Origin of the sequence: Pseudomonas sp. Leaf59 (assembly GCF_920984685.1) — a bacterium.
In the GTDB taxonomy this organism is placed as follows: Bacteria; Pseudomonadota; Gammaproteobacteria; order Pseudomonadales; family Pseudomonadaceae; genus Aquipseudomonas.
Map to the genome: position 1 here is coordinate 1 of NZ_CAKLBR010000004.1, position 54281 is coordinate 54281.

At 59.2% G+C, this 54281-nt stretch carries 61 protein-coding genes and 2 pseudogenes (1 of these 63 running past the window's edge); 42 read left to right on the forward strand and 21 right to left on the reverse strand.

Features of this window, described 5'->3' with window-relative positions; translation table 11 throughout:
• Positions 1-172: 172 nt before the first annotated feature.
• From LUB09_RS05210 to metG, 4 genes are all read right to left on the reverse strand, one after another.
• Positions 173-328 (reverse strand): PA3496 family putative envelope integrity protein, encoded by a 156-nt coding sequence (locus tag LUB09_RS05210; RefSeq protein WP_373460609.1) that lies wholly within the window; start codon positions 326-328, stop codon positions 173-175.
• 134 nt (positions 329-462) lie between these two features.
• Positions 463-1101, reverse strand: a complete 639-nt coding sequence (gene nth, locus LUB09_RS05215) for an endonuclease III (RefSeq protein WP_209989289.1) — start codon at positions 1099-1101, stop codon at positions 463-465.
• A gap of 24 nt (positions 1102-1125) precedes the next feature.
• Positions 1126-1908 (reverse strand): electron transport complex subunit RsxB, encoded by a 783-nt coding sequence (rsxB, locus tag LUB09_RS05220; protein ID WP_209989292.1) that lies wholly within the window; start codon positions 1906-1908, stop codon positions 1126-1128.
• Between the two features lie 19 nt (positions 1909-1927).
• Positions 1928-3979 carry a methionine--tRNA ligase gene (gene metG, locus LUB09_RS05225; protein ID WP_231421858.1) on the reverse strand — a complete coding sequence of 684 codons (2052 nt, stop codon included), beginning with the start codon at positions 3977-3979 and terminating at the stop codon, positions 1928-1930.
• A 175-nt stretch (positions 3980-4154) separates the two neighbouring features.
• On the opposite strand from metG, the gene apbC reads away from it, so the two are divergent.
• Positions 4155-5249, forward strand: a complete 1095-nt coding sequence (apbC, locus tag LUB09_RS05230; RefSeq protein ID WP_209989310.1) for an iron-sulfur cluster carrier protein ApbC — start codon at positions 4155-4157, stop codon at positions 5247-5249.
• Between the two features lie 502 nt (positions 5250-5751).
• On the opposite strand, the gene fdxA is transcribed toward apbC, so the two are convergent.
• From fdxA to LUB09_RS05245, 3 genes are all read right to left on the reverse strand, one after another.
• Positions 5752-6075 (reverse strand): ferredoxin FdxA, encoded by a 324-nt coding sequence (gene fdxA / locus LUB09_RS05235; protein WP_057007697.1) that lies wholly within the window; start codon positions 6073-6075, stop codon positions 5752-5754.
• Positions 6076-6217: 142 nt separating this feature from the next.
• Positions 6218-8809 (reverse strand): DNA mismatch repair protein MutS, encoded by a 2592-nt coding sequence (gene mutS, locus LUB09_RS05240; protein WP_231421859.1) that lies wholly within the window; start codon positions 8807-8809, stop codon positions 6218-6220.
• A gap of 177 nt (positions 8810-8986) precedes the next feature.
• The gene (locus LUB09_RS05245) at positions 8987-9589 is read right to left on the reverse strand and encodes a CGNR zinc finger domain-containing protein (RefSeq protein ID WP_231421860.1); all 603 of its coding nucleotides are present in this window, start codon (positions 9587-9589) and stop codon (positions 8987-8989) included.
• Between the two features lie 75 nt (positions 9590-9664).
• Here LUB09_RS05245 and LUB09_RS05250 point away from each other — a divergent pair, with 75 nt between their 5' ends.
• The 26 genes from LUB09_RS05250 (at position 9665) to LUB09_RS05370 (ending at position 27863) form a co-directional block, all read left to right on the forward strand.
• Positions 9665-10606 (forward strand): alpha/beta fold hydrolase, encoded by a 942-nt coding sequence (locus LUB09_RS05250; RefSeq protein ID WP_231421861.1) that lies wholly within the window; start codon positions 9665-9667, stop codon positions 10604-10606.
• A gap of 311 nt (positions 10607-10917) precedes the next feature.
• Entirely contained in the window at positions 10918-11652 is a 735-nt protein-coding gene (locus LUB09_RS05255; RefSeq protein ID WP_209990705.1) for a LexA family transcriptional regulator, read from the forward strand.
• A 589-nt stretch (positions 11653-12241) separates the two neighbouring features.
• Positions 12242-12580: a phage holin family protein gene (locus LUB09_RS05260; RefSeq protein ID WP_003231384.1), complete on the forward strand. Its 339-nt coding sequence runs from the start codon at positions 12242-12244 to the stop codon at positions 12578-12580.
• A 22-nt stretch (positions 12581-12602) separates the two neighbouring features.
• The gene (locus LUB09_RS05265) at positions 12603-13118 is read left to right on the forward strand and encodes a hypothetical protein (RefSeq protein ID WP_209989319.1); all 516 of its coding nucleotides are present in this window, start codon (positions 12603-12605) and stop codon (positions 13116-13118) included.
• Positions 13119-13121: 3 nt separating this feature from the next.
• Positions 13122-13733 carry a phage baseplate assembly protein V gene (locus LUB09_RS05270; protein ID WP_231421863.1) on the forward strand — a complete coding sequence of 204 codons (612 nt, stop codon included), beginning with the start codon at positions 13122-13124 and terminating at the stop codon, positions 13731-13733.
• 9 nt (positions 13734-13742) lie between these two features.
• On the forward strand, positions 13743-14075 hold the full coding sequence (locus tag LUB09_RS05275) for a hypothetical protein (protein WP_015371360.1): 333 nt from the start codon (positions 13743-13745) through the stop codon (positions 14073-14075).
• Positions 14072-15067, forward strand: a complete 996-nt coding sequence (locus LUB09_RS05280) for a baseplate J/gp47 family protein (RefSeq protein WP_231421864.1) — start codon at positions 14072-14074, stop codon at positions 15065-15067. The genes LUB09_RS05275 and LUB09_RS05280 overlap by 4 nt, the downstream gene beginning before the upstream one ends.
• Positions 15064-15702, forward strand: a complete 639-nt coding sequence (locus LUB09_RS05285) for a phage tail protein I (protein WP_209989329.1) — start codon at positions 15064-15066, stop codon at positions 15700-15702. The genes LUB09_RS05280 and LUB09_RS05285 overlap by 4 nt, the downstream gene beginning before the upstream one ends.
• Positions 15699-16229, forward strand: a complete 531-nt coding sequence (locus LUB09_RS05290) for a phage tail protein (protein ID WP_231421865.1) — start codon at positions 15699-15701, stop codon at positions 16227-16229. The genes LUB09_RS05285 and LUB09_RS05290 overlap by 4 nt, the downstream gene beginning before the upstream one ends.
• A gap of 52 nt (positions 16230-16281) precedes the next feature.
• Positions 16282-17034, forward strand: coding sequence for a hypothetical protein (locus LUB09_RS05295; protein WP_231421866.1), 753 nt, complete (start codon positions 16282-16284; stop codon positions 17032-17034).
• A gap of 9 nt (positions 17035-17043) precedes the next feature.
• A complete protein-coding gene (locus LUB09_RS05300) occupies positions 17044-17280 on the forward strand; it encodes a tail fiber assembly protein (RefSeq protein WP_231421867.1) in 237 nt (78 codons plus the stop codon).
• 85 nt (positions 17281-17365) lie between these two features.
• A complete protein-coding gene (locus LUB09_RS05305) occupies positions 17366-17539 on the forward strand; it encodes a hypothetical protein (protein WP_169793791.1) in 174 nt (57 codons plus the stop codon).
• A 2-nt stretch (positions 17540-17541) separates the two neighbouring features.
• Positions 17542-18708 carry a phage tail protein gene (locus tag LUB09_RS05310; protein ID WP_209989338.1) on the forward strand — a complete coding sequence of 389 codons (1167 nt, stop codon included), beginning with the start codon at positions 17542-17544 and terminating at the stop codon, positions 18706-18708.
• On the forward strand, positions 18708-19214 hold the full coding sequence (locus LUB09_RS05315) for a phage major tail tube protein (protein ID WP_209989341.1): 507 nt from the start codon (positions 18708-18710) through the stop codon (positions 19212-19214). Before LUB09_RS05310 ends, LUB09_RS05315 begins: the two co-directional genes overlap by 1 nt.
• 183 nt (positions 19215-19397) lie before the next feature.
• Positions 19398-19970, forward strand: coding sequence for a phage tail assembly protein (locus LUB09_RS05320; protein ID WP_231421868.1), 573 nt, complete (start codon positions 19398-19400; stop codon positions 19968-19970).
• On the forward strand, positions 19967-20092 hold the full coding sequence (locus LUB09_RS23870) for a hypothetical protein (protein WP_015371366.1): 126 nt from the start codon (positions 19967-19969) through the stop codon (positions 20090-20092). Before LUB09_RS05320 ends, LUB09_RS23870 begins: the two co-directional genes overlap by 4 nt.
• Before the next feature lie 5 nt (positions 20093-20097).
• A complete protein-coding gene (locus LUB09_RS05325; RefSeq protein WP_231421869.1) occupies positions 20098-21939 on the forward strand; it encodes a phage tail tape measure protein in 1842 nt (613 codons plus the stop codon).
• Entirely contained in the window at positions 21939-22322 is a 384-nt protein-coding gene (locus tag LUB09_RS05330; protein ID WP_003231366.1) for a phage tail protein, read from the forward strand. The genes LUB09_RS05325 and LUB09_RS05330 overlap by 1 nt, the downstream gene beginning before the upstream one ends.
• On the forward strand, positions 22315-22527 hold the full coding sequence (locus LUB09_RS05335; RefSeq protein ID WP_057007712.1) for a tail protein X: 213 nt from the start codon (positions 22315-22317) through the stop codon (positions 22525-22527). Before LUB09_RS05330 ends, LUB09_RS05335 begins: the two co-directional genes overlap by 8 nt.
• A 9-nt stretch (positions 22528-22536) precedes the next feature.
• A complete protein-coding gene (locus tag LUB09_RS05340) occupies positions 22537-23547 on the forward strand; it encodes a contractile injection system protein, VgrG/Pvc8 family (protein ID WP_231421870.1) in 1011 nt (336 codons plus the stop codon).
• A 21-nt stretch (positions 23548-23568) separates the two neighbouring features.
• Positions 23569-24126 carry a glycoside hydrolase family 19 protein gene (locus tag LUB09_RS05345; RefSeq protein WP_209989360.1) on the forward strand — a complete coding sequence of 186 codons (558 nt, stop codon included), beginning with the start codon at positions 23569-23571 and terminating at the stop codon, positions 24124-24126.
• Entirely contained in the window at positions 24114-24614 is a 501-nt protein-coding gene (locus LUB09_RS05350; protein WP_231421871.1) for a lysis system i-spanin subunit Rz, read from the forward strand. Before LUB09_RS05345 ends, LUB09_RS05350 begins: the two co-directional genes overlap by 13 nt.
• 81 nt (positions 24615-24695) lie before the next feature.
• Positions 24696-25196: a CinA family protein gene (locus LUB09_RS05355; protein WP_231421872.1), complete on the forward strand. Its 501-nt coding sequence runs from the start codon at positions 24696-24698 to the stop codon at positions 25194-25196.
• A gap of 83 nt (positions 25197-25279) precedes the next feature.
• A complete protein-coding gene (gene recA / locus LUB09_RS05360; protein WP_003231359.1) occupies positions 25280-26338 on the forward strand; it encodes a recombinase RecA in 1059 nt (352 codons plus the stop codon).
• An 8-nt stretch (positions 26339-26346) separates the two neighbouring features.
• Positions 26347-26814, forward strand: a complete 468-nt coding sequence (gene recX, locus LUB09_RS05365) for a recombination regulator RecX (RefSeq protein WP_231421873.1) — start codon at positions 26347-26349, stop codon at positions 26812-26814.
• A gap of 173 nt (positions 26815-26987) precedes the next feature.
• A complete protein-coding gene (locus LUB09_RS05370) occupies positions 26988-27863 on the forward strand; it encodes a hypothetical protein (RefSeq protein ID WP_231421874.1) in 876 nt (291 codons plus the stop codon).
• A 184-nt stretch (positions 27864-28047) separates the two neighbouring features.
• On the opposite strand, the gene LUB09_RS05375 is transcribed toward LUB09_RS05370, so the two are convergent.
• Together LUB09_RS05375 and LUB09_RS05380 are read right to left on the reverse strand one after the other, a co-directional pair.
• Complete coding sequence (locus LUB09_RS05375) at positions 28048-29160, reverse strand: TIGR00730 family Rossman fold protein (RefSeq protein ID WP_231421875.1); 1113 nt, start codon at positions 29158-29160, stop codon at positions 28048-28050.
• 209 nt (positions 29161-29369) lie between these two features.
• Entirely contained in the window at positions 29370-29810 is a 441-nt protein-coding gene (locus LUB09_RS05380; protein ID WP_057007719.1) for a PA3611 family quorum-sensing-regulated virulence factor, read from the reverse strand.
• Positions 29811-29989: 179 nt separating this feature from the next.
• On the opposite strand from LUB09_RS05380, the gene LUB09_RS05385 reads away from it, so the two are divergent.
• From LUB09_RS05385 to LUB09_RS05395, 3 genes are all read left to right on the forward strand, one after another.
• Entirely contained in the window at positions 29990-30715 is a 726-nt protein-coding gene (locus LUB09_RS05385; protein WP_231421876.1) for a tRNA-uridine aminocarboxypropyltransferase, read from the forward strand.
• Positions 30716-30833: 118 nt separating this feature from the next.
• Entirely contained in the window at positions 30834-31484 is a 651-nt protein-coding gene (erdR, locus tag LUB09_RS05390) for a response regulator transcription factor ErdR (RefSeq protein ID WP_003231349.1), read from the forward strand.
• A gap of 75 nt (positions 31485-31559) precedes the next feature.
• Complete coding sequence (locus tag LUB09_RS05395; RefSeq protein ID WP_209989377.1) at positions 31560-31922, forward strand: diacylglycerol kinase; 363 nt, start codon at positions 31560-31562, stop codon at positions 31920-31922.
• Positions 31923-31925: 3 nt separating this feature from the next.
• On the opposite strand, the gene LUB09_RS05400 is transcribed toward LUB09_RS05395, so the two are convergent.
• Positions 31926-32852: a LysR family transcriptional regulator gene (locus tag LUB09_RS05400; RefSeq protein ID WP_003231346.1), complete on the reverse strand. Its 927-nt coding sequence runs from the start codon at positions 32850-32852 to the stop codon at positions 31926-31928.
• 125 nt (positions 32853-32977) lie between these two features.
• Here LUB09_RS05400 and fpr point away from each other — a divergent pair, with 125 nt between their 5' ends.
• Entirely contained in the window at positions 32978-33757 is a 780-nt protein-coding gene (fpr, locus tag LUB09_RS05405) for a ferredoxin-NADP reductase (protein ID WP_003231344.1), read from the forward strand.
• Between the two features lie 136 nt (positions 33758-33893).
• Here fpr and tsaA read toward each other — a convergent pair whose 3' ends face one another.
• From tsaA to rimO, 5 genes are all read right to left on the reverse strand, one after another.
• Positions 33894-34589, reverse strand: a complete 696-nt coding sequence (gene tsaA, locus LUB09_RS05410) for a tRNA (N6-threonylcarbamoyladenosine(37)-N6)-methyltransferase TrmO (protein ID WP_209989380.1) — start codon at positions 34587-34589, stop codon at positions 33894-33896.
• A 3-nt stretch (positions 34590-34592) separates the two neighbouring features.
• Positions 34593-35054, reverse strand: a complete 462-nt coding sequence (locus LUB09_RS05415) for a DUF1456 family protein (RefSeq protein WP_057007725.1) — start codon at positions 35052-35054, stop codon at positions 34593-34595.
• A 69-nt stretch (positions 35055-35123) separates the two neighbouring features.
• Entirely contained in the window at positions 35124-35834 is a 711-nt protein-coding gene (locus tag LUB09_RS05420; protein WP_209989384.1) for an rRNA pseudouridine synthase, read from the reverse strand.
• 67 nt (positions 35835-35901) lie between these two features.
• Positions 35902-36390: a GNAT family N-acetyltransferase gene (locus LUB09_RS05425; protein ID WP_231421877.1), complete on the reverse strand. Its 489-nt coding sequence runs from the start codon at positions 36388-36390 to the stop codon at positions 35902-35904.
• 103 nt (positions 36391-36493) lie between these two features.
• A complete protein-coding gene (gene rimO, locus LUB09_RS05430) occupies positions 36494-37834 on the reverse strand; it encodes a 30S ribosomal protein S12 methylthiotransferase RimO (protein WP_046384502.1) in 1341 nt (446 codons plus the stop codon).
• A gap of 176 nt (positions 37835-38010) precedes the next feature.
• Here rimO and LUB09_RS05435 point away from each other — a divergent pair.
• The 3 genes and pseudogenes from LUB09_RS05435 to LUB09_RS05445 form a co-directional block, all read left to right on the forward strand.
• A pseudogene (locus LUB09_RS05435) lies at positions 38011-38480 on the forward strand (hypothetical protein); the annotation flags it as partial.
• A pseudogene (locus tag LUB09_RS05440) lies at positions 38453-39431 on the forward strand (hypothetical protein). The pseudogenes LUB09_RS05435 and LUB09_RS05440, both read left to right, overlap by 28 nt.
• A 47-nt stretch (positions 39432-39478) precedes the next feature.
• A complete protein-coding gene (locus LUB09_RS05445; protein ID WP_231421878.1) occupies positions 39479-40663 on the forward strand; it encodes a hypothetical protein in 1185 nt (394 codons plus the stop codon).
• Positions 40664-40727: 64 nt separating this feature from the next.
• On the opposite strand, the gene LUB09_RS05450 is transcribed toward LUB09_RS05445, so the two are convergent.
• From LUB09_RS05450 to LUB09_RS05470, 5 genes are all read right to left on the reverse strand, one after another.
• Entirely contained in the window at positions 40728-41048 is a 321-nt protein-coding gene (locus tag LUB09_RS05450; protein WP_331282155.1) for a type II toxin-antitoxin system YafQ family toxin, read from the reverse strand.
• Positions 41008-41298, reverse strand: a complete 291-nt coding sequence (locus LUB09_RS05455; RefSeq protein ID WP_231421880.1) for a type II toxin-antitoxin system RelB/DinJ family antitoxin — start codon at positions 41296-41298, stop codon at positions 41008-41010. Before LUB09_RS05455 ends, LUB09_RS05450 begins: the two co-directional genes overlap by 41 nt.
• A gap of 575 nt (positions 41299-41873) precedes the next feature.
• On the reverse strand, positions 41874-42206 hold the full coding sequence (locus LUB09_RS05460; protein ID WP_231421882.1) for a hypothetical protein: 333 nt from the start codon (positions 42204-42206) through the stop codon (positions 41874-41876).
• Positions 42207-42553: 347 nt separating this feature from the next.
• Positions 42554-42889, reverse strand: a complete 336-nt coding sequence (locus LUB09_RS05465; protein ID WP_231421894.1) for an addiction module antidote protein — start codon at positions 42887-42889, stop codon at positions 42554-42556.
• Positions 42886-43209 (reverse strand): type II toxin-antitoxin system RelE/ParE family toxin, encoded by a 324-nt coding sequence (locus LUB09_RS05470; protein WP_231421898.1) that lies wholly within the window; start codon positions 43207-43209, stop codon positions 42886-42888. The genes LUB09_RS05465 and LUB09_RS05470 overlap by 4 nt, the downstream gene beginning before the upstream one ends.
• A 369-nt stretch (positions 43210-43578) precedes the next feature.
• Between LUB09_RS05470 and LUB09_RS05475 the strand changes: the two genes are divergently transcribed.
• From LUB09_RS05475 to LUB09_RS05485, 3 genes are all read left to right on the forward strand, one after another.
• Entirely contained in the window at positions 43579-45480 is a 1902-nt protein-coding gene (locus LUB09_RS05475; RefSeq protein ID WP_209989395.1) for a potassium transporter Kup, read from the forward strand.
• 124 nt (positions 45481-45604) lie between these two features.
• Complete coding sequence (locus LUB09_RS05480) at positions 45605-46711, forward strand: NADH:flavin oxidoreductase/NADH oxidase (RefSeq protein ID WP_231421906.1); 1107 nt, start codon at positions 45605-45607, stop codon at positions 46709-46711.
• A 272-nt stretch (positions 46712-46983) separates the two neighbouring features.
• Positions 46984-47169, forward strand: coding sequence for a hypothetical protein (locus LUB09_RS05485; RefSeq protein WP_209989400.1), 186 nt, complete (start codon positions 46984-46986; stop codon positions 47167-47169).
• A gap of 468 nt (positions 47170-47637) precedes the next feature.
• On the opposite strand, the gene LUB09_RS05490 is transcribed toward LUB09_RS05485, so the two are convergent.
• Positions 47638-49263: a glucan biosynthesis protein D gene (locus tag LUB09_RS05490; RefSeq protein WP_209989403.1), complete on the reverse strand. Its 1626-nt coding sequence runs from the start codon at positions 49261-49263 to the stop codon at positions 47638-47640.
• A 333-nt stretch (positions 49264-49596) separates the two neighbouring features.
• Between LUB09_RS05490 and LUB09_RS05495 the strand changes: the two genes are divergently transcribed.
• From LUB09_RS05495 to LUB09_RS05515, 5 genes are all read left to right on the forward strand, one after another.
• A complete protein-coding gene (locus tag LUB09_RS05495) occupies positions 49597-50304 on the forward strand; it encodes a tellurite resistance TerB family protein (protein ID WP_231421910.1) in 708 nt (235 codons plus the stop codon).
• Between the two features lie 412 nt (positions 50305-50716).
• A complete protein-coding gene (locus LUB09_RS05500) occupies positions 50717-52339 on the forward strand; it encodes a methyl-accepting chemotaxis protein (RefSeq protein WP_209989408.1) in 1623 nt (540 codons plus the stop codon).
• The gene (locus LUB09_RS05505; RefSeq protein ID WP_231421919.1) at positions 52339-52851 is read left to right on the forward strand and encodes a chemotaxis protein CheW; all 513 of its coding nucleotides are present in this window, start codon (positions 52339-52341) and stop codon (positions 52849-52851) included. The genes LUB09_RS05500 and LUB09_RS05505 overlap by 1 nt, the downstream gene beginning before the upstream one ends.
• Positions 52848-54113 carry a CheR family methyltransferase gene (locus LUB09_RS05510; RefSeq protein ID WP_231421921.1) on the forward strand — a complete coding sequence of 422 codons (1266 nt, stop codon included), beginning with the start codon at positions 52848-52850 and terminating at the stop codon, positions 54111-54113. The genes LUB09_RS05505 and LUB09_RS05510 overlap by 4 nt, the downstream gene beginning before the upstream one ends.
• On the forward strand, positions 54110-54281 hold the 5' portion of the coding sequence (locus LUB09_RS05515) for a chemotaxis protein CheW (protein WP_231421949.1). Its footprint extends 527 nt past the window's final position; only the first 172 of its 699 coding nucleotides appear in the window; it begins with the start codon at positions 54110-54112; its stop codon lies beyond the right edge, outside the window. Before LUB09_RS05510 ends, LUB09_RS05515 begins: the two co-directional genes overlap by 4 nt.

A 54281-nucleotide genomic window follows, 5' to 3' on the forward strand; every position in this document is an offset into this window, starting at 1 on the left:
CACCCTTGCCTCTGGCTAACACTTCCCCTTGCCGGGTGTGTAGAGGACTTTCACCTCCAAGTCACCAGCGTGGCCACCACAGCCAAACTGGTTGCGCTTCGCGCAACGCGCCATGCCTGGCGCACCAGAAAAAAGCCTCCGTAAGGGAGGCTTCTGACCGTTTTCGGTTGTATCAGAGGTCGAAGTCGTAGTCGGCCAACTGTTTTTTCAAACGTCGCTCTTCAAGGAGATTGTCGATGGTGCGGCGTTTGCTCAAATTGGTCTTGGCCACCTCAACCACAGGCGTCTCTACCACGTCGTCATCCGACTCAACGAGGTCGTCGCTCATTTCCAGTTGTTCTTCGCCAGCGCTCATAAGGTTAACTCCGGGCTAAGACTGCCGTTGGCGCTCCTTATAACGATAATTCACGGGCGGGTAAAAAAGATTTTTTCAATCGTCGAATCAATAAAACCAATGATCGCTCAATCATCGGAGGTTTTTTCCTTGTATTCACACAGGTCTTCGATGCGACAGCTGCCGCAGCGTGGCTTGCGTGCCTGGCAGACATAGCGCCCGTGCAGGATCAGCCAATGATGGGAATCGAGCAGATATTGCCTTGGCACAAATTTCATCAGCTGCTTTTCCACTTCCACCACGTTTTTTCCGCGGGCAATACCGGTGCGGTTGCTGACGCGAAAAATATGCGTATCCACCGCCATGGTCAGTTGCCGGAACGCGGTGTTCAGCACCACGTTGGCAGTCTTGCGTCCCACGCCGGGGAGGGCTTCCAGGGCCTCGCGGGTTTGTGGCACTTCACCGCCATGCAGCTCCATCAGCATCCGGCAGGTCGCAATCACATTTTTTGCCTTGCTGTTGTACAGGCCGATGGTCTTGATGTATTCGGACAAACCTTCAACACCCAGCGCATGGATCGCTGCCGGCGTGTTTGCGACGGGATACAGCCTGGCCGTGGCCTTGTTGACGCCGACGTCCGTGGACTGCGCCGAGAGAATCACCGCAATCAGCAACTCGAATGGCGATGAGTAGGCCAGTTCGGTCTTGGGTTCCGGGTTGTCTTCGTGAAGCCTGCGGAAAATTTCCAGGCGTTTGGCGGCGTTCATCGGGCGGGTGTTCCTTGCTGGCGGTCAGCGTGATGTTGAGGTGGGTTCAAGCAGTGCGGCCAGCGTGCGTTCCGCCGCCTCGAAGTGCTGCTGCAGGATGATCAGTTGTGACTGCTGTTCAAAGGTCGGCGGGTGACCGAACGCCTTCAGGGATTTATGCAGCTGTGCGCGACTCATCGCGACGCCGACTTTGGCTTTCTTGACGGCAGCCTCGGCGGCATCGATCGGTTTTGGGGGGGGAGGGAGTGGCGGCTGGACCCGCGCCAGGCGCTCGGCAATCCTGTGTGTGTCCTCCCGCTTCAGGCGTGCGTTGCGTTGTTCAAAGCGACGCCGCGCCCGGTCGCGCTTGATGCTGCGCAGATGGCGTTGATGATCGTTGGCCGCGAGGTCGCCGACAATCGGCAGGGCAGTAGTCAGGGGACGCATGTCGATGCAATCGACCGGGCAGGGCGCCACGCACAGGTCGCAGCCTGTGCATTCATCGATGATCACGCTGTGCATCAGCTTTGCGGCGCCGACAATGGCATCCACCGGGCACGCCTGAATGCATTTGGTGCACCCGATGCACTCGGCTTCGCGGATATAGGCAACCTGTGCCGGGGCTTCGCCACGGGCCGTGTCCAGATCCAGCACCGGCACATTCAGCAGGTGTGCAAGCCCGACGATCGTCTCCTGTCCGCCGGGCGGGCACTTGTTGATCGCCTCCCCCAGAGCGATGCCCTCGGCGTAAGGCCTGCAGCCCGGGTGCCCGCACTTGCCGCATTGGGTCTGCGGTAACAGCGCGTCGATACGTTGAATCAGGCTCATGCATTGAAACCTGTCATTACTACTTGATGCGCTGTCCCGGCTTGGCGCCGCTGTCCGGGCTCAGCAGGTAGATTTCCTCACCACCAGGGCCGGCGGCCATCACCATGCCTTCGGAGATGCCGAACTTCATTTTGCGCGGCTTGAGGTTGGCGACCATCATGGTCAGGCGCCCATCGAGCTTGGACGGGTCCGGGTACGCGCTCTTGATGCCGGAGAACACGTTGCGCTGCTCGCCACCCAGGTCCAGTGTCAGACGCAGCAGTTTATCGGCACCTTCCACGGCTTCGGCCTTGAGAATCAGTGCCACACGCAGGTCCACAGCGTCAAAGGCGTCGAAGTCGATTTCCGGTGACAACGGGTCCTTGGCCAGTTCGCCGTTGCCGGCGGAGGCAGATGCACCCGTGTCGGTCTGGCTGGCGATCAGGTCTTCTTTCGAGGCGTCGGTCATGGCCTGGACTTTCACCGGGTCGATGCGGGTCATCAGGGGTTTGAACGCATTCAATTGATGATTACCCAGCAGTGTGGCGTGATCGTTCCAGGTCAACGGCGCGACGTTGAGGAACGCCTCGGCATCGGCCGCCAGCAACGGCAGCACCGGTTTGAGGAAGATCACCAACTGGCGGAACAGATTGACGCCGGTGGCGCAGATTGCCTGTACTTCAGCCTCTTTGCCTTCCTGCTTGTTCAGCGACCATGGCGCCTTGACGGCGATCCACGCGTTGGCGCGGTCGGCCAGGCCCATGATCTCGCGCATGGCGCGGGCGAAGTCACGGGCTTCATAGGCGTCGGCGATACCTGGCGCAGCGGCCAGGAAAGCCTCGGTCAGCTCCGGCGCGGCGTTGTCCGCCACCATGAGACCGGCGTTGCCCTTGTGGATGAACCCGGCGCAACGGCTGGCAATGTTGACGACTTTGCCTACCAGGTCGGAGTTGACCTTCTGTACGAAGTCCTCAAGGTTCAAGTCGAGGTCGTCGACGCCACGGCCCAACTTGGAGGCGTAGTAGTAGCGCAGGTATTCCGGCGACAGGTGGTCCAGGTAGGTGCGCGCCTTGATAAAGGTGCCACGGGACTTGGACATCTTCTGGCCATTGACGGTCAGGTAGCCGTGTACGGCAATGCCGGTCGGCTTGCGATAACCCGAGCCTTCGAGCATCGCCGGCCAGAACAGGGCGTGGAAGTTGACGATGTCCTTGCCGATGAAGTGGTACAGCTCGGCGGTGGAGTCTTTGGCCCAGAAGGCATCGAAGTCCAGGTCCGGCGTACGGTCGCACAGGTTCTTGAAGCTGGCCATGTAGCCGATTGGCGCGTCCAGCCACACGTAGAAATACTTGCCCGGCTCGCCCGGAATCTCGAAGCCGAAATACGGCGCATCGCGGGAAATGTCCCACTGTTGCAGGCCGGCATCCAGCCATTCGGCGATCTTGTTGGCGACGGCATCCTGCAGGGTGCCGCTGCGGGTCCAGGTCTGCAGCATCTCCTGGAAGTCCGGAAGCTTGAAGAAGAAGTGCTGCGAGTCCTTGAGCACCGGCGTGGCGCCGGAGATGGCCGACTTCGGATTCTTCAGGTCAGTGGGGGCGTAGGTGGCGCCGCACTTCTCGCAGTTATCGCCGTACTGGTCATCGGTGCCGCATTTCGGGCAGGTGCCCTTGATGAAGCGGTCGGCCAGGAACATCTTCTTTTCCGGGTCGAAATACTGGGTGATCGAGCGCGTATCAATGTGCCCGGCATCACGCAGTCGCGTGTAGATCTGGCTCGACAGCTCACGGTTCTCTTCGGAGTGGGTCGAGTGGAAGTTGTCGAAATCCACCAGGAACTCGGCAAAGTCGGCGCTGTGTTCAGCCTGCACGTTGGCGATCAGTTGTTCCGGGGTGATCCCTTCCTTTTCGGCGCGAAGCATGATGGCCGAACCATGGGCGTCGTCGGCGCAGACATAAATGCATTGGTTGCCGCGATGCTTCTGGAAGCGCACCCACATATCGGTCTGGATGTACTCAAGCATATGGCCAAGATGGATGGAACCATTGGCATAGGGCAGGGCGCTGGTGACGAGGATCTTGCGTGGCTCGGACATGGGGCTCGGCTACTTGATGAAACGGAGGTCGGCCACTATAAAGCGCCGGGCGATTTATTTCACCCCGTGGCGCTGTTTCAGTCTCTTGCGCACAGCCGAAAGCATGCCGTTGAGCGAGCGGAACGGTTAGGATAGCCGCCTGTTTCAGTCAGTCCTTTTTTTTCGGGAGTAGCCCATGAGCGCCGTCAATCGCGCAGCGGTGGAAGCCGTTCTTCGCCAGTACACCGACCCCTATTTGAACCAGGATCCGGTGAGTGCCGGTTGCGTACGCGCCATCGAGGTCCAGGGTGACCAGGTAACCGTTGAGTTGGAACTGGGCTATGCCGCAGGCCTGTTCAAGCGCGGCTGGGCGCAGATGCTGCAGATGGCCATCGAAGGCCTGGACGGCGTGCGCACAGCCACGGTCGACATTCAATGCGTGATCGCGCCGCACAAGGCCCAGGCGCAGATCCCTGGCCTGGCCAACGTGAAGAACGTGATCGCCGTGGCGTCCGGCAAGGGCGGCGTAGGCAAATCGACCACGGCCGCCAACCTGGCCCTGGCCCTGGCACGTGAGGGCGCGCGGGTGGGCATTCTCGACGCGGATATCTACGGCCCCAGCCAGGGCGTGATGTTCGGTATCGCCGAAGGCACGCGGCCGAAGGTCAAGGACCAGAAATGGTTCGTGCCGATCGAGTCTCTGGGTGTGGAAGTCATGTCCATGGCCTTTCTCACCGATGACAACACGCCGATGGTGTGGCGCGGGCCGATGGTGTCGGGCGCGTTATTGCAATTGGTCACCCAGACCGCCTGGGGCGACCTGGACTACCTGGTGATCGACATGCCACCCGGCACGGGTGATATCCAGTTGACCCTGGCGCAGAAAGTTCCGGTGGCCGGCTCGGTCATCGTCACCACCCCCCAGGACCTGGCGCTGCTTGACGCCAGGAAGGGCGTGGAGATGTTCCGCAAGGTCAACATCCCGGTACTGGGCGTGGTGGAAAACATGGCCGTGCATATCTGTTCCAACTGCGGGCATGCCGAGCATCTGTTTGGCGAAGGCGGTGGTGAAAAGCTGGCGAGCCAATACGACGTCGAGCTGCTGGCCTCGTTGCCGCTGTCGATGAGCATTCGCGAGCAGGCCGACGGCGGCAAACCCACCGTGGCAGCAGAACCCGATGGCCAGATCGCGATGGTTTATCAGGAACTGGCGCGTCATGTCGGGGCGCGCATCGTATTGCAGGAAGCGGCAGCGCCGGCAATGCCGACCATTACGGTCAGCGACGACTGATCCTCACACTGCAGGGGCGAGCGTGCTCGCGCCTGCAAAACTACGCTTCAAGCGTGTCCTTGCGCTTTTACGCAATCGCTGATGTAAGCATTGGCTTACTTTTCCGTAAGTGTTTGGTTTTTTTGCTCGCCATGTCTGCCTTGAATCGCTGCGAGATTTTTCTATCCTTTTGAAAAACAACAATTATTTATAGAGTCTTGGACTCCGGCACCTGTCAGCAGCTCCGTAGTATCCGGTTGAACATCCCTTGGAACTCTTTAACATCAGCCCTGTGTCCACGGAATGACACGGCCATCAAGGAACGGTGGTTTGAAGGAGCGTCGCAGGATGCGATTCATCAGGACGATGAAAAAGGAATACAGGGACAGGGAAGAAATGTGGGCGGGTCATACCGCCCCTTTTTTTCGCCTGCAGAAAAGTGAAATACCTGCCCGTTAAATAGCCGCCCTGGAATGCAAAAAAGGCCCGCAAAGGGCCTTTTTTATTGGGGCGGTGGCGCGTTTCAGCGCTCCAGGAATTCGATCTTGCCTGTCTTGCCGTCCCACTCGGCCGCGTCCGGCAGCGAGTCTTTCTTTTCGGTGATGTTTGGCCAGATCTCCGCCAGCTCGACATTCAATTGAATGAAGTTTTCCATACCTGCCGGAATTTCATCCTCGGAGAAAATCGCGACGGCCGGGCATTCAGGCTCACACAGGGCGCAGTCAATGCACTCGTCCGGGTGGATGACCAGGAAGTTCGGGCCTTCGTAGAAGCAGTCCACCGGACACACTTCTACGCAGTCGGTGTACTTGCACTTGATGCAGTTGTCGGTGACGACGAAGGTCATTTCTAATTCTCTCCTCAGGCGGCGGCAGCGAAACCCCTTGTGGCGGGGCTCGCGAGGTTCGGGAGCGATAGTCTGCAGGCCAGGCTAAGAGCCTGCAGCATCCCAAACCGCGCGAGAGTCTACCAGCTTGCAAGCGTCTGCGTTATATCCGAGTCTTCAGTGCATATAACATTTCGAGCGCTTTGCGCGGCGTCAGGTCATCGATATCGAGTTTGGCCAGTTCGTCCAGCACCGGGTGGGGCAAACTGGCGAACATGTCGCTCTGATGCGGTGCGGCGGGTTTCCTGCTGGCCTTGGCGGGGCTGGCCACCGCGTTTTCATGGGGCAGCGCCGTGGTTTCCAGACGGCTGAGGTGCTCGCGGGCGCGGGTGATTACGTCGCCCGGCACGCCGGCCAGTTGTGCCACGGCCAGGCCGTAGCTCTGGCTGGCCGGGCCTGGCAGCACATGGTGCAGGAACACGATACGCTCGTTGTGCTCAGTGGCGTTAAGGTGCACGTTGGCCACCAGCGGCTCGTTTTCCGGCAGTACCGTGAGTTCGAAATAATGGGTGGCAAACAGCGTATAGGCACGCAGGTGCGCCAGGCGCTCGGCAGCCGCCCAGGCCAGGGAGAGGCCGTCGAAGGTGCTGGTGCCGCGTCCGACTTCGTCCATCAGCACCAGGCTGCGCTCGGTGGCGTTGTGCAGGATGTTGGCGGTTTCGCTCATCTCCACCATGAAGGTCGAACGGCCACCGGCCAGGTCATCGCTGGAACCGATCCGCGTGAAAATGCGGTCCACCAGCGACAACTCACAGCTCGCCGCCGGCACAAAGCTGCCGATATGCGCCAGCAATACAATCAAAGCGGTCTGACGCATGTAAGTGGATTTACCACCCATGTTGGGACCGGTGATCACCAACATGCGGGTATCGTCATCCAGCGCCAGGTCGTTGGCCACGAACGGGGTAGTCAATACCTGCTCCACCACCGGATGGCGACCCTGCACGATGCGCATGCACGGCTCGCTGACAAAACGCGGGCAGTTCAAGTCCAGGTTCAGCGCACGCTCGGCCAGATTGCTCAGCACATCCAGCTCCGCCAGGGCGGCCGCGGTGTCCTGCAGGGGCGCCAGGCGGCTGATCAGGTCTTCGAGCAGGGCCTCATAGAGCATTTTTTCCCGCGCAAGGGCGCGGCTCTTGGCCGACAGCGCCTTGTCTTCGAACGCCTTGAGCTCAGGCGTGATAAAGCGCTCGGCCCCTTTAAGGGTCTGGCGACGCTGATAGTCGATGGGGGCCGACTCGGCCTGCTTGCTTGGCAACTCGATAAAGTAGCCGTGCACACGGTTGTAGCCGACTTTCAGGTTGGCCAGGCCCGTTCGCGCTTTTTCACGGGCTTCCAGATCGATCAGGAACTGACCGGCGTTTTCGCTCAAGGATTGCAGCTCGTCCAGCTCGCTGTCGTAGCCGGTCTTGAGCACCCCTCCGTCACGGATGATGGCGGGCGGGTTGTCGATAATGGCCTTTTCCAGCAGCGCGGCCAGATCCGGGTACGTACCTGCCGTCACCGCCAACTGTTGCAGGTGCGGCGTGTCCAGTTCGGTCATCGCCTCTTGCAACTGCGGCAGCGCGCTCAAGGCATCACGCAGTCGCGCCAGGTCACGGGGCCGCGCATTACGCAAGCCGATCCGCGCGAGGATGCGCTCGATATCACCGATTTCCTTGAGTTGCGGCTGCAGCTTTTCAAAGCGATAGCCGTCCAGCAGGCAGGTGATGGACGTCTGTCGCGCTTGCAGCACGCGCAAATCCCGCAGCGGACGGTTCAGCCAGCGGGTCAGCAAGCGGCTGCCCATGGCGGTCTGGCAACGGTCGACCACCGATTGCAGGGTGTTGTCACGCCCGCCGCTGAGGTTGGTGTCCAGTTCCAGGTTGCGACGGCTGGCGCCGTCCAGCACCACGGTATCGTCCAGCCGCTCATGACGCAGGCTGCGCAAGTGCGGCAGGGCGGTGCGCTGGGTTTCCCTGGCATAGCTGAGCAGGCAACCGGCCGCGCCAATGGCGAGGGTCAGGGTTTCACAGCCGAAGCCTTTAAGGTCCTGCACCGAGAATTGCTGGCACAGGCTTTTCAGCGCCGAGTCACGCTCAAAATCCCACGGCGCGCGACGCTTGGTCCCACGGCGCTTTTCCGCCGGCAGGTCTTTGGGCCAGTCATCCGGGATCAGCAATTCCACCGGATTGATACGCTCAAGCTCCGCCAGCAGATTCTCCCAGCCCTTGATCTCCAGCACGCTGAAATTGCCGCTGGTGATATCCAGCACCGAAAGCCCGAACAGACGCTCATCACCCAGCACCGCCGCGATCAGGTTATCGCGCCGCTCATCCAGCAGCGCCTCATCACTCACCGTGCCCGGCGTAATGATGCGCACCACCTGACGTTCCACTGGCCCTTTGCTGGTGGCCGGATCGCCGATCTGCTCACAGATCACCACTGACTCGCCCAGCTTGACCAGCTTGACCAGATAGCCTTCCAACGAATGGTAAGGAATCCCGCACATCGGAATCGACTGCCCCGCCGATTGCCCTCGCGCTGTCAGAGTGATGTCCAGCAGCTTGGCGGCCTTCTTCGCGTCTTCGTAGAAGATTTCGTAGAAGTCGCCCATGCGATAGAACATCAACTGATCAGGGTGCTGGTTTTTCAGGCGCCAGTACTGCTGCATCATTGGGGTGTGGGAAGACAGATCGGAGCTGTTTTTACTCATTGGATAGTAGGCAAATTCGTTGAAAGTGGTGGGGCAAAGGGGCGCTTGGCCCAGCATTTATTGCGATGGGCGCAAGGTTAACACGCGAGGTCGGGGGTTCGCAGGTTGCAAACGGCCAGGTAAAACACAAAAGGAGGACGATGCACTTATTCAAATGCGCCGCGCCCTTTTTGGCGCTTAGTCAGGTTTTTTCCTCGACCGGAACGCCGCCACTTTCATGCGATTGCCGCAGGTCGCCATGCTGCACCAGCGGCGACGGTGGGATTTGCTCAAGTCATGGAAGAGCAGAATGCAGTCATGCGCCTCGCACTGGCGTACGAATTCGAACTTGTCGCCCGTCACCACATTCACCAACGCATCGGCTATCGGCCACAGCAAGCTTTCCGGGCTGTTGTCCGTTCGGTGAACGCCCAGCCGATATCCCTGCGCCTGGCTCTCCCATTCCAGCCTGCTGAACGGGCGACCTGCCTCAAGCACCTGGTTGATCACGCCGAGATCCACCGCAACGCCATTCATTGCAGCGTTCACCAGCGCCCTTGCAGCGTCACGCAGTTGGCGTGCTTCGGCGAGCAGGCCCTGGGGCGCTTGCAGTTGAGCGTTCTCCGGCAACAGCCCTGCCATCTTGAGCCAATTCGTCACGCTTTGATCATCGCTGAGGCAGTCATGCTGTTGCTCGCCCACGCCGTACTCACTGTTGATGAAGTCGAGGGCGAGGTTGTCAGCCAGGAAGAGCGCGCCGGAGGCGGTAGGGGTCGAGGTCATCATTTTTTTGTAACTCATAAAATATGTTTGACAGGTTACCAAAATCGTACGTAACCTTCAAACCTCAAATTTAACGGTTACAAGGAAATCGTCATGACATCGTCCAAACCCATTGCCGCTGCCGCGCTCGCGGCTTCCCTGTTGGCAGGCGGCGCGCAAGCCGCCGATGCAACGCGCCAGGTTCATTACCGCTACGAGCAAGTAGGTGATGTGAAAGTGTTCTACCGCGAGGCAGGCAACCCCAGCGCACCGACGGTGTTGTTGCTTCACGGTTTCGCCGCCTCATCGTTCATGTTTCGCGACCTGCTTCCCGAACTCGCCGACCGCTATCACGTGATTGCGCCGGACCTGCCGGCGTTCGGCTTCACCGAAGCGCCTGCGCGGGGCGACTATCCCTACACGTTCAGCCAACTGGCGAAGACCGTCGGCCAGTTCACCGAGCAGCTCAAGCTCCAGAAGTACGCGCTCATGGTTCACGACTACGGCGCGCCGGTGGGATGGCGTCTTGCGGTCGCCCATCCGGAGCGAGTCACGGCGATCATTTCGCAGAACGGCAACGCGTATGAGGAAGGCTTGGGCGACAGCTGGGCGCCTATCCAGAAGTACTGGCACGCACCGACGCAACAGAACCGCGACGCGCTGCACGACTTCCCGACACCGGCTTCCATCAAGTGGCAATACCTTGAAGGGGTGGCCGACAAGAGCACGGTGTCGCCGGACGGCTACACCCTGGAAGGGCTGCAAGTCACGAAGCCGGGCAATGTGGACATTCAGTTGGACCTGTTGCTGGATTACGCCTCGAACGTGGCCATGTACCCCGCGTTCCAGGCGTACTTTCGCGAGTACCAGCCACCGCTGCTGGCGGTGTGGGGGAAAAACGATCCGTTCTTCCTGCCGGCCGGGGCACAGGCGTGGAAGCGCGATCTGCCCAAGGCGGATATTCGTTTTTACGACACGGGGCACTTCGCGCTGGAAACCCACGGCCGGGAAATCATTCCGGTGATTCGTGAGTTTCTGGATAAAAACGTTCGTTAGCAGCGATGTGCATGCCTGGCCAAGCACAGGAATCGCGCTCGGTTTGGAAGCTGTATTCACTTCCAGACCGAGCACAATAACTGCGGTAACCGGCGAGGCTGAGAATGGATATTCGCGGTCTCTGGCCCTGGGGCATTTCTGATCTGTGAGCGTTTTCGACGTCAGATGCTTTTTGATTAGCACATCAAAGTGACGATAACCGCTTTCACGCGCCGCATTATCGGAATGCGGGATCAGGATTCGGCCACAACGCATAAAATATGCAAATCAGCATTTGCCAAGCGCTGAATCTCTCGGCACTATCTGCCGTTATGCAAAAACGCAATGTTTCAATCGTCCTCAAAGAGCTGCTGGATCGCGACCGGATCTCCCCCACGGAGCTTCACCGGCGTACTGGTGTGCCTCAATCCACCCTGTCCCGGATCCTCAGCGGCAAGATCGTTGACCCGTCGGACAAGCACATTTCCCGCATTGCCGAGTACTTTCGCGTCAGCACCGATCAGTTGCGCGGACGCGCGGCAGTAGGCGCTCAGCGGGACGAAGAACGCGACCCGATGCATTCGGAACTCAAGGACATAAGCTTGTGGGACGACGACACCCCCGTGAATGACGACGAGGTGTCGATCCCCTTTCTGCGTGAGGTTGAATTGGCTGCTGGATCAGGAAGATTCGTCATCGAGGAAAGCGAAAAGGCCAGCCTGCGGTTCGGCAAGCGCAGCCTGCGGCATAACGGTGTGCAATTCGACCAGGCCAAGTGTGTGACGGTGCGTGGCAACAGCATGTTGCCGGTGTTGCGTGATGGCGCCACGGTCGGGGTGAATGCAGGCAAGAGTGGCATTGGCGATATCGTTGACGGCGACCTGTATGCAATCAATCACAACGGGCAATTGCGGGTTAAACAGCTCTATCGCCTGCCTTCCGGGATTCGCCTGCGCAGCTTCAATCGCGATGAGCACCCGGACGAGGACTATAGCTTCCAGGACATACAGGACGAGCAGATCAGCATCCTCGGTCATGTGTTCTGGTGGGGCATGTACGCTCGCTAACCTTCCTCTGTAAGACAAAACCTGCCAACGAGCAGGTTTTTTTTCGCCTGTAAAACGCCTCAAGCCCCAGGCCGCGCTGGCTTGAAATGCATTAATGCATTTCATTGGGAGAAATAAATGCATTTACGCATTGACTGTATATGCATACATGCATATTCTTCACCTCAAGCCAGCCAATAAGGTCTGGTGGAGGCGGCAAGGATGCCGCCAGGGAAGACAAGGAAGGCACGCAACATCGGCAAGGATGCCATCGAAGCGATGGCAGGGAAGCCAGGCAACACCGGCAAGGATGCCGACGCTCTTTAGGGGTACCGCTTCAAAAACAGGCAGCGATGAACCGGCCTTAATGGTTCAGAGGGTTGGCAACTGACCCGGGTGTGCAGCGTAAAGCACCAGAAGCAGTTATCCGGCAGACAGGGATCGTGGTCGGAAAAACAATGAGGAAAGGACCGTACCGCGCCAGTAGCGCCGAAAGTCCGCGGACAGCATTACTGAAAAGCCCGGGCGACCGGGCTTTTTGGAATGCCTACCCATCGAACTATATGCGAATGAAAAACGGACTATCCAGTGCTCAGCCAGGAGGCGTGACATGACAAACGAACAACAAGCGTTAGCGGAAATGCCTATCTGGCTGGTCATCATATTGGCGGTGATCGGCGGGGTGTCCGGCGAAATGTGGCGTGCCGACAAGGAAGGCGCCCGTGGCTGGTCGCTGATTCGGCGCCTGGCGCTGCGCTCCGGGGCCTGCATGGTCTGCGGCGTTTCAGCCCTGATGCTGTGTTACGCCGCCGGCATGTCGATCTGGACGGCCGGCGCCATCGGCTGCCTGACCGCCATGGCCGGCGCCGACGCCGCCATCGGGCTCTACGAGCGCTGGGCGGCCAAACGTATCGGGATCAACGAAGGCCCGCGCCAGGATCCGCGTTAATTGCTGCAAGGAAGCCACTGACATGACGTTCATCGAAAAACCATCCCAATTGCCGCAAGCCATCGGCCAGGCGCTGCATGTTGCCTTTCCCGACCTGAAAATCGGCAGCCATCAGGACTTTCAGGAGGGCGGCGTAAACACCGGCGTGCTGGTCACGGTCGAGGGCAATGGCCCCGGCATCCGCTCGCCCGAAGGGCGCAAGGCGCACGCCCTGGCCATTTCACTCAAGGCCATGGTTGCTGCGGGTGCCTTGCCGTTCGATGCCTGCGACCTGGCCAGTCAACTGATGGACCTGGTGCTGGACAACCGCTGGGGCCTGCCCCAGGCGCAGTGTGATTTGCCGACGAACATCGTTGCCACTCCGTCTTCGCGGACCGGTGCAGGAACGGACTACGACACCTGGACTGTTTCCTTCACCCAAACCCTCTACATCGGACCGGTGTTGCTCAACGACCCTACAGGCCAACCCTTGTTTGCCCGCACCTGGGAAGTCACCAACATCAACGACCCTGACCAATACAAGCCACTGGCGGAGTAACTCATGTTCGACGCGCTCTTACGCATGCAACTGGGGCCGATTGTCGAGCGTCTGGCAGAAATGGAAGCCCAACTCGAAGACCTGTATCGACGTGCCGACAGTTTCTGCCGAATCGGCGTTTGCCAGCAGGTCGATGCTGCCGCCAATACCTGCAAGGTCAGCCATGGCGATCTGCTCACGCCGGCTATTCGCTTTTTCAATCCCAGCGCCGGTGCGCAAACCGAAACGCGCATTCCATCGGTGGGTGAGCAGTGCCTGTTGCTCAACTACGGCGGCGGCGAAGGAGGTGCGCAGTCCGTGGCCTTGTTCGGCCTCAACAGCAGTCTGTTTCCGCCAGTCTCCAGCGTTGCGTCTTTAACCCGGCGCCGCCATCAGGACGGTACGCAGAGCGACTACGACGACGCCAGCCACACGTTCAACTGGGTCAACGGCCCGACCACCTTTACCGGTTCGCGCGAACAGATCGAGGCCCGAGTCGGCGCCGCCAGCCTGATCCTCAGCGCCCAGGGCATCGCGCTGCAAATCGGCGGCACAGCGTTGTTGCTTGACGCCAGTGGTGCGCATTTCAGCGGCCCGGTGGTGGACCACCAAGGGCGCCTCATCAGCCCCCGATAAGGACATCCCATGATCGGTATCGACCGAAACAGCGGGGCAGCCGTCGATGACTGGCTGCAATTCGTGCAGCGCGCCACCCGAGCGCTCACCACTCCCTTGGGCACTCGCCAGAAGCGTCCGTTGTACGGCTCGCGGGTGCCGCAACTGCTGGGCCAGAACCTTGGCGATGACCTGCTGATTCTTGCGCAGAGCCACGCCGCCCAGGCGTTCTACAACGCGCAGAACGGCATCGGCGACTTTCAACCCCAGGTCATCGTCGCCACTCGCCAGGGTGCCGGCTTGCTGCTGCGCTTCTCCGGCACCTGGAAAAACCGCCAACAAACCTTCGAGGTCGTGACATGAGCATGCTGATCCCAGGCCAGAACCAGCTGGCGGAACCGGCCATCATTGCGGTGGACGAGTTCGAACCCTTGCTGGCCGAATTCAAGGCGTTCGTGGTGGATTATGTTGCCACCCGCGCGCCGCAAAGCGCGGCCAAACTCAAGGTCAGCCTCGACAACGAAAGCGAACTGCTGACCCTGGCCCTGGAAGCCTTTTGCGTGCGTCTGCAAACCCATGAGCGCAAATACAACGCCCGCATCAAGCAGATGCTGGCGTGGTGGGCCACCGGCAGCAACCTGGATGCACGCCTGGCCGATATGGGCCTGGAACGCCAGGTGCTGGACCCCGGCGACCCGGCCGCTTTCCCGCCGGTGCCGCCGACCCTGGAAAGCGACGACGACGCCAGGCTGCGCTACTACCTCGCTCCCCACGCCCCGGCCGCCGGCTCACGCATGCAGTACCGCCGCGAAGTGTTCACCCTCGGCGAACGGCCGGCGGTGAATGTGCAGAGCGCGACACCGGGCGTGGTCACGGTCACGTACACCTTCGACCCGGACGGGTATGCGGTGCGGGTCAAGGATGGCAATGGGCGGCGAACCGCACCGGGTGAGGTCATGGTCACTGTCCTGGCGCGGGAGGGCGATGGCACACCGTCTGCCGACTTGCTGGACGGCGTGCGACGGCATTTCGCACGGCCGGATGTACGCCCGGAAACCGACCTGGTCAGTGTGCAAGGTGCGCACATCCTGCCGTACAAAATCCGCGTGGTCGCGAAGATCAATGCCGGACCGGATTCCGGACTCACCCAGGTCGCCGCGCAAAAGCTGCTGCAGGCATACGCCGAGTCCTGCCATCGCCTGGAAGGGCGGGTGGACCCGAGCTGGATCGACTATGCCATCCACAGTGCTGGCGCGGCGCAATTGCAGATCCTTGAACCGCTGGAGCCGATTGTCAGCTCGGCGTTCGAGGCCCCTTATTGCACGGGTGTCGAGGTGGAGGTGCGCACGCTATGAGTGAACTCAAAGCAAGTTTGTTGCCGGCCAACAGTTCACCGCTGGAAAAGGCGCTGGATTTGGGGTTCGGGGTATTGCTCGACCGGGTCATGCCGCCGTTTCCGGCGCTGATGAACCCGCTGCACACTCCGAGCGAGTTTCTTCCTTATCTGGCTGCCGATCGCGGTGTCAGCGAATGGGATGCCGATGCCAGCGAGTCAGAAAAGCGACTCACCGTGGCCCTGTCCTGGCAGATCCAGCGTCAGGCTGGCACCCCCAAGGCGTTGAGCCATGCGGTGGAGTCACTGGGTTTTACCCCCGACATCAGTGCCTGGTTTCAGCAACACCCCATCGGTACGCCGTATACCTTCGACGTGCAGGCGATCATCGGGCGCAGTTGGTCCAGTGGTGATCACAATCGGCTGATCCGCCGCGTCAACGCCGCGAAAAGCGAGCGGGACCAGGCCACGATCACCATTGTTCACGAGACCGAAGGTCAGCTTGCGCTCACACAGGTTCTCGATGCCCCGTTAAGCGACGGGGAGTTTTATCTGGACGGCGCGTTGCCGGAATTGGCGCTGACTGCCCGGCTTAACAGTACCGGGCTCGCCCGGCACTACACCATTAACGACTACGACCTCAGGGCGCAGCCATGACAGATGACATCACGCGCCTGGTGCGCTTCACCTCCAAGGGATTGGATGAAGTGCTGCAGGCAAAGAACCAGGGCTTGAAAGGCGAAATCACCCACATCGGCGCCGGCACCGGCCGCTACACCCCCGACGGCACTGAAGTTGCCCTGCGCGATGAGCGCCAGCGGGTCGCCATTGTGGATTACGAAGACCTGGGCGACCACCAGCTCAGGATGGCGGCGCTGTTTGACGGCGACGGCGAGTATGAGATTGGCGAGTTCGGATTTTATCTCGCCAGTGGAACCTTGCTGGCGGTGTATGCCGTGGCCGGGAAGTTGCTGACGTATAAAGCGGCGGCGGCGCGGGTACTGCAAAAGTTTACGTTGGATGTTTCGCCGTTGCCGGCGGACAGCGTGACGATTGTGGTGGGGAGTGACAACTTGAATGTGCTATTGACTGATGAGATTGCGGCCTTGTCGGCCGCAAGTATAGACAATATGGCACGCGGTGTAGGGGTTCTATTTCGAGTAATGGAAATCGAAAAAAAATAGAGCGTTTTTATTGATTTTAAATGACGCTTTATAAGCGTTTAGGAGCATTGTTTTGAGTATTGAACAGCAACTTTCTGCCGTCGTTAGCGCGGCAAATAGCTTGACTAATGTTGTTACCGGAAAAGTCGGGGAAATTGACAAGGCGATAGCGGATGCCCGCTTGGCGTATGACGCTCAATTGGCAGAGTTGAAAAATAGACTCCCAAGATTAGCGGTCAGTAAGAACTTTAATCTTTCCCCCAATGCTGACGGAACACTGATTGAAAATTGGGGGATTCATGCTGAAGTGACGCCCACTAAGCTGCGAGCTATCACCCCTGTGTCACAAGCGGCCGGACGCCCCCAAACTGATGTGGATTTCTTGCTTCAGGTGCAGGCAGATGTGCGTGAGCAATATCCAAACTTTGATATCAGGGCGAGCGACTATTGGCGTACGTTTGTATATCTGTGGCAAATGAAGTGGTCGGTGTCAGGAGTTAGTCCTTGGCTCGCGTTCCCTTACACGGTAGATATGGCGCTCGCGAATGGCTCTGGTGCAGTACCGCAGAACTCCTACCTGACCGTAGGCGCGTTCGTGCGTCTTTTGGAAGGTAGCGTTTCCGGAGCATGGAGCAATGGCGTTGAAAAGGGCAAGTGGCGTTGGTGTTCCAGTGTAATTTCTCCTACAGAATTGTTTGGAACTTATTACCATCTGCACCCGATGCGCACCTCATCAACTGGCGTTGTTGAGGTGATGCTGGCAGGGGCTTGCACAGGCGTTGTAACCAACCCAGGTGATTGGGGAACGATGTTGGCTCTAGGCTGAGGAGAGAATATGAAACCACTATTTATACCTGCTGAACTTCATCCGATTATCAAGTGGGAAATGATTCGTAACGCAAGAGATCAAGACTTGTCGGCGAGTGATTATGCAGCAATGCCAGACTATCCGATGCTAGACACCCATAAACTCATATTTGCTGAGTATCGTCAGAAACTGCGTGATATTCCAGATCAGGGAGGAGATCCAGACGCAGTTCTCTGGCCATCCAAACCCGACTTCCTGAAATAACTGATAACCGCGAAAGCGGTTTTTTTTCGCCTCCCAAAGCCCCTCCCGCAGGGGCTTTGGCGTTTTCCACCTGGAGAATTTCACCATGCCCACCCGCCAAACCTACACCGTCCTCATCCCATTCCCCATCGGGGGTGGCCACTGGTCCACCGCCGGCGAGGAACTGGAACTGCTGGACGTCGAAGCATCCGCGCTGCGCACCGCCGGCCGTCTGGAACTGACCAGCGTCCTCAACTCCACCCCCAAGAAGGCTGAATAATCATGGCTGAGGTTTTGAACTTCGAGCACAACGGCATCACCGTCAACGCCACCGAATCCCCCGAGGCCATGGGTGGCCTGGGCGATAACGTAATCGGTCTGGTCGGCACCGCGCCGAACGCCCACGGGTCGATCCCGAAAAACGCGCCGTTCCGTATCAACAGCTTCACCACCCAGGCGCTGCTGGACCCCACCGGTACTGAGTCGGGCACGCTGTTTCAAGCGGTGTACCAGATCCTCAAAGTGGTGAAGGTGCCGGTCTACGTGGTGATCGTGGAGGAGGGCGCAACCCCGGCCGACACCCTCAACAACGTGATTGGCGGCAACGAACCCGTCACCGGTCGCAAGCTGGGCCTGGCGGCCCTGAGCAGCGTCCCTGAAGACCTGACCATCATTGGCGCCCCGGGCTTCACCGGCACCAAGGCCGTGGCCAGCGAGTTTGCTGCCTTCGGCAAGCGCATCAAGGCCCGTGTGGTGCTTGATGGCAAAGACGCCAGTGTTGCCGACCAGGTGACCTACAGCGGTGAACTGGGCGGTGCCGACCTCGGCTTCGACCGCTGCCTGCTGGTACACAACATGCCGTCGGTGTACTCCAAGGCGGCGAAGAAAAACGTGTTCCTGTCGCCGTCGTCCCTGGCCATCGCCGCACTGGCCAAGGTCAAGCAGTGGGAAAGCCCGGGCAATCAGGTGACCTTCGCTGAGGACGTTTCCCGCGTGGTCGAGTACAACATCCTCGACACCTCCACCGAAGGCGACCTGCTCAACCGCTATGGCGTGAGCTACTACGCCCGCACCATCCTCGGCGGCTTCTCGCTGCTGGGTAACCGTTCCCTCACCGGCAAGTTCATCAGCTACGTCGGCCTGGAAGACGCCATCAGCCGCAAGCTGGTCAAGGCCGGGCAGAAAGCCATGGCCAAGAACCTCACCAAGTCCTTCATGGACCAGGAGGTCAAGCGCATCAACGACTGGCTGCAAACCCTGGTCGCCGACGAAACCATCCCCGGCGGCAGCGTGTACCTGCACCCGGAATTGAACAGCGTCGAGAAGTACAAGAACGGCACCTGGTTCATCGTCATCGACTACGGCCGCTACGCGCCGAACGAACACATGGTTTATCAACTCAACGCCCGCGATGAAATCATCGAGCAGTTCCTGGAGGACGTTCTCTAATGTTTACCAACCGAGTCAGACAGGCCATTGCGGCCACCCTTCAAGGCCTGCCATTGTCCGCGACCGTTGAGGAATTCACCCCGCCGAAGATCGAATTCGATATGGAAGCCATGTCCGGTGGCCGCTTCATTGCTGAAGAAATGGCCAAGAGCGGCAAGGTGCTCAATGCCACCTTGATCCTGCAGGGGGCCGGCCCGGAAATCATGCTGGCCCTGGGCGTACGCACGGGCGACGACATCCTGCTGAACGTGCGTGAGGCCGGTCAGGATCAGGACGGCAAGACCTATTTCACCTACCACACGGTCGGCGGCAAGTTGAAATCCCTGGGCGAAGCCAAGCTGAAAATGGGCGAAAAGGCGCTCACCACGTTGGAGCTGTCGTGCCGCACCTACAACCGTTTGGATAACGGCATTTCGGTGATCGACATCGACGTACGCACCCAGAAATTCGTGCTCAATGGCGTCGACATTCTCGGCGACGCCCGCCGCGCAGTACTGATGCCCTAAACATTCCGGCAACCTGAAGCGCGCACGGTTTATGTGGGAGCTGGCTTGCCTACGATGGCATCCCCTCGATTCAGCAAATACACCGAGTCGCCTGCATCGCGGGCAAGCCCGGCTCCCACATTGGCCGCGCCCGGCTTCACGGTTGCGGTGCTTTATATCCCACTTTCATCAAGGAATAGCCCCATGGCCTGGATGCCACCGCTGCATCGCCTGCTGTCCCCGATCACCGCCGACACCGGCGCTGCGATCGAGCAAGTGCAACTCAAACCGCTGTTCTACGCCGCGCAGAAAGACGCGCTGGCCCGGGCCGGTGATGACGAGGACGACCAGTTTTTCGAACTGGCGAAACTCGCCACTGGCCTGTCGGAAAAAGAGCTCGACCAACTCAAGCGCCCGGACTACGTGAGCATTGCGCAATACGTGCATGAAATGTCGACTCGCCCGGCGTCGTTCTTCCTGCAAACGCACGAAGAAAGCCGTCACGACGAGCCGGTCCAGTTGTTGCTGCCGCTCCATGCCGCCGGCCGCACGCTGACCGAACTGCCCCTGGAAATGCCCGCGCTGCGTGCCACCAAGGTGATGAAAAAACTCGCCACCAACAAAGAGCGCGCCGAGTTCATCACCGCTCACTGCACCGGCCTGATGATCCCTGACCTGGGCGACTTGACCGTGCCCGACTGGACGCAATTGCAGGAGCGCATCGACGATTTTTTAAATCAACCGGCGGACTTCTTTCGCAGCGCGACATCGAAGTGATCCTTGATGTGGTACCGCTGGTTTACTCGGTAAATGAAGCGGACATCCTCGATTGGGATGCCGCAAAAGCGTTGCGCCGCTACGACATCGCGATCACTCGCCTTGGCGTCAAACAGGAGTAAGCGGGATGCAGGACAAGTATTCGCTCGCATATGCCATGGTCAAGGATAGCCAGGGTGTATTCAGCAACGCAGGCGGCGCGAAGGGTGCCGGTAGTATTAACCCAGGCCAGTGGGTATCTGAAAATCATGCAGAGGCGGCGCCATTGTCCTCGATGGGCCTGGCGCTGACCAATGCCGGCTTGCAACTCAATGGTCTTTCGCTGTCCCTGGGATTACTGCGCGATGATGTGGACGCGCTGCAAGCCTCCTTTTCGCAGCTTAAGACGATGGGCATTGAACCGCCCAAACTTGAAAAGCGCAGCGATGAGAAGACAACCACCGAAGCTAAGTCGAGCACATCGCAAGAACTGCGGGTGATCCGTGAAGCCATGACGCTGCGCGACGTAAAGAGCCTCGATCCGGTCGCGGCCTTTCAACACTCGTTTGCTGTGCCAGCTATCAAGGAAAAAACCATAACGCAACTGCGCGAAGCGTCCTCAATGAGCGAGGAGCGGCTCTCCACGACGCTCAAGCCTGCACCGGTACTCTGGGAAGACGTGTGGCTCCAGACCAAGACCGACGTGATGGACGGAGCCAATGCTTGGGCCGGCACATCGCCGGCTGCCGCCACCACTGTGAAAACCGCTGAGGCGGTGATTCTCCCGGTGTTTTCACCTGTGTTTACCGACTTTTTTTCGGGTTTGGGAGATACGATAAAAAGTCGGGTGACTAGCAATGTGGTCGACGTGACGCTGGGCAAACTGCCTTGGGGACTCAGCAAACTGTTCAAGAGCGACGGCTTTAAAAAAGATCAGTCGTGCTGCTGTGCTACTGCAACCCAAGCCTCACTGAGCAGTCGCCGCTCCAGTCGCAGAGGCTCTTCTGCCCGGAAAAAGGGTAGCAATAGGCCCAACTCGCAGAAAAACCAGAGGGCGCGCAACACGCAGAAGAAACGGGAGGCGCAGAAGAAACAGGCCTCTGTGGCGAGGCCGGTGATTACAAAGCGGGCACCTGTGAAAAGCGGTGTCGTGATGTCGACGCTACGCAGCCTGTCTGAGCGCTTCATAAAACCCTTATTCCCGGCGCAGTCCAATGGTTTCCATGCCGGAGCACCCGGACAAGGCTTGCAGTCGCACAGCGTCCAGGTAAATAGCCGAACCACCAGCACTGATCTGCGTCATTCGATATCAAGTGGAACGCCGGGGCTGGTTGAAGCCTTGGAACGCGGGGGCGTGCCCCTGCTCTCCGAAGTTCGCGCAACCACCCAACCACACACGGCGCCCCCCAGCCATGAGCGTTCAGCCGTGCCCGTGGTAACTCATCCTCCAAAAATACCTACCTCTGGGCTGTTGGGCGCGATGAGTAAACTGGAGTCTGCCGGCGCCCGCCGCCTTGGCCCGCTGAAGTATGTCGACACCGCCGTTGACGTGGTCCAGGGCGTACGCAATGGCGACGCCAAGGCCGTCGGTGCTGGCCTTAGCACCGCTGGCGGCGCCTGGGCAGGAGCATCCGCCGGCGCCGCGCTCGGCACCCTGGTTTTCCCTGGTATTGGCACCGCAGTCGGCGGCGCCATCGGTGGCTTGCTGGGCAGCGAAGCAGGCAGTTGGCTGGGTGACAAACTGTTCAGCTCAAATGATCGCTTGCCTGCGCCTAACGCGCTTAGCAAGGAACTCAACAGTGCCCGCACCGACAACGTCCAGGTCACGCTTTCACCCAGTATCCAGATCACCGGCGTCAACCTCGCCGATGCCCAGCAGGTCGTCAACCAGGTGATCCAGGCCCTGCAGTTCCAATGCCTGCCGATGGTGACCGACACCCTGGGCATCCGACGTAATGCGGCACTGGCCGATCCATCAGGAGGTGATTGATGCGACAACAAATGGTGCTCGGCGACTTTATTTTCGGCCTGTCCCGAGGGTTCGCCTATTCCACGCTGTCCCGCGCCAGCGATGGCGGCTGGCAGGACCTGGCGATTATCGCCAGCAAGCCGCAGTCGCGACAGAACGGCCAGAAGCTGGAAAAACTGACCTTCGGCGGTACCGCGATGTACGCCGTGGGCATGCAGCGACTGGACGAACTGCGTGCCTTGCAGAATGCCCGCGCGCCGCTGCCGTTGGTCGACGGTATCGGCCGCAATTGGGGCCTGTGGCGGATCAATTCGGTGACGGAAGCCCAAAGCAACGTGATCGATGACGGCACCGCCATGGTCATGACCTGGACCCTTGAACTGGAGGAATTCGTCAATGCGTAGAGTGCGAAGTATTGCCGGGGATTCGGTCAACCTGCTGCTCTACCGGGAGTTGGGCCGTTGCGACGATAGCGCGGAGGAAACGCTTTGGCGTCTGAACCCTGAGCTTGCCGAGTACGGCCCGGTGCTGCCGGCAGGTGTGTGGGTGATTGTGCCTGAGCTGGCGTCGCGGCCTTCTGCCGTGCGTCCCGTTTCGGCCTGGGATTAAGGAGGCGGCATGGCACAGGGATTTACCCCCAGCGTGGAGTTTTACGGCGCCAATGCGGCGCTGCTCAATCAACGCTTGATGCATTGGAGTCACACTGATGCGGCGGGCATTGAGGCCGATCGGCTGGAACTGACCCTCAATATCGAGGGCCTGGAGGGCTTGCCCAGCCTGAGCGGCAAGATCGGCCTGCGAGTCGGTTATCAGGAGTCCGGACTGGTGGAGAAAGGCGAGTTCGTGATTACCCAAAGAACGCCGGTGCTGTTTCCCATGCGCTTGATGATCGTCGCCACTGCTGCACCTTTCAGCGTGCAGGATGCCAGTGGCTATCGTCAGCGTCGCTCTGCCAGTTACGGGCCGACCACCCTGGGCGCACTGTTTCGCCAACTGGTCAGTCGCCACGGCTACTCACCGCGCGTGGCGCCCGAGCTGGACGGGATTGCGATTGCCCACGTCGACCAGTCCAACGAAAGCGACATGGCATTCATCACCCGTTTGGCCAAGCGTTATCGTGCGGTGACCAAGCCGATCAACGAGCTGTATGTGCTGGCGGAAGCCGGGCGGGTCAAAACGCTTTCCGGTCAACTGTTGCCGGACGTCACGTTATCGGTGACCCGCGACAATCGCCCCGGTGAACCGGCCTTCATCACCGCCACGCTCGACGAAAAATCGCGCTCGAAGTACATGGGCAGTCGCGCTGCCTGGTGGGATGCCGCAGCGGGCAAGCAACGTGTGGCCCAGGTTGGCGTCGCGCCGTTCAAGACACTGCGCCAGCGCTATCAGAACCAGGCCGAAGCGCAGTCCGTTGCTGAAGCGGAATTGCGTCGGGTCGGCCGCGAGGGCCTGACATTGATGATCGATTGTCCGGGTAACCCGCTGCTGGCCGCCGAAGGTCTGTTGCTGTTGGATGAGTCCTGGCCGTCGTACATGCAGGGCCGCTGGTCGATCAATAAGGTGACGCACGTGGGCGACCCGGCGACGGGCTATCGCAGTTCCATCATTGCCGGCGGTTTGTCGACATAGGCTTTTTCCAGAGTAACAACTATGGTGATATCACTCGCGCAGCTTATTAATGTCATGCCCTTGTCCCGCCCCAGAGCGGGCTTTTTTTTAACGGCGTTGAATGACGCCAGCGTCCTTTATGAGATTAATACCGCAAAACGCTGGGCGGCGTTCCTCGCACAGATCGGCCACGAGTCCGGCCAACTGCGCTATGTGCGCGAACTGGGCAGTGATCAATACCTCAGCAAATACGACACCGGTACCCTGGCCGCGCGCCTGGGCAATACGCCCCAAGCCGATGGCGACGGCCAGAAGTATCGGGGCAGGGGACTGATCCAGGTCACCGGGCGGCGCAACTACCTCGCCTGCAGCCAGGCATTGTTCGGTGATGACCGTCTGCTGCAACAACCTGAACTGCTGGAGCAGCCGCAGTGGGCCTGTGCGTCTGCGGCGTGGTTCTGGCAGAGCAATGGCCTGAACGAGCTGGCAGATATAGACCAGTTCACCACCATCACGCGGCGCATCAATGGCGGACTTAATGGCCTGGAGGATCGTTTGCAATTATGGGAACAGGCGAAGGCGGTGTTATGCGCTTTCTAGCGGTGTATCGACTGATCGGTTTGAGCCTGTTGATTGCCGTGGTGTGGCAGGTGCAGGCCTGGCGCTTGGGGGCGCAGCTTGAGCGCCAGTCGGCAGCCCATGCGCAAGCGCTCAGCCAGCAAAGCCAGGCGGCGTTGCGCCAGCAACAGGCAGAACAGGATAAACGCCTGGCCCTTGAGCAGCAGCTCAGCGCCAGCGACAAACAACATGCACAGGAGTTGAGCGATGCCCAACGTAACCAGACTGCTCTGCGTGACCGCCTGGCCACTGCTGATGTGCGGCTGTCAGTCCTTCTCGACCCCGCCGACGCCATCAGTTGCAGTGCAGTGCCTGCCCCCACCGCCGCCGGCAGCGTGGTTCATGCAGCCACGCGAGCCCGACTTGACCCGGCGCATGCTCAGCGAATTATCGGCATCACCGACGACGGTGATAACGCCCTGATCGCCTTGCGTGCGTGTCAGGCCTATGTGCGAGCGATTGTGCGTTAGCGTCTTGATGCACGCTGCAACTTGCATGGTTGATTGGCTCCTGTAGGGTAGGCGAACGCCCGCCCACTCCCGGAGACGACCGTGAACGAAATCACCCAGCTTGCCGCTAAACTCGGCCGCCGTTTGCAGGTGCTCAATGCCCATGTCACCACGGCCGAGTCGTGTACGGGCGGCGGCATCGCAGAGGCCATCACGCGAATCCCCGGCAGCTCGGCCTGGTTCGAGGCGGGTTATGTCACCTATTCCAATCGGCAGAAGACTCGGCAATTGAATGTGCCGGAGCCGTTGTTCGCTAAGGTTGGGGCGGTCAGCCAGCAGGTAGTGGAAGCGATGGTGCGTGGTGCGCAGGAGAAAAGCCTGTCGCGCTTTGCCGTGGCAGTCAGTGGCGTGGCCGGCCCCGATGGTGGTTCGCCGGACAAGCCGGTGGGCACCGTCTGGCTGGCGTGGGGGGTGGGTGATGAGGTGTCGGCGCAGTTGGCGCACTTTCCCGGCAACCGGGATGAGGTCCGCCGACAAACGGTAAAAGCCGCGCTGGAGGGCTTGTTGCGACGAGCTGCAGCAGAAATGGAAAATCAGGGGTAGGCGATCTCTGATCTTTGTGGAACAATACTGTCTACTTATACAGGTGTTGGCCGCCAGGCCTTATTGATTACGTGAGGACTTTAATGGACGACAACAAGAAGAAAGCCTTGGCTGCGGCCCTGGGTCAGATCGAACGTCAATTCGGCAAGGGTGCCGTAATGCGTATGGGCGATCACGACCGTCAGGCGATCCCGGCTATTTCCACTGGCTCTCTGGGTCTGGACATCGCGCTCGGCATTGGCGGTCTGCCAAAAGGCCGTATCGTCGAAATCTACGGTCCTGAATCTTCCGGTAAAACCACTCTGACCCTGTCGGTGATTGCCCAGGCACAAAAGATGGGCGCGACCTGCGCATTCGTCGACGCCGAGCACGCCCTCGACCCCGAGTACGCCGGCAAGCTGGGCGTCAACGTCGACGACCTGCTGGTTTCCCAGCCGGACACTGGCGAGCAGGCCCTGGAAATCACCGACATGTTGGTGCGCTCCAACGCCATCGACGTGATCGTGGTCGACTCCGTGGCAGCCCTGGTACCCAAGGCTGAAATCGAAGGCGAAATGGGCGACATGCACGTGGGCCTGCAAGCCCGTCTGATGTCCCAGGCGCTGCGTAAAATCACCGGTAACATCAAGAACGCCAACTGTCTGGTTATCTTCATCAACCAGATCCGTATGAAAATCGGCGTGATGTTCGGCAGCCCGGAAACCACCACCGGTGGTAACGCGCTGAAGTTCTACGCGTCGGTCCGTCTGGATATCCGCCGTACTGGCGCGGTGAAAGAAGGTGACGAAGTAGTCGGTAGCGAAACCCGCGTTAAAGTCGTGAAGAACAAGGTCGCTCCGCCGTTCCGTCAGGCTGAGTTCCAGATTCTTTACGGCAAGGGTATCTACCTGAACGGCGAGATGATCGACCTGGGCGTGCTGCACGGTTTCGTCGAGAAGTCTGGCGCCTGGTATGCCTACAACGGCAGTAAGATCGGCCAAGGCAAGGCCAACTCGGCCAAGTTCCTGGCAGAGAACCCGGATATTGCGGCCACGCTTGAGAAGCAGATTCGCGACAAGCTGCTTACCGCAGCGCCGGATGTGAAGGCTGCCGCCAACCGTGAGCCGGTTGAAGAAGTGGAAGAAGCTGACACTGATATCTGAAGCAAACGATGACCGTTGTATTGGATACACTCGTCGCCGTTCGGCGCACTGCAATGGACCTGCTCGCTCGCCGCGAGCATGGTCGGGTCGAGCTGACGCGTAAATTGCGTCAGCGCGGCGCAGAGCCCGAAATGATCGAAACAGCCCTGGACCGTTTGACGGAAGAAGGTCTGCTGTCGGAATCCCGTTATCTCGAAAGTTTCGTGTCCTATCGAGCCCGCTCCGGTTATGGCCCTGCGCGAATCCGCGAAGATCTGAGCCAGCGTGGTCTGCAACGTGCCGATATCGACCTTGCCCTGCGCGAGTGCGGTATCAGTTGGCAAGCGCAGCTGGAAGACACCTGGCGTCGCAAGTTTTCTGGCCATCTGCCAATTGATGCCAGGGAGCGCGCGAAGCAAGGGCGTTTTTTGAGTTATCGCGGTTTTTCGATGGAGATGATCAGTCGCTTGTTAAGCGGCCGGGATATGGACGATTGAACAGCCTATAAGTAGGTGGGAGGGTTAAGTCTCTTCGTACCTTGAACGCGCTTGTAGTTAGAGCGCGGTGCAGAAAAAGCCCACTATGAAAATAGTGGGCTTTTTTTTGTTCCAGAAATTCGTTGAGTCACAAAAATCGGAGCTTCGCTTTGATCCGCCATAAAGGAGTCCCCATGAAACAGAAAGGAATCAGTATGAAGAAGATCATCATCGCGCTTACGTGCCTATTGTCTGCCGCAGCCCATGCCGAAAAATACTCTACCTATGCAGAGTCTCCTGGAACTGCTGTGGGATTCGTCACGTCAGTCGTTGACTATAGTCCTGGAAGTGGGGCATCTGGTGACGGCGCTATTCAAAGTAATGCAGTGGGCACGCCGGATGGTAAGTACCTGTCCCTGGGAAAGAGTGGCAGCGCAGTATTTAAAATGGGTCCCAATGCGCTCAAGGCTGATGGCACTTCAGCTGTCGACATCTACGTGTATGAGGCTGGCTGGTGGGATTCATTTGATGTGTACGTCTCAGCCAATGGCGTGTCGTACACCAGGCTGACACCCACAATTGTCTCCCAGGCATCCGGTGGTTCAGGCTCTTGGGCAGGTTTCAATATCGACGGACAAGTCGATAAGGTGCTTGCTTATCCTTATGTGAAGGTGGTCGACACCAGCAACAGCACCAGTGTAATCCCGGGCACCGATGGCGCCGATGTCGATGCCATCATGATTACAAGTGCTGCCAAGCCGGTAGGCAATAATGTGCTTTATGATACCGACACGCTTAACGGTGACACCTACAACCTCTATGCGGATGCGGACTCTGGTGTTGTAGGGGTAAAAGTCATTACATCGAACGGTGCGGTTATCTATATTCCATTTTCAGCGGGTAACACGCTGACACCCATCGCTGTTTCCGTCCAGTCTGATGTGAACGGTGATTCGGTAAATGACATTAATGTACTGGCAACTCGTAAATCCGATAATGCGCAGCTCAATATCTACCGTGATTTGACTGGCGCGTTCATCAAGACTGTTGATAATTCCGCCATCAAATAATGCGTGTAAAAAATGTGGGAGGGGGCTTGCTCCCGAAAGCAGTGTTTCAGTCAGTACAACGGTGACTGAACTATCGCTATCGGGAGCAAGCCCCCTCCCACATTGAACGCATTTTGCAAAATTTAAAGCACTGTGCAGAAAAGGCCCACTATGAAAATAGTGGGCCTTTTTTTTTGCTCAAAAATCAAGCTGGTTCCGGCGCCACTCGCTGCTGCGCTTTCCCTTGGGCCTCTGCCCAGTTCTCCGGCAAGTTGATGTAATCCACCAGCTCACGCAAACGGCCTTGATCGCGACCATTGAAGTTGAACACCAGTCGCGTCAGGTGGCTGAACTCCGGTTCATCGTGATCTTCCCCGGTGTAGGCCCGTTGCTGGAATTCTCCGCTCAAGCGCAGGCTGGCGAACTCATCCTGCAGGTGAGCCATTGCACGCTCGCTGAGGGCGTGATGCATGCGCAGCACAAACTCGCGCTTCAGCCAGCGTGTGGAATGGAAGTTGGCATAGAACTGGTTGATTTCTTCCACTGCTTCTTCTGCGGTGTACACCAACCGCACCAGCTTGAGGTCGGTGGGCAGGATATAGCGGTTGGCTTCCAGTTGGCTGCGGATAAAGTCCAAAGCGCCTTGCCAGAACCCGCCTCCCGGCGCATCCAGCAACACCACGGGTACCAGTGGGCTTTTGCCGGTCTGGATCAGCGTCAATACTTCCAGCGCTTCATCCAGCGTGCCGAAACCGCCGGGGCACAGCACCAACGCATCGGCTTCCTTGACGAAGAACAGTTTGCGGGTAAAAAAGAAATGGAAGGACAGCAGGTTATCGGTGCCATCGATGGTCGGGTTGGCGTGCTGTTCAAACGGCAGGGTAATGTTGAACCCCAGGCTGTGCTCCAGGCCTGCACCTTCATGCGCCGCAGCCATGATGCCGCCACCGCCACCGGTGATGACCATCAGGTCCGAGCGTGCAAGGGCGGCGCCGACTTCCCTTGCAAGTGCGTACAACGGACTTTCCATCGGCGTCCGGGCTGAGCCAAACACGGTTACCTTGCGCCGGCCCTTGAACTGCTCAAGCACGCGAAAGGCATGGTCCAGCTCGCGGATGGCGCGCAGGGTGATTTTGGCATTCCAGCGGTCCCGATCGTCCTGGGCCATGCGCAGGACGGTAAGAATCATGTCGCGATACAAAGGGATATTCTGACTGTTGGGAGCGATCAGTTGGAGCTGCGCGTCGACCTGCTGCGTGAGATCAGTCCCATTTTCTTCAAAGTGGCGTAATAGAAGCTCATTCGATTCATAAGGCATTCAACTTCTCCTTTTTTGCCCTGAAAAATATTACAGAACAGCAGTGAAACTGCTGCGAGCGAAAGGATGGGATGGCTTGATCATGGGCCGAAAAACCCTTGGCTGGCAACCGCTTATTGGCGGTCAAGCAAGTGTCTGGCTGTACGGGAGAAACTGACGCGGGGGAGTCACGCGCCCAGGGTCCTGGGCACGAGAGGATCAAGCAGGGCTTACTTTTTCTTTTTCGCGGCGGTCGGTGCCGGGCAATCCGCTTCCACGAACTTGACCGACGCCACAGGGCGGTTGGTCTTGTTCTCGGTAATTTCGTAGCGCATTACCGCGCCCTTGGCCATCAGCTCGCGGTAACCCGGATTCAGGCATACGCTCTGGCCCAGCTGGAAATACACAGCCTTGGGGTTGGCGCGCATCTGTTCGGCGCGGTCAGGCAGAACGCTGAGGTGATCGATCAGTTGCATGCCTTCAACGGTGTAGGCCACTTCCAGGGTTTTTTCGTCGATTTCCCGGGGCAGGTCCTTGTTACTTTCGGCCGCGACGCTTTGCAGCTTCCTGTTCATTTGGGCCTCCAGCAGTGAGGCCGCCTGGGCGCCAACAGGCAGCACCAGCGCGAGGGCGATGGACGGGGCAGCAAGGCGCAGCATGGAACGCAGCATGAAACTCTCCTGATTCGGTTACTGGTGCATAGACCCGCCACAGGGCTGTGCGTTCAGTGGCGCGAGATTATAGGTGAGCCCTGGCCACTACAGCCAGGCGTATCGCTGGTAAACTGCGGCCACTTTTACCTGCCACGAGTTTTTCCCGTGTCGATTGACCCGATTTTGCGGCGCACCCGATGAGCCACGCCGTTTTCCGCCTGCGCACCGAGCGTCTGGCGCGAGCCGTGCGCCCCTTCCTCAACCGTGGTTCGCGCGCCGAACGTTGCCCCAACTGCCGTGTGATTCCCGAGTATTGCCTGTGCGCCTGGCGACCAGCAGTCCACGCCCGGTCGGCCATGTGCCTGTTGATGCACGATGTCGAACCGATGAAACCCAGCAACACCGGCTGGCTGATTGCGGATGTCATTCACGACACCCGCGCATTCGCCTGGTCGCGCACCGAGGTTGATCCGGGTTTGCTCTCCTTGTTGGCCGACCCGCAGTGGCAACCCTACATCGTGTTTCCCGGTGAGTTTGTAACGCCTGAGCGGGTGGTCAGTGAAGTTCGCGTGGAGGAGGGCAAGCGCCCGTTGTTCATCCTGCTGGACGGCACCTGGAGCGAGGCGCGCAAGATGTTTCGCAAGAGCCCCTATCTGGAGCATCTGCCGGTGCTGAGCCTGGCGCCGGACCAGCTGTCGCGCTACAAGCTGCGGCGCTCCAAGCGTGATGATCATTTCTGCACGGCCGAAGTTGCAGCCCTGTGCCTGGAGCTGGCCGACGACCTGGCCGCCAGCGAAGTACTCGACGCCTACCTCGACGTGTTCAGCACCCATTACCTGGCCGCCAAATTCCAGTTGCCACTGGACCCGACCGACAACGTCCACACGCGCCTTGCGCCCTTTGTCCCGACGGCAAAGCCATGATGGCAAGGTAACGCCACAACCCGCTAAAATGCCCACGGCGTAGTGCTTGACCCTTCAGGCAGCGCTGAGCAAGCTGGGCGCCGATCAGGGGCCCCATAAAAACAGGATCATTTAATCAATGGCCACATACGAAATCCTGATAGCCGATGACCATCCGCTGTTTCGCAGTGCGCTGCATCAGGCCGTCACTCTGGGCCTGGGTCCGGATGTTCGCCTGGTCGAAGTGGCCAGCATTGCCGAACTGGAAGCGCGCCTCACCGAAAAAGCCGACTGGGACCTGGTGCTGCTCGACCTGAACATGCCGGGTGCCTACGGATTTTCCGGGCTGGTGCTGCTGCGTGGGCAGTATCCGCAGATCCCGGTGGTGATGGTCTCGGCCCAGGAAGACGCCGATGTGGTGGTGCGCTCCAAGGAGTTCGGCGCCAGCGGTTTCATCCCCAAGTCCAGCGCGATGGAAGATATTCAGCAGGCTGTGCGCACGGTATTGGACGGTGATGTGTCGTGGCCGCCGCAGGCGTTTGAAGAGATCAACGTGTCCGACGAAGCCAAGGCGGCCCGTGATGGCCTGGCGAGCCTGACGCCCCAGCAGTTCCGCGTATTGACCATGGTCTGCGAAGGGCTTCTGAACAAGCAGATTGCCTACGAGCTGAGCGTGTCGGAAGCGACCATCAAGGCCCACGTCACGGCAATCTTTCGCAAGCTTGGGGTGCGTACGCGAACCCAGGCGGCGTTGCTCTTGCAACAACTTGAGTCAATTTCGCAGCACTAAGCTGTTACCGCTTCACGCTTTTTTGACTTTGCGTGATCTAGTTTCCCCACTTCTTTGGTTCAGTTGCCTACATCTATGTCGCCTTTCAAGGGTCAAACCGGTATAAAACGTATCTTCAACGCTGGGGGCTATTCACTGGATGGCCTGCGCGCAGCCTTCACCGGCGAGGCGGCCTTTCGTCAGTTGGTGCTGCTCAACGTCGTCCTGGTGCCGCTGAGCTTTTTCCTGAGTGTCAGCCGGGTCGAGCGGGCGCTGATGATCGCAGTGTGCCTGCTGGCGTTGATCGTCGAGCTGCTCAATTCAGCGGTGGAAGCGGCCATCGACCGTATCTCCCTGGACCTCCACCCTCTGTCGAAGAACGCCAAGGACATGGGCAGCGCCGCGCAGTTTGTGGCGCTGACCATGATCGCGCTGGTGTGGGCCGTGATCCTCGTCTGATCCTCAGGCAATACTCGGCAGCACGATCTCGTCGCTGCGCTGGACTCCTGCGGTGAAGGCGCGGCACAGCTCCAGAAACTCGCGCATCGCCGAGGTCTGGTATTTCTGTTTATGCCAGATGAAGTAGAACTGCCGGGCCAGGTCCAGGTCCGGTGTTTCCACCGGCACCAGGCTGCCTCGGCGGAAGGCGTCGCGCAGCGCCAGGCGTGAGATGCAGCCAATCCCCAAACCCGATTCCACCGCGCGTTTGATCGCCTCTGTGTGCTCCAGCTCCAGGCGGATATTCAGCGTGCTGCGGTGATGGCGCATGGCTTGGTCGAAGGTCAGGCGCGTGCCCGAGCCTTGTTCCCGCAGAATCCACGCTTCACGGGTCAGCTCGTCCAGACTGGCCGTGCCGCGTTTAGCCAGGTGATGTTGCGGCGCGCAAAACACCACCAGCTCATCTTCCACCCAGGTTTGCACTTCGATATCCGGGTGGCTGCAGTCGCCTTCGATCAGACCCAGGTCAATTTCGTAGTGCGCCACCTGATGCACGATGTTGGCCGTATTCTGCACATGCAGCTTCACCTGACTTTCGGGGTGCTGCTGCATGAAGCTGCCGATCAGCAAGGTAGCCAGGTAATTGCCGATGGTCAGGGTCGCGCCGACCGCCAGGGAGCCGAAGCCGGACTTGCCGTTGAGCAGATCCTCGATCTCCTTGGCCTGGTCCAGCAGCGCCACTGCCTGGGGCAAGAGCTGATGGCCGAGGGCGTTGAGGCTCAGGCGTTTGCCGGCGCGGTCGAACAATTGGCAGCTGGATTGACGCTCCAGCTCGGTGATCGAGGTGCTGGCGGCAGATTGCGATAAGGCCAGAAGTCCAGCAGCGCGCGAAACGCTTTCCTGCTGGGCGACGGCGACGAAGACTTGCAGTTGACGGAGAGTAAATCGCATATCGATATAACCGATAACCCTTATCTTAATAATCCAGTTAACAGATATTGTCGCCGCCATTAGAATGCTGTGCAATTGCGCATCCACATCTTTGGCGCAGACCCATTTCCAGGAGTCCCCCGTACATGAGCAACATGAACCACGAGCGTGTCCTCAGTGTTCATCACTGGAACGACACTCTGTTCAGCTTCAAGTGCACCCGCGATCCGGGCCTGCGCTTCGAGAACGGTCAGTTCGTGATGATCGGCCTGCAACAGCCCAACGGCCGCCCGCTCATGCGCGCTTACTCGATTGCCAGCCCGAACTGGGAAGAGCATCTGGAGTTCTTCAGCATCAAGGTGCCGGATGGCCCGCTGACTTCCCAGTTGCAGCACTTGAAGGAAGGCGACGAGATCATCATCAGCAAGAAACCGACGGGCACCCTGGTGCTTGACGATCTGAAGCCGGGCAAACACCTGTACCTGCTCAGCACTGGTACTGGCCTGGCGCCCTTCATGAGCGTGATTCAGGACCCGGAAACCTACGAGCGTTTCGAAAAAGTGATCCTGTGCCACGGCGTGCGTTACGTCAACGAAGTCGCCTACCGCGAATTCATCACCGAGCACCTGCCGCAGAACGAATTCTTCGGCGAGGCCCTGCGTGACAAGTTGATCTACTACCCGACCGTGACCCGTGAGCCGTTCGAAAACGAAGGCCGCCTGACCGACCTGATGCGCAGCGGCAAGCTGTTCACCGACATCGGCCTGCCGCCAATCAACCCCGAGGACGACCGCGCCATGTTGTGCGGCAGCCCGAGCATGTTGGACGAAACCAGCGAAGTGCTGAACAGCTTCGGCCTGAAGGTCTCGCCACGCATGCGTGAGCCGGGTGATTACCTGATCGAACGCGCCTTCGTCGAAAAGTAATACCGAGCCAGTAACAACGCAGATCCAAGAAAATGTGGGAGGGGGCTTGCTCCCGATTGCTGAGTATCAGTCACCCGAGACAGTGACTGACACTCCGCAATCGGGAGCAAGCCCCCTCCCACATCTGGTTTGCGTGCTATTGAGCCGGCAGCACTTCCAGCACGCAAATCATCCCGGGCTCCGGATAGTGCCAACGCACATCCACATCCCAGAACTGCGCCCCATATTCGCGCTCTGACGTTGGCACCTGATACGCCGGCCTCGGGTCTTGCGCCAGGCACTGCTCGATCAGTTCCACCAGCGGCTCTTCCAGGCGCTGGGCATGGCCTTGCGCCTGTTGCAACGCAGCCTTGAGCCATTGCACGCCGATCAGTTGCGGCGCAGCGCTGGCAACGTCGTTGGTGGCAGTGTCGATGATGTCGGCATACGGCACGTACGGTTTGATATCCAGCACCGGCGTGCCGTCGAGCAGATCGATCCCGGAAATCCACAGGCGGCCCGCTTCCACTTTGTCCAGCTTCACCACCGACTGTCCGATGCCATTGGGCCGGTGGGTGGCGCGGGTGGCGAACACGCCCATCGACGTGTTGCCGCCCAGGCGCGGCGGGCGCACTTTGAGGCGCGGCTTGTCTTCCAGCGCTTGATGGAACACAAACAGCAGCCACACATGGCTGACCTGCTCCAGGCCCTGCACCGCCTCACCCTTGTCGAACGGCGCCACCAGTTCCAGCACGCCCCGCGCGGCAGGCGCCAATTGCGGTTGGCGCGGAATGGCGAACTTCTCCTTGAAACAGGAGCGCACGAAGCCGACAGGCGAGACGTTGTAGGTCATGGCTTACGCACGAACCCGCAGCGTCAGGCCCTTGAGGAAGTTACGCAGCAACTGGTCGCCGCACGGGCGATAGTTGGTGTGGCCGAACTTGCGAAACAGTGCGCTCAGCTCCGGCTTGGACACCGGAAACTCGGCGGCCTTGAGGATGGCGTGCATGTCGTCTTCTTTCAGTTCGAAGGCCACGCGCAGCTTCTTGAGGATGATGTTATTGGTCACCGGCGTTTCGATCGGCTGCGGCGGACGGCTTTCGTCCTTGCCACGCTTGAAGATCACCAAACCATCGAGGAAGTGCGCCATGACTTCGTCCGGGCAGAACACAAAGCCTTCTTCCTCATCTTTTTTGAGGTAGGTCAGCAGGTCTTCCTTGGTCACGTCCATGCCGCCGATCTTGATGATCTCGACCATCTTGTTGTCGCTGATGTCGAGCATGTAGCGCACGCTGCGCAGTACGTCGTTGTGAATCATGGTGGGCAATCCTGATATTCAACTGAGGACACCGCCCAATAGGCGGTGTCGAGAAAAGGGGAGCGGCGTTTAGAACTTCTCTTTGCCGGACAGATAGCGCCATTGGCCCACCGGCACCTTGCCGATGGACACGCCGCCGATACGGATGCGGCGAATGGCGACAACCTTCAGGCCAACGGCTTCGCAGAACAGCGCGATCACGCCCGGTTGCGGATTTTTCATCGCAAAGCGCAGGCGGTTTTCGTTCTGCCAGCTGGCCTTGACCGGCGGCAGTTCCTTGCCCTTGTACGTCAGGCCGTGGTTCAGGCGGTTGAGGCCGTGGGCAACCATGTCGCCTTCGACCTCCACCACATACTCCTGCTCGATCTTGGCGGCATCGGCGGTCAGCTTGCGCAGGATCTTCCAGTCCTGGGTGAACACCAGCAGGCCGCTGGCCTTGGCTTGCAGGTCAGCACTGGCGGTCAGGCGCAGGAAGTGGCCCTTGAGCGGGCGCTTGCTGAAACGGTGTTCTTCGGACAGCGTCTCGGCGCTGATCGAGGCCATCGCCGTCTCGGCATCCACGCCGGCCGGCGCGTGCAGCAGAATGGTCACCGGCTCCGGCACGGTGGCCTTGGCCTCCGGGTCCAGTTCGACCTTCTGCGTGGTGACCTTGAACTGCGGCTCGTCGATCACTTCACCGTCCACCGAGACCCATCCGCCTTCGATAAACAGCTCAGCCTCCCGACGGGAGCAACCGACCAGTTCGATAAGGCGTTTGGAGAGGCGTATGGGGTCAGTCATGACAAGGGCCGTAACAAAAAGGGGCGCCTATTGTACCTGCCTGGCGCCGGTTAATCCCGGCCCCATTTCAGCGCGCTTGAAAATGTGCGAGCGGGCTTGCCATGGATGGCTGACGCAAACGCAGGTGCAGCAACGGATAGGGCTGGCCCAGGCCGTCATGGGCCGTGCGTCCGACCACTTCAAAACCCTGCTTGAGGTAAAACCCCAGTGCCTTGGGGTTTTGCTCGTTCACATCAAGCGCCTCGGCATTCAAATGCTCGATTGCATAGCGCAGCAATTGGCGACCCAGGCCCTGGCCTCGGTGCAGCGGGTCGATAAACAGCATTTCGACCTTGCCTGCCGCCACCCCCGCGAACCCGGTGATGCGCTGGCGCGTGTCCTTGGTGCACACCAGCATCACCGCATCGAGGTAGCGGGTGAGCACCAGGTTTTTCAGTAGCGCAATGTAACTGTCCGGCAGGAAATCGTGGGTGGCCCGCACCGAGTCTTCCCAGATGCGTGTCAACTCTGTGTAGTCGCCGGTGTTGGGTGTATGGATGACCGAATGCTCGCGCATGTCTGCTGCTCCTTGCCTCGCTCTGCTCTGATGGGCAAAACAATAGACCCAAAAAAGCCCCGCCTCTTGTCCAGAGGCGGGGCTTTTGTATTTCTTTGCAGATTCAGTCGCGCTTTTCGGCCCACAGGTCGTATTCGTCGGCGTCGGTCACGGTGCACCAGACCTTGTCGCCCGGCTTCAAGCCGCTGGCATCGTCGATAAACACGTTACCGTCGATTTCCGGTGCATCGAAGAAGCAGCGGCCAACGGCGCCTTGTTCGTCGACTTCGTCGATCAGCACTTCGATTTCCTTGCCGATGCGCAACTGCAGGCGCGCGGAACTGATCGCCTGCTGGTGCGCCATGAAGCGCTCCCAACGGTCCTGCTTGACGTCGTCCGGCACCACGGCCAGGTCCAGCAGGTTGGCCGGAGCGCCTTCCACCGGGGAATACTGGAAGCAGCCGACGCGGTCCAGTTGCGCTTCAGTCAGCCAGTCCAGCAGGTACTGGAAGTCTTCTTCGGTTTCGCCGGGGAAGCCGACGATGAAGGTCGACCGGATGATCAGCTCCGGGCAGATCTCGCGCCAGTTCTTGATACGCGCCAGGGTCTTGTCTTCGAACGCCGGGCGTTTCATCGCCTTGAGCACCTTGGGGCTTGCGTGCTGGAACGGAATGTCCAGGTACGGCAGGATCTTGCCGGCGGCCATCAATGGGATCAGTTCATCCACGTGCGGGTACGGGTAGACATAGTGCAGGCGCACCCACACACCCAGGCTGCTGAGGGCTTCGCACAGTTCGGTCATGCGGGTTTTCACCGGCGCGCCGTTCCAGAAACCGGTGCGGTATTTCACATCGACGCCGTACGCGCTGGTGTCCTGGGAGATCACCAACAGCTCTTTGACGCCGGATTTGACAAGGCGCTGGGCCTCGTCGAGGACATCGCCCACCGGACGGCTGACCAGCTTGCCGCGCATCGACGGAATGATGCAGAAGCTGCAGCTGTGGTTGCAGCCTTCGGAAATCTTCAGGTACGCATAGTGACGCGGCGTCAGCTTGATGCCTTGGGGCGGCACCAGGTCGATCAGCGGGTTGTGGTCCTGACGCGGCGGCACCACCTGGTGCACGGCGTTGACCACCTGCTCGTACTGCTGCGGACCGGTTACGGCCAGAACGCTGGGGTGCACGTTGCGGATGTTGCCTTCTTCCACACCCATGCAGCCGGTCACGATGACCTTGCCGTTTTCCTTGATGGCCTCGCCAATCACTTCCAGCGACTCCGCCTTGGCCGAATCGATGAAACCGCAGGTGTTGACCACCACCACGTCAGCGTCCTGATAGGTGGACACCACGTCGTAGCCTTCCATGCGCAGTTGCGTCAGGATGCGTTCGGAGTCGACCAGAGCCTTCGGGCAACCCAGGGAAACAAAGCCAACCTTGGGGTTGGCTTTTGCGATGGTGGTGGACATGTCTAACCTCGGTATTGAATGACGCCGCCGGTCGGGCACGACAAGGCGGTTGCCGGGCACTGGGTGTGCCTCTGATCAAAAAGTGCGCAATTCTAGCGATGGGCGGCGCGCTTGACCAGCTTTATGCGGGGAAATGCGACGAGTGCTGCGGTTCTGGCTGCCAGCAGGCGATGTAGTGTGGTGAGTCGGCGGCGATCCTGGCCTACCCGCTGCCATCGAATCTGCGCCACGCCCATCTGCCCGTAGTCTTGAGTCGGAACCTGTCAGCATGCCGGGCTGCTCTTCTGCATTCCGAATCAGCCCAACGCTTGCGTCGAAGCGCCGCTTTTACAGCCTGGCTGCCTGCTATCAAGCCATGGACAGCCTGGCCCGGGTTTTCAACATCCCCGACTTTAGCTGGCAGCAGCAGGGTGACGGGGAGGTGTTCGTGGGCAGTTGGGCCGACAGCTTCTTCGGCGTTTGTACGCCGCTGCAACTGCCGGTGGAGCTGTTCGACGACTACCAGGGCAACCAAAGCGAAATGATTGCAGCTCTTCCCGGGTTGCGACCAGGTGCATCGATCAACCACAGCGAGCGCATCACCAGTGTGGCGCTCATCGACAACCAGATGGCCATCCGATGGACGACGCAATCCGCCGCAGCGTAGAACGACAGTTTCCCGAACTCACCGGTGGTTACCACCTTCCACGCTTTGCCCGTGTTGTTGCGGTGGCCGACGCCCCGGCCGGCGCCGGTATCTGTGACGACTTCCGGCCGCGCTATGCGGTGGACATTGAGGTCATGGGACCGGACGGCGAGCCAGATCCCAAGCTACCTATCCTTGCCGGCGTACCGCTGCCCCTGCCCACCGGCGGGGACGAAATGGGCATCTATGCTTTCCCTGAGGAGGGCACCCAAGTTGTGGTGTGCTTCGCCTATGGACTGCCGCACAAGCCGTATATCCAAACCATCCTGCCCCACGGACTGAGCATGCCGAGCGTGCCGAAGGGCGACCAGGTGTGGCAGCACAGCGAGGCCTGTCAGCAGCGTGTCGATGCGGACGGCAACTGGCTGCGCCAAACGGACGGCAAGATCCGCGACAAGGCGATCGAGCGGGAAGTCGAGGCGATGGGCAACACGGAGACGTTCCAGAACCACACCAGGACAGTGGACGACCATTCCACTGAGTCAGTGGGTGGTATCAAGACGATCGAGGCATTAGGCGCGCTCAAGCTGCTGTCGGGCGGATCTGCAAGCCTGGCGGCGGTGGATGATTTGCATCAGGCGACCGGGCGGGATTTGAACCTGGTGGTCGGGCAGAAGCATAACGCTACGGTGGGTGGTGATATGGAGGAAAGGATTCATGGGCTGCGCAGTAGCGTGGCGGGGGGGCAGCCAGCGGCTGGTCGCGCCCGAGACATGGTTAGGGTCAGAGGGGGTGAACGTGCTGCAGGTGCTATGCGACTTGCTTGATCTGGTGCAGCAGATGAACGTTCAGATGGCTGGACATACCCACATGCCGGGACCATCGCCAAGTCCGACAGACTCCAGTAGATTTACAGAAAATGCCGTCGCGACAATGAATCTAGTGAATCAGCTCCGGCCTATAACGGTTTAGATTTATTAGATAACGAAAATAACACAATAATTAAATATGGAAATTTTATGTCAGATACCTACTTTTTAGACTTGCAGGCAATCCGCACTGGGTGCGTTGCCAATATTGTTACAGGCGGACTTCTACCCAAAAATGGAATGCGCTGGGAGTTCACTAACGAGATAAAGCCATTGGATTTGTATTGTTATCTATACACCAAGTATGGAGAGCCTAATGGTTTACTAAATCTCGCAAGAAAAGATGATTCCGATAACTTAATACACTGGGAATGGACGTTGGCAAATGCTGACGGATTGATATCAATAATGGGGATGAACTTTAGAACAGAGGTTCTGCTAGCTGGAGATTTTCAAGGGAAGGGGCTCGATCTTGAAATGTTCATCAGTCAGATCAAGGGAGATATTGGAAAGTACGGTAAGCAAATTACAGCATTCAGAACGGAGCTCGAAAAATGGACGCAGTTTATCAATCCTTATGAACGCATTAGACGTGCAGTGGTAGAGAACTTTAATCAGCTGGATGCTTTAGGTATAAATCCAGCAAGTGATAAAGTTGTGCATCCTAAAACTGCAGAAGATATGAAAGGATTCAATGACCGCTGGAAAGCATTGAACGCTAGATACAGTGCGGCAGTAGGTTTAGTATTTGGGCTTAGATCTATGCTTCCAGTGCTAGCGGAGTCGTTTATAAATCTCCTTATTTTTGCCTTGGCTAAGCCTGAGATAAAAGCAAATGATCGACTTTTCCAAAGTATTGTTCGGCAACCAATAGATATTCGCATACAGTCGTTGCACTTAAATTGCAATGGATTTAATAGGTTGATCGATTATACTGCTCAAGAGTGTAAAGATTTTCATACGCTAATGAATTATAGAAACGATCTTTTGCATGGCAATGTTGAGGTAGGAAAGCTTTCGATTGGCGATATATACTTTCGGGGAAATCTCCCTCTGTTTATTCAGTATGATGACTTTTGGAGTATATCCATAGGTGCGTCAATGCGATCAGTTGGGTACGACTCAATACATAAAGATCATAAGGTAGTTGAAAGGTTTATAGAGTTTGTAATAGAGCAGCTCGATAAAAATGTTGCGGAACATGTAAGGAGAATAATTGAAACTGGCGAGCTCGGGTTTAACAAGAAAACGGGCCGACTGGGTATTTTGATACCTGAGGCAATCGCTGACTTCAGGGTGTACGCCACATCCGATTCGCCCGACAGCGCCGAGTAGTATTATCCAGTAAACAATAAGGCGCCTATAGGCGCCTTATTGTTTACCGAATGCTGTGGTATTTCTATTTGAACAACTCGGCATGACTACCAATGTCTACGAAGGTTACAAGGTCAGCTCTAGAGTGCTCGTAAATCATCAGAAAGTCTCCACCAATGTGGCACTCTCTAAAACCATCTTTGTCCCCAGTCAAAGCATGATCACGATATTCAGCAGGTAGCGGCTCTCCAAGGAACAGCATCACCATTACCGCACGGACCTCGTTCATATCCCGACGCCCAGCACGTTTATATCGGTCCCACGATTTCTTGAACTCAGGCGTTTGCGCGCACTGCTTTGGCAGGTCAGCGCGCTTTTGCTTCTTCTCCGGCTTCGCCATCAGCATCCCTTAGCATGTCGTCGATCGAGTCGAACTGGCGACGAATATCACGTGCTTGCGCCATCGCACGAGCGGTTTTCTCCGAAGGGACGCGCACTTCGAAAGGCAGTCCCTGCGTTGTCACTACCTGACGGAGGAAAAGACGCATAGCGTCACTGATGCTCAGCCCACAAGCATCCAGCACAGCAGTGGCGCGATCCTTCAAATCCTCGTCGATGCGGCAACGCACGTCAGTGGTTTTTAGTAATGCAGCCATGATAATACCCCTTGAGTAAATTTGTAGCAACGATGTAGCTACGTTGATGCTAGTGCCAGTTGCCACGCATGTCAACCGTTAGGAGTTATCAAGAGATACCGGGAGTTATCTGCAGTGATCACGCGGTCTCACTGAGCGTCACTCAACCCGTTGGTCGGAGAGCTCTAAAAAGAGCAGGTTAAGAAAAAAACGTATGAAAAAGCACTTATCCCCCTCCCGCCGACGGGGTTTGCGTTCCTTTTTTTGTGCAAACGGGGCGAGGTGTGCAAACGGTGGTTCCGACCAAGCCCACTGCGGGCTCCGGGATACCTTTTGCAATTGCACAAAGTGCAAAACCTTGCAAAGGAATGAAGAGAAATTTCACTAGAGGGAGGGGTTGAGACAGAAAGAAGAGTTGCGAGAAACCTGAATACATTGGCTGAAAGGCATGAAAACTGTCGGAGTTCGCAGTTTTTGAAAACGGGCAGGGTCCGCACAGAGCGCTGTTTAGCGGTTTGAATTAGTGGTAGAGCTAGCTGAAAGCCCCGCGAGTTGAGGCTTTCAGCGCTATTAGACCGTTTTATACCTTACAAAAATTAGCGGAAATGTTCTTCCGATAGTTCGGTCATTGCTTTGATCGTTGGGACGTACTCTTTCATGAATTCAAGTACATCATGGAAGGAGTCAATTGCGTAGAGGTGCATCTCATCGCCAATTGTCAGATGGACCAACGCCTTGTGATCGGTGTTGCCCGCGCTCGAGAAAAGCTCGATTGACGCGATCTCAGGGTTTCCAATTTCGAACTGACGCATGAAGCCCATTTTTCGAAGCGCATCGTTGACGTCGTCTGTGCCGGCTTTGTCGCAGGCTTCGTTGATCAGATCACGTTGGAGTTCAACCACGCCCCTGCTGCTGGAATAGCTATACATCGTGTATTTCCCTGGCATCGAATTGGTGATGAATTTTGCACCAAACGGGACCAAGGGTGTAGTCAACGTTATGAGTCAGATTCCACCGTGTATAGACCCGCCATCGCTTGGGCAACCCAAGGAAACAAAGCCAACCTTGGGGTTGGCTTTTGCGATGGTGGTGGACATGTCTAACCTCGGTATTGAATGACGCCGCCGGTCGGGTACGACAAGGCGGTTGCCGGGCACTGGGTGTGCCTCTGATCAAAAAGTGAGCAATTCTAGTGATGGGCGGCGCGCTTGACCAGCTTTATGCGGGGAAATGCGACGAGTGCTGCGTGGGTATTTTGTAGCCGCTTGCCATGTTCTCAAGCGTGGGCGTCCTGTTCTGAGCGATGGGCGACAACTCTGGACATGCCCACACCTAGCGCCTGTAGTACTTTCAGGAGAGTGGAGAGCTTTGGATCGCCGCCTGCTGCTATTGATCTGTAAAGATTTGCTCTGTTGAGTCCCGTGTTCTGAGACAAGTGGAGCATGCCACCGCGCGCTTCCGCGACACGCCGGACGGCGACGAGGAAGGCGTCCTCACCACCCGCTTCATCAATTTCTTCAAGTGCGACGCAGAGGTATTCGAGCGCAAATGCTTCGTCGTTTCGGAGCATTTCAAGGACGCTGTCTTCATGAGAGCGAGTACCAGTATTCATTGTTGCTGCACCTTGTAGGATTTCCAGAGAGTCTTGGCCTGATCAATGTCGTTCTGCTGTCTGGCCTTTGATCCACCGCCCAGCAGGAAAATAATTCTTCGATCCTGAATTGCGTAATACACGCGAAAGCCGGGGCCGAAGTCGAGTTTCATCTCAAACACCCCACCACCAACCGGCTCGGTCATTCCGAAGTGGCCAAGGGCTGCTCGGTCCAATCGGGTGGTGATTCTTGCTTTTGATCGCTTGTCTTGCACGGTGTCCAGCCAAGCTTGATAGATATCCACACCGTTGGCAGACAGTACGTGCTTCACTTCGTACATAACTAATGTACCTTAAAAGAGACATTTCGATGATTGAGTTTCTATATCGACTGAGCGCGTTATGAAGAGCCTCGATTGAAATAATCAGGTAATCCGGTCGAGAGTTCCGGTTCCGCCGCCCATGCACGACTGCTGAGTGGGGCGAAAATATACGGTCGGCAGTAGGTATGATCAATGAAGGCAAAAAGGCTCTAATACGACTTGATCAGCGAAATGCGACGAGTGCTGCGCTATGCTTCGCGCCTTTACTCACGGGCCAGCCCCGTGAGTCAATAAAACGTCTGTTACGAGAAGTTAAACGGCGCATGCTAGGGTCCGCTCAGGTGCGTTGTTTATAAATGGCCGCAGGTCAAAGGGCAGGAGTGGTTGATGGGTCAGGCAAGTAGTCAGGCGGCGGGTGCCGAGCATTCAAACGCCAAGCCGATAGGCATGCTGGTGGCGGCGGTTGGGGTGGTTTACGGCGATATCGGGACCAGCCCGCTCTATACCCTCAAAGAAGTATTCACCGGCGGTTATGGGGTGCAGGTCAACCATGATGGTGTGTTGGGGATTCTGGCGCTGATTTTCTGGTCGCTGATCTGGGTCGTGTCGATCAAATACATGCTGTTCGTGCTGCGCGCCGACAACCAGGGCGAGGGCGGCATCATGGCCCTGACCGCGCTGGCGCGACGTGCGGCGGGGGAGCGCAGGAGACTGCGCAGTTTCCTCGTGGTGTGCGGCCTGTGCGGTGCGGCGCTGTTTTATGGCGACAGCATGATCACCCCGGCGATCTCGGTGCTGTCGGCCGTGGAAGGCCTGGAGCTGGCGTTCGATGGCGTGGATAAGTGGGTGGTGCCCATCGCGCTGGTGGTGCTGGTGGCGCTGTTCCTGATCCAGAAGCACGGCACCGACCGTATCGGCAAGCTGTTCGGGCCGGTGATGGTCACCTGGTTTCTGGTACTCGGCGGCCTTGGCGTGTATGGCATCACCCTGCACCCCGAAGTGCTCAGCGCGCTGAACCCGATGTGGGCCGTGCGTTTCTTCGAGGCTCACCCCGGCATCGGTGTGGCGATTCTGGGTGCAGTGGTACTGGCGTTGACCGGCGCCGAGGCGTTGTACGCCGACATGGGCCACTTCGGGCGCAAGCCCATCGCCCGCGCCTGGTTCATCCTGGTGCTGCCGGCGCTGGTGCTCAATTATTTCGGTCAGGGCGCGATGCTGCTGGGCGACCCTGAAGCCGCGCGCAACCCGTTTTACCTGCTGGCGCCAAGCTGGGCGCTGATCCCGCTGGTGGTGCTGTCCACACTGGCCACGGTGATTGCATCCCAGGCGGTCATTTCCGGGGCGTTTTCGTTGACGCGCCAGGCGATCCAACTGGGTTACATCCCGCGCATGCACATCCAGCACACGTCCAGCGCCGAGCAGGGCCAGATCTACATCGGCGCGGTGAACTGGTCGCTGATGGTCGGTGTGATCCTGCTGGTGCTGGGCTTCGAGTCCTCCAACGCGCTGGCCTCGGCCTACGGCGTGGCAGTGACCGGCACCATGCTGATGACCACCATCCTGGTGTCGGCCGTGATGCTGCTGCTGTGGAAATGGCCACCGATTCTGGCCGTGCCGGTGTTGCTCTGCTGCCTGTTGGTGGACGGGCTGTACTTTGCCGCCAACGTGCCGAAGATCATCCAGGGTGGCGCGTTCCCGGTGCTGGCGGGGATCGTGCTGTTCGTGTTGATGACGACGTGGAAGCGCGGCAAGCAACTGCTGGTGGAACGCCTCGACGAGGGCGGCCTGCCGCTGCCGATCTTTATCAACAGCATCCGCGTGCAGCCGCCTCACCGCGTGCAGGGCACGGCGGTGTTCCTTACCGCGCGACCCGACGCAACGCCCCATGCGCTGCTGCACAACCTGCTGCACAACCAGGTGCTGCATGAGCAAGTGGTGCTGCTGACGGTGGTCTACGAAGACATTCCGCGCGTACCCACCGCCCGGCGCTTCGAGGTGGATGCCTACGGTGAGGGCTTCTTCCGGGTGATCCTGCACTTTGGCTTTACCGACGAGCCGGATGTGCCCCAGGCGCTGAAGTTGTGCCATCTGGAAGAGCTGGATTTCAGCCCGATGCGCACCACGTATTTCCTCAGCCGCGAAACCGTGATCGCCTCGCGCATCAAGGGCATGGCGCGTTGGCGCGAAGCGCTGTTCGCCTTCATGTTGAAGAACGCCAACGGCAACCTGCGCTTCTTCAAGCTCCCGGTAAACCGGGTGATCGAGCTGGGCACCCAGGTCGAAATGTAGACCGCAGCACCCTGGGAGCCGGTAATCGGCTCCCGTCTTTCCTTCTGAACCCTGTGTGATCGACGGTTGTCGACTAGGCTCCAGGCACCGTTGATGTGCCCACAGAACCCGGAAGAGGTGCGCCATGAGTCAACTGCTCGAACCCTATACCCTGCGCCAACTGACCCTGCTCAATCGCATCGTGGTCTCGCCGATGTGCCAGTACTCCAGCGCCGATGGCTTGGCCAACGACTGGCATCTGGTCCACCTCGGCAGCCGTGCGGTGGGCGGCGCCGGGCTGATCTTTACCGAATCCACCGCCGTGACCGCCGATGGCCGTATCACCGCCCAGGACTTGGGTTTGTGGAACGACGCACAGATCGCGCCGCTGCAGCGCATCACCCGTTTCATCGCGGCCCAGGGCGCGGTAGCCGGCATCCAGCTGGGCCACGCCGGACGCAAGGCCAGCACGCACCGTCCGTGGATCGGCAAGCATGGCAGCGTCAAGCCGGAAGACGGCGGTTGGGTGCCGGTGGGGCCCTCGCCGATTGCATTCGACCCACAGCACACCCAGCCCACGCCGCTGGACGAAGGGCAGATCCAGCAAGTGATTGCCGACTTCGTGGCGGCCGCCAGGCGCGCGTTGACGGCGGGGTTCCAGGTGGTGGAAATCCACGCTGCCCACGGCTACCTGCTGCACCAATTCCTCTCGCCCATCAGCAACCAGCGCCGGGACCAGTACGGCGGCTCCTTCGAAAACCGCATCCGCCTGGTGCTCGAAGTGACCCGCGCGGTACGCGATGTCTGGCCGCAGGAGCTGCCGCTGTTTGTGCGTGTGTCGGCCACCGACTGGGTGGAAGACGGCTGGAACCCCGATGAAACCGTGGAACTGGCGCGCCGCCTGAAGGACCTGGGCGTGGACCTGATCGACGTCTCCTCCGGTGGCACCGCCGCCAACGCCGAAATCCCCACCGGCCCCGGCTACCAGACGCGTTTTGCCGAGCGCGTGCGCAAGGAGTCCGGGATTGCCACCGGCACCGTCGGCATGATCACCGAGCCGGCGCAGGCCGAGCATATCCTGCGCACCTGCCAGGCGGACCTGATCTTCCTCGCCCGTGAACTGCTGCGCGATCCGTACTGGCCCCTGCATGCCGATGACGACCTGGGCGGACGCAAGGCAACCTGGCCGGCGCAGTATCAGCGTGCGACCCATCGCGACCAGCCAATCCACGAGTCCGATCTGCGCGATTGATCCTGCGCAGGCTGCACCGAAAACCCACCCGGGTCCGGTGGGTTTTTCTTTGTCCATCTGTGTGGGAAAAGGCTGTAGGTATTTGTTACCGAAGCAATTTTTTAAGTGAATACTCTAAAAAAATCCCACACCGGACGAGATTGTTTCTACGCTTAGGGTACGTCTGGTTCTGGCCCAGGAAGTCAGTCGGTTTGCCCGCGAAGGTATTGCGCTTTATCGCAGGCAAAGAATGGGCGCAAGGAGCATTTGATCGTTATCAGGAGAAACAGTCCATGGCCAAGTCCTATGGTGTAGCGGGTGTGGTGGCGTGTTTTCTGACCCGCAGGATGTCCCTGCGTAGTCGCAGGTTGAGTTCGGACGAGGCTGAATTGCTGGCGCAATATCGCGCCCTGACCGAGGACGATCAGGTGGCGATGCGGTACCTGGTGGGGGCGATGAAGAGTGTGTCGCGGTTTTAAAACCAGCGAAAATCAACGATGGGAGCGGCGGTGCGACGATTCGACTTGCCCGCGATGACGATTTTTCGGTGTACCTATCCGTTTCTGCGGTAACGGCTGCTGGAGGTTCCGCTCTTACAGCGGGTCACTTTTTGAAGAGCGCAAAAAGTAACCCAAAACGCTTCGCCCCAACACTCGGCACCTCGCTCAGGCTCGGTGTGCCCGAACGCAGGCTTTGGAGCGCGGCTAACCCGGCGTCCTGCCGGGTTACCCACGCTCCAAAGCCTGCGTTCGGCCAGCGTGTTTGACGGGGCGCTCCAGATCAAAAGCAAAAGCGTGGCGGCCTTAGAGCCGACCGGTATCGGGGCGTGTGAACGCGATCAACTGTGGGAGCGGGCTTGCCCGCGATGACGGTAGGCCAGTTGCTACATGAACGACTGACTCATCGCTATCGCGGGCAAACCTGTTCCCATATTTATAACCGGCGCCTCACGTGTACTTGCGCTTATCCGGCGCTGGCGGGAAGTACTGGTACAGCCAGGTTTCACTCAAGGTGCGGTCCTGGGTCCGGATAAACAGGCGCAGCTCGACTGGTTCCACGCTGTCGCTGGTGGGGTACCAGTCGAACAGGATGCGATAGCCCTTGATGTTGTCGAGCACCAGCACGCTGAAATCCTTGACCTCACCGTGTGAGCAAGTCACCACCGGCTCGATGCCGGTGCCGGCGGGCAGGCGGTCCAGGCCGCCGCCCTTGAAGTCCACGGCAAAGCGGCGCGCCCAGACTTCGGGGTAATGCTCGCCGGGTGCCCAGCCTTCGGTAAAGCCGCCCATGCCGGAACGGGTCGCGTCGACCTGCGCCAGCGGCGTGCTGACCGGGGGCAGGGCACTCCAGTACAACTTGTAGCCGTAATTGAGGGAGTCGCCGGCAGCCACGGGTTTTTTCGGGGTCCAGAAGGCCACGATATTGTCCAGGGTCTCGCCGGTGGTAGGGATTTCCAGCAGGTCGATCGAGCCCTCGCCCCAGGCGGTGGTCGGTTCCACCCACAGGCTTGGGCGCTTGCTGTACCAGTCCACGGTGTCCTGATAGCTGGCGAACTCATGGTCGGTCTGCACCAGGCCGAAGCCTTTTGGGTCAGTGTCGGCAAACGCGTTGAACTGCAACTTGGCCGGGTTGTTCAACGGGCGGCACACCCACTCGCCATTACCGCGCCACATCGCCAGGCGGTCCGAATCGTGGATTTGCGGGTGGATGGTGTCGCACATGCGCCGCTCATGGGTGCCGCAGCTGAACATGCTGGTCATCGCCGCGATGCCCAGTTGTTCGATGGCGGTACGCGCGTTGATATGCGCGTCGATCGCCATCACCACCTGGTTGGCCTGGCAGTCGATATCGAAGCGATAGGCACCGGTGGCGCTCGGTGAATCGAGCAGGGCGTACACCACAAAGCGTGTGGCGTTCTTTTCCGGGGTCTCGAACCAGAACTGCGTGAAGTCGGGAAATTCCTCGCGTTTTTTCGCGTAGGTATCAATCGCCAGGCCGCGCGCTGACAGGCCGTACTGGCCGGTGGAATCCACCGCTCGGAAATAGCTGGCGCCCAAAAATGACAACACGTCATGGCGGTCCAGCTCCGGCGCCTTGAACAGCTTGAAGCCGGAGAAACCCAGGTCGCCGGTCAGTTGCTTGGTGTCTACCGTGGTCTTTTCATAGTTGAACAGCGACGGGCGGAAATGCACCTCACGGGCTTCGCGGGTCCTGGGGTCGACGCTGTGCATGCGCACCGGCGTCTTGAAACCCATGCCGACGTGGAAGAACTGCACATCCAGCTGGCCGTTCAACTCCTTCCACAGCGAATGATTGCCGTCGTAGCCAATCGCGTTGAAATTTTGCGGGGTCATGTTCGCCAGCGTAGGTGGCAGCACCTGCCGCGTGTCTTTGTAGGCTGCGCCGGCGAGCTGTTTGGCCTGGGCCTTGAGCGTTTCAAAATCGAATGCCACGGCCTTGCCATCGGCGGCACGGTTACCGGCCCAGGCCTGCGCGGCCAGCAGGCCACTGGCCGACAAACCGGTGTAAGCCGCAATGGCCATGGACGCTTTGAGCAAATTCCTGCGATGCATAGAGACAACCTGTCGTGAGCAAATCCCGCGCCGTTCCTGGCACGTAATGGATCAGAAATAACGGTTCGGACATGCCTTCGGCCAAACGCAACGGACATTAAACAGACGCCGGATAGCTTAAGCGGTTCGATGGGCAAGGAAAATTGATTGGTGGCACGGTAGTGGCTCTGCATGTGCGACAAGACATTTCCAAACCAGCGAAGGGGTGGCTGCGCCCTTCAAACTACACAGGCGGTGTTACATCTGGAAGCACTCTAGCGAGCAGTAAATTTTGCACTTGGTTTTACGCTGAGGTCTGTTTGTCCTATGTACCCAAGTGCCTGGAGGCTATTTATGAATACCCGTGGATTGCTCGATCAGTTGCTTAAATCTGGTCAGGACATGTTGCAAAAAAAGGCTGGTGACCAGCGTAAATCGGATGAGAAAGGCGCGCTGGATGGCCTGCTCGGCAGTGGCGGCCTGGGCAGCCTGCTCGGCGGCGCAGGGGGTGGCGCTCTGGCGGCGGGCGCCATGGGCCTGCTGATGGGCAACAAAAAAGCGCGCAAATTCGGCGGCAAGGCGCTCACCTACGGCGGTCTGGCCGCCCTGGGCGTCATCGCCTACAAGGCGTACGGCAACTGGCAGGCGCAGCAGGCCAGCGCGCCCCAAAGCGAACCGCAAACCATCGACCGCCTGCCGCCGGCCCAGGTCGAGCAGCACAGCCAGGGCATCCTCAAGGCGCTGGTCGCCGCCGCCAAGGCCGACGGACACGTCGACGAGCGCGAGCGCGCGCTGATCGAAGGCGAGTTCACCAAGCTGGACAACGACCGCGAGCTGCAAAGCTGGCTGCACGCCGAACTCAACAAACCCCTGGACCCCGCCGATGTGGCCCGCGCCGCAGGCACCCCGGAAATGGCCGCCGAGATGTACATCGCCAGCGTGATGCTGGTGGACGAGGAAAACTTCATGGAAAAGTCATACCTCGACGAACTGGCCCGCCAACTCCGGCTGGAGCCCGGCCTGAAGGCCGAACTGGAGAAACAGGTGCGTCTGGCTCAGTAACCACAGGCGGTACGCAAATCAAGATAGGGGAGGCCCCGCTTCTTGTGGCAAGCGGGCTTGCCCTAATGCCGTTCAGTTAAGGAAAATGTGTGGGCTTATTGTGGCGAGCGGGCTTGCCCCGCGTTGGGGTGCGAAGCGCCCCCAATCGAGCAAAACGCGGTGTACCTGATAGGGCTCAGCGCCTGGCTTTGGGGCTGCTGCGCAGCCCAACGCAGGACAAGCCTGCTCGCCACAGGGAATCTGCGCTTAACTGAACGGCATTAGGGCAAGCCCGTTCGCCACAGGAATGGGGTTGCCTGAACCCGTCAGTCAGTCGTTTTGATACAAACACACCGCCCTCGCAAGCAACCCCCCTCGCACATTCCGCTCAGCTATACTCCCCTCCATTTGAATGGCCCTTCGAGGAATTACTGTGAAGAACTGGACGTTGCGCCAACGGATTTTGGCGAGCTTTGCGGTCATTATTGCGATCATGTTGCTGATGGTCGTGGTGTCCTACTCACGGTTGCTGAAGATCGAAGTCAGTCAGGAAGCCGTCAGGGATGATGCGGTGCCAGGGGTCTACTTAAGCTCCATGATCCGCAGCGCGTGGGTCGACAGCTATTTACAGACCATCGACATCATCGGCTTGCGCGAGGAAAAGACCCTCACCAATTCCGACAAGAATGACTACAAGTCCTTCGAAGCGCGAATTGAGCAGCAGATGGCCAACTATGAAAAAACCGTGCATGACCAGGCCGATCGCATGGAGTTCGACAACTTCAAGGCCGCGCACATCAATTACAACAAGGTTCTGGCCCAGGTGCTGGAACGCGTTGAAGCCAACGACCTGCCCGGTGCCAGCGTATTGCTCGAAGAGCAATTGACGCCGATCTGGACCGAAGGGCGCATGAAGCTCAACGACATCATCACTGAAAACAAGAACGTGTCCGACCGCGCCACGGCGGCCATTGATGAGGCCGTGCTGTCGGCCAAGATCAGCATGGTGGTGTCGCTGATCATCGCCGTTCTCGCTGCCGGCCTGTGTGGCCTGCTGCTGATGCGCGCGATCATGGCGCCGATGAAGCGCATCGTCGACATCCTCGAAACCATGCGCACGGGCGACCTCAGCAAACGCCTGAACCTGGAGCGCAAGGACGAATTCAACGCCGTGGAAACCGGCTTCAACGACATGATGACTGAACTGACCGCCCTGGTGTCCCAGGCCCAGCGCTCCTCGGTGCAGGTCACCACCTCGGTCACCGAGATTGCCGCCACCTCCAAGCAGCAGCAGGCCACCGCCACCGAAACCGCCGCCACGACCACCGAGATCGGCGCGACGTCGCGGGAAATCGCCGCCACGTCCAAGGACCTGGTGCGCACCATGACCGAAGTCTCCACCGCCGCCGATCAGGCTTCGGTGGCGGCCGGGTCCGGCCAGCAGGGCCTGGCGCGCATGGAAGAAACCATGCACTCGGTGATGGGCGCCGCCGACCTGGTGAACGCCAAGCTGGCGATCCTCAACGAAAAGGCCGGCAACATCAACCAGGTGGTGGTGACCATCGTCAAGGTCGCCGACCAGACCAACCTGCTCTCGCTCAATGCCGCCATCGAGGCCGAGAAGGCCGGCGAATACGGGCGCGGCTTTGCCGTAGTGGCCACCGAAGTGCGACGGTTGGCCGACCAGACTGCCGTGGCCACCTACGACATCGAGCAGATGGTGCGCGAGATCCAGTCGGCGGTGTCGGCCGGGGTGATGGGTATGGACAAGTTCTCCGAGGAAGTGCGCCGCGGCATGTTCGAAGTGCAGCAGGTGGGCGAGCAGCTTTCGCAGATCATCCATCAGGTGCAGGCGCTGGCGCCACGGGTGTTGATGGTCAACGAAGGCATGCAGGCCCAGGCCACCGGCGCCGAACAGATCAACCACGCGCTGGTGCAGCTCGGTGATGCCAGCAGCCAGACCGTGGAGTCCCTGCGTCAGGCCAGCTTTGCCATTGATGAACTGAGCCAGGTTGCGGTGGGTCTGCGCAGCGGCGTGTCGCGTTTCAAAGTCTGATGAGCGACCTCGCGGCTAAACGCGGCGCCGTTACGGCAGCGAAAAAGGCGTTGTTCCTGCTGTTCCACATCGGCAGTGAACGCTTTGCCCTCAAGGCCACCGAAGTGGCCGAAGTGCTGCCGCGCCTGCCACTCAAGCCCATCGCCCACTCGCCCGCCTGGGTGTCGGGGATTTTTGCCCATCGCGGCGCGCTGGTGCCGGTCATCGACCTGAGTGCGCTGACCTTTGGCACCGCCGCTCAGGCCCGCACGAGCACGCGGCTGGTGCTGGTCAACTACCAGCCGCAATCCTGGGCCGAACCGCGCCGGCTGGGGCTGATTCTCGAACAGGCCACCGACACCCTGCGCTGCGACCCCGCCGAATTCCAGCCTTATGGCCTGGACAATCGCCAGGCGCCGTACCTTGGGCCGGTGCGCGAAGATGCGGCGGGCTTGACGCAATGGATCGGCGTCAATGACCTGCTCACCGAAGATGTGCGTGCCTTGCTGTTCTCTGCCGAGTTGAGCCTATGAGCAACGACCCGCGCTTTTTTGCCTATTTGAAAGAACGCATCGGCCTGGACGTCGCTTCGGTGGGCGAAGCCATTATCGAGCGTGCCGTGCGCCAGCGCAGCCAGGCGGTGCAGGCGCAGACAGCGGATGATTACTGGCAGCACCTGCAACGCTCCCACGACGAACAGCAGGCGCTGATCGAAGCGGTGATCGTTCCCGAGACCTGGTTCTTTCGCTACCCCGAATCCTTCGCAACCCTCGCGCGGCTGGCCAAGGCGCGTCTGGACGAGCTCAAGCAACTGCGCGCCTTGCGCATTCTGAGCCTGCCATGCTCCACGGGCGAGGAGCCCTATTCGATCGCCATGGCCCTGCTCGATGCCGGCCTTGCGCCGCACCAGTTCAAGGTGCAGGGCATGGACGTCAGCCCGCTGTCGGTGGAGCGCGCCCGGCGCGGCGTGTACGGCAAGAATTCGTTTCGCGGCGGCGACATCGACTTTCGCGACCGCCACTTCAGCGAACAGGCCGAGGGGTATCACATCGCCGACCGCGTGCGCGAACAGGTGCGCCTGCAGGTCGGCAACCTGCTTGACCCGGCGCTGCTCGCCAATGAATCGGCCTACGATTTCGTGTTTTGCCGCAACCTGCTGATCTACTTTGACCAGCCAACGCAACAGCAGGTGTTCGATGTGCTCAAGGGCTTGACCCACCTGGACGGCGTGCTGTTCATCGGCCCGGCCGAGGGCAGCCTGCTGGGGCGCCACGGCATGCGTTCGATTGGCGTGCCGCAGTCGTTTGCCTTCAGCCGCCACGCGGAACCGGTCAAGCCGGCGCCGGTGTTTGTACCCATGCCCAATCCCGTGCTTGCGCGCAGCGCGGCACCGATGCCGCTGCCGGTCAAGCCGCGACCGTTCAGCGCGGCCAGCGCCCAGGTGGTGCCAATCAAGGCGCCGCCCTCCGACACGGCCGACTTGCTCAGCCAGATCGCCACCCTGGCCAACGCCGGCAAGAGCGCCGAAGCCCGCGCCGCCTGCGAACGCTATTTGAGCAACCACCCGCCGGCCGCCCAGGTATTTTACTGGCTGGGGCTGCTCAGCGATGTGGCCGGCAGCGCCCTGGAAGCCCAGGGTTATTACCGAAAAGCCTTGTACCTGGAACCCCAGCACCCGCAGGCCCTGATGCACCTGGCCGCGCTGCTCGAGTCCCAGGGCGACAGCGCGGGCGCGCGTCGCCTGCAGGCACGTGCCGCGCGCAGCGAGCGAGCTGACAGTGAGTCCAAACGATGAGTAGCACCAAGGCGCTCGACACCGCCGGCCTGGACCTGACCCTGGCCGACACCCAGGCCATCGACGATTGCTGGAACCGCATCGGCATTCATGGCGACAAGTCCTGCCCGCTGCTGGCGGAGCATATTCACTGTCGCAACTGCTCGGTGTATTCGGCCGCCGCCACGC

Excerpts from the sequence above, each read along its gene's own strand:
- LUB09_RS05210 (WP_373460609.1), bottom strand. The coding sequence starts at position 328 with ATGAGCGACGACCTCGTTGAGTCGGATGACGACGTGGTAGAGACGCCT.
- nth (WP_209989289.1), bottom strand. The coding sequence starts at position 1,101 with ATGAACGCCGCCAAACGCCTGGAAATTTTCCGCAGGCTTCACGAAGAC.
- rsxB (WP_209989292.1), bottom strand. The coding sequence starts at position 1,908 with ATGAGCCTGATTCAACGTATCGACGCGCTGTTACCGCAGACCCAATGC.
- metG (WP_231421858.1), bottom strand. The coding sequence starts at position 3,979 with ATGTCCGAGCCACGCAAGATCCTCGTCACCAGCGCCCTGCCCTATGCC.
- apbC (WP_209989310.1), top strand. The coding sequence starts at position 4,155 with ATGAGCGCCGTCAATCGCGCAGCGGTGGAAGCCGTTCTTCGCCAGTAC.
- fdxA (WP_057007697.1), bottom strand. The coding sequence starts at position 6,075 with ATGACCTTCGTCGTCACCGACAACTGCATCAAGTGCAAGTACACCGAC.
- mutS (WP_231421859.1), bottom strand. The coding sequence starts at position 8,809 with ATGAGTAAAAACAGCTCCGATCTGTCTTCCCACACCCCAATGATGCAG.
- LUB09_RS05245 (WP_231421860.1), bottom strand. The coding sequence starts at position 9,589 with ATGAGTTACAAAAAAATGATGACCTCGACCCCTACCGCCTCCGGCGCG.
- LUB09_RS05250 (WP_231421861.1), top strand. The coding sequence starts at position 9,665 with ATGACATCGTCCAAACCCATTGCCGCTGCCGCGCTCGCGGCTTCCCTG.
- LUB09_RS05255 (WP_209990705.1), top strand. The coding sequence starts at position 10,918 with ATGCAAAAACGCAATGTTTCAATCGTCCTCAAAGAGCTGCTGGATCGC.
- LUB09_RS05260 (WP_003231384.1), top strand. The coding sequence starts at position 12,242 with ATGACAAACGAACAACAAGCGTTAGCGGAAATGCCTATCTGGCTGGTC.
- LUB09_RS05265 (WP_209989319.1), top strand. The coding sequence starts at position 12,603 with ATGACGTTCATCGAAAAACCATCCCAATTGCCGCAAGCCATCGGCCAG.
- LUB09_RS05270 (WP_231421863.1), top strand. The coding sequence starts at position 13,122 with ATGTTCGACGCGCTCTTACGCATGCAACTGGGGCCGATTGTCGAGCGT.
- LUB09_RS05275 (WP_015371360.1), top strand. The coding sequence starts at position 13,743 with ATGATCGGTATCGACCGAAACAGCGGGGCAGCCGTCGATGACTGGCTG.
- LUB09_RS05280 (WP_231421864.1), top strand. The coding sequence starts at position 14,072 with ATGAGCATGCTGATCCCAGGCCAGAACCAGCTGGCGGAACCGGCCATC.
- LUB09_RS05285 (WP_209989329.1), top strand. The coding sequence starts at position 15,064 with ATGAGTGAACTCAAAGCAAGTTTGTTGCCGGCCAACAGTTCACCGCTG.
- LUB09_RS05290 (WP_231421865.1), top strand. The coding sequence starts at position 15,699 with ATGACAGATGACATCACGCGCCTGGTGCGCTTCACCTCCAAGGGATTG.
- LUB09_RS05300 (WP_231421867.1), top strand. The coding sequence starts at position 17,044 with ATGAAACCACTATTTATACCTGCTGAACTTCATCCGATTATCAAGTGG.
- LUB09_RS05305 (WP_169793791.1), top strand. The coding sequence starts at position 17,366 with ATGCCCACCCGCCAAACCTACACCGTCCTCATCCCATTCCCCATCGGG.
- LUB09_RS05310 (WP_209989338.1), top strand. The coding sequence starts at position 17,542 with ATGGCTGAGGTTTTGAACTTCGAGCACAACGGCATCACCGTCAACGCC.
- LUB09_RS05315 (WP_209989341.1), top strand. The coding sequence starts at position 18,708 with ATGTTTACCAACCGAGTCAGACAGGCCATTGCGGCCACCCTTCAAGGC.
- LUB09_RS05320 (WP_231421868.1), top strand. The coding sequence starts at position 19,398 with ATGGCCTGGATGCCACCGCTGCATCGCCTGCTGTCCCCGATCACCGCC.
- LUB09_RS05325 (WP_231421869.1), top strand. The coding sequence starts at position 20,098 with ATGCAGGACAAGTATTCGCTCGCATATGCCATGGTCAAGGATAGCCAG.
- LUB09_RS05330 (WP_003231366.1), top strand. The coding sequence starts at position 21,939 with ATGCGACAACAAATGGTGCTCGGCGACTTTATTTTCGGCCTGTCCCGA.
- LUB09_RS05335 (WP_057007712.1), top strand. The coding sequence starts at position 22,315 with ATGCGTAGAGTGCGAAGTATTGCCGGGGATTCGGTCAACCTGCTGCTC.
- LUB09_RS05340 (WP_231421870.1), top strand. The coding sequence starts at position 22,537 with ATGGCACAGGGATTTACCCCCAGCGTGGAGTTTTACGGCGCCAATGCG.
- LUB09_RS05345 (WP_209989360.1), top strand. The coding sequence starts at position 23,569 with ATGGTGATATCACTCGCGCAGCTTATTAATGTCATGCCCTTGTCCCGC.
- LUB09_RS05350 (WP_231421871.1), top strand. The coding sequence starts at position 24,114 with ATGCGCTTTCTAGCGGTGTATCGACTGATCGGTTTGAGCCTGTTGATT.
- recA (WP_003231359.1), top strand. The coding sequence starts at position 25,280 with ATGGACGACAACAAGAAGAAAGCCTTGGCTGCGGCCCTGGGTCAGATC.
- recX (WP_231421873.1), top strand. The coding sequence starts at position 26,347 with ATGACCGTTGTATTGGATACACTCGTCGCCGTTCGGCGCACTGCAATG.
- LUB09_RS05370 (WP_231421874.1), top strand. The coding sequence starts at position 26,988 with ATGAAACAGAAAGGAATCAGTATGAAGAAGATCATCATCGCGCTTACG.
- LUB09_RS05375 (WP_231421875.1), bottom strand. The coding sequence starts at position 29,160 with ATGCCTTATGAATCGAATGAGCTTCTATTACGCCACTTTGAAGAAAAT.
- LUB09_RS05380 (WP_057007719.1), bottom strand. The coding sequence starts at position 29,810 with ATGCTGCGTTCCATGCTGCGCCTTGCTGCCCCGTCCATCGCCCTCGCG.
- LUB09_RS05385 (WP_231421876.1), top strand. The coding sequence starts at position 29,990 with ATGAGCCACGCCGTTTTCCGCCTGCGCACCGAGCGTCTGGCGCGAGCC.
- erdR (WP_003231349.1), top strand. The coding sequence starts at position 30,834 with ATGGCCACATACGAAATCCTGATAGCCGATGACCATCCGCTGTTTCGC.
- LUB09_RS05395 (WP_209989377.1), top strand. The coding sequence starts at position 31,560 with ATGTCGCCTTTCAAGGGTCAAACCGGTATAAAACGTATCTTCAACGCT.
- LUB09_RS05400 (WP_003231346.1), bottom strand. The coding sequence starts at position 32,852 with ATGCGATTTACTCTCCGTCAACTGCAAGTCTTCGTCGCCGTCGCCCAG.
- fpr (WP_003231344.1), top strand. The coding sequence starts at position 32,978 with ATGAGCAACATGAACCACGAGCGTGTCCTCAGTGTTCATCACTGGAAC.
- tsaA (WP_209989380.1), bottom strand. The coding sequence starts at position 34,589 with ATGACCTACAACGTCTCGCCTGTCGGCTTCGTGCGCTCCTGTTTCAAG.
- LUB09_RS05415 (WP_057007725.1), bottom strand. The coding sequence starts at position 35,054 with ATGATTCACAACGACGTACTGCGCAGCGTGCGCTACATGCTCGACATC.
- LUB09_RS05420 (WP_209989384.1), bottom strand. The coding sequence starts at position 35,834 with ATGACTGACCCCATACGCCTCTCCAAACGCCTTATCGAACTGGTCGGT.
- LUB09_RS05425 (WP_231421877.1), bottom strand. The coding sequence starts at position 36,390 with ATGCGCGAGCATTCGGTCATCCATACACCCAACACCGGCGACTACACA.
- rimO (WP_046384502.1), bottom strand. The coding sequence starts at position 37,834 with ATGTCCACCACCATCGCAAAAGCCAACCCCAAGGTTGGCTTTGTTTCC.
- LUB09_RS05445 (WP_231421878.1), top strand. The coding sequence starts at position 39,479 with ATGTCAGATACCTACTTTTTAGACTTGCAGGCAATCCGCACTGGGTGC.
- LUB09_RS05450 (WP_331282155.1), bottom strand. The coding sequence starts at position 41,048 with ATGCTGATGGCGAAGCCGGAGAAGAAGCAAAAGCGCGCTGACCTGCCA.
- LUB09_RS05455 (WP_231421880.1), bottom strand. The coding sequence starts at position 41,298 with ATGGCTGCATTACTAAAAACCACTGACGTGCGTTGCCGCATCGACGAG.
- LUB09_RS05460 (WP_231421882.1), bottom strand. The coding sequence starts at position 42,206 with ATGTATAGCTATTCCAGCAGCAGGGGCGTGGTTGAACTCCAACGTGAT.
- LUB09_RS05465 (WP_231421894.1), bottom strand. The coding sequence starts at position 42,889 with ATGAATACTGGTACTCGCTCTCATGAAGACAGCGTCCTTGAAATGCTC.
- LUB09_RS05470 (WP_231421898.1), bottom strand. The coding sequence starts at position 43,209 with ATGTACGAAGTGAAGCACGTACTGTCTGCCAACGGTGTGGATATCTAT.
- LUB09_RS05475 (WP_209989395.1), top strand. The coding sequence starts at position 43,579 with ATGGGTCAGGCAAGTAGTCAGGCGGCGGGTGCCGAGCATTCAAACGCC.
- LUB09_RS05480 (WP_231421906.1), top strand. The coding sequence starts at position 45,605 with ATGAGTCAACTGCTCGAACCCTATACCCTGCGCCAACTGACCCTGCTC.
- LUB09_RS05485 (WP_209989400.1), top strand. The coding sequence starts at position 46,984 with ATGGCCAAGTCCTATGGTGTAGCGGGTGTGGTGGCGTGTTTTCTGACC.
- LUB09_RS05490 (WP_209989403.1), bottom strand. The coding sequence starts at position 49,263 with ATGCATCGCAGGAATTTGCTCAAAGCGTCCATGGCCATTGCGGCTTAC.
- LUB09_RS05495 (WP_231421910.1), top strand. The coding sequence starts at position 49,597 with ATGAATACCCGTGGATTGCTCGATCAGTTGCTTAAATCTGGTCAGGAC.
- LUB09_RS05505 (WP_231421919.1), top strand. The coding sequence starts at position 52,339 with ATGAGCGACCTCGCGGCTAAACGCGGCGCCGTTACGGCAGCGAAAAAG.
- LUB09_RS05510 (WP_231421921.1), top strand. The coding sequence starts at position 52,848 with ATGAGCAACGACCCGCGCTTTTTTGCCTATTTGAAAGAACGCATCGGC.